The following is a 42,272-nucleotide window of genomic DNA, read 5'->3' as shown; positions in this document are numbered from 1 at the left end:
TAAGTATACCACTACATAACGTATAGCTAGTATCCAGTTTTCATTTATTGTGGTGAGATTTTCTCATGATTGTCTGTTGGAAAAACTCCAGGAATTTACTTTTGAACATCGGGTTATGATTCTGAGTGCATTTAGTGAATTTGAATATGCAAAAAGATGTATGCAGTTTGGAGTTAGGGAATATCTTCTGAAACCTATTGATATTCGGGAAGTGAAAAAAGTGTTAGGTCAAAATATCAGTGAGATTTTGGAAATACGGAAGAAAAGCATTTATCAAACTTTTCAGAAATATATGGATGATACAGCAGATGGTACAGAATATGTACCGGAAGAACTGGAGAGAATGGGATATGGAATTGTGTGTTGTGAAAGTGGAAATATTCCAAAGTTTATGTTTGAAAGTGAGGAGAAAAATAGCTATCAATCTGTAAAGTTTCTCAGCAGTGCAGATGTAGAGGATCTGGAAATCCGGATTTATGAGGTGAAAAATCAAAAGGAATGGGAATGCTTTTACGACTCGCAGAAAGACAAAAATGTGGACATGAGGATTGGATTTGGGTTATTTCATTTGGGAAAAGAACAGTTCCAACAGGCATTTATAGAAAGTATAGAGGCTTTGCGACAGAGCTTTTATAATCCGGGGACCTATTATTATGAGAGTGGTTATCTTACTCATTATCAGGGAACAGAAGCAGAGAAATTGTCAGAACAGCTGAAGAAAAGCTTTGAAACCGGAAATATACAGGAAATGAAACAAGCAGTAGAAAAGCTATTTTTTATTTTTAAAAGAGGAAACGTGCATCCGAATTATGTTCAGGATTTTTGCTATGGTTTTTTGATTCAATTGAATTCTGATTTTGTAGAAACATTGAAAAAGCTGAGAAGCAATGCTGTGATGGATTCTTTTCGTTCTGTAGATGCAGCTGGGGTAAAGAACATGTTTTTGAGATTAATGTTAAGTATGCGCTTGGATCTGCCGCCTAAGGATGTACAGATGGATGAAGATGTAGTTAGAAAAATTCGTCATTATATTGATACTAATTATGAAAAGGATATTTCTTTGACTACATTGTCTAAGCATTTTTTTATCAGTAAGTATCAAATTAGCCGTCTTTTTAAAAAACAGTTTGAGATTAATTACAGTGATTATATTTTGAAGGTGAGAATGGAAGCGGCTGAGATGATGCTTAGTAATTCAAAAGAAAAAATAGATGATATAGCAAAAAGAGCTGGATTTGAAGAAACCAGTTACTTCAGCAGGGTATTCAGTAAATATTTTGGAATGTCACCTGGAGAATACAGAAAAAAGAATATGTAATAGAGTAAAAATATATATAAACTAAAAAAGGAGAGGAATATGGCGAGAAAACTGTATTGTGAGGGTTTGGTAAATCCAGTGGGGATTGACAGGCTGCAACCAGAATTGTCTTGGAAAATGGTTGGTGAAATGGAAGCACAGAAAAGCTTTCAGATTCAGATTTTGCAAGAAAATGATATTGTTTTTGACAGTGAAATCGTATCTGGAATGAAAAGAAAATATATTTTACCCCAACCACTTAAGGAAAATTCAGAGTATCATTGGATTTTAAGATGGACGCTGGAAAATGGCGAAACAGGAGAAGAAAAGGCAGTATTTTCCACGGGAATCAGTGATCAGGATCATTTTAAAGCACAGTATATTACCGGAGGAACTGTATTTCGGAAAAGCTTTGCGTTAGATGAGGAATTACCGGAAAAAGCGATTCTGTATTTTACAGGTCTGGGATATGTAGAAAGCTATATAAATGGAAAAAAGATTACTGACAGAGTACTTTTCCCGTCTTATACAGTGTACGAAAAGACAGTAGAGTACACGGCAGTTAATGTTACAGAACAGCTGAAAAATGGAGAAAATGTTCTTGGATTATGGGTGGGAGGACATTGGCCTTTAGATGAAAAACTGCGAGCAAAAGATGTTTACAGCGAGGCTTTTTACCGTGGTCGGTGTGTTGGGTTTGCAGAGATGCATCTTACATTTAAAAATGGTAAAAAAGTGATTATAGGAACAGATGAAACCTGGAAAACCAGCATGTCACCTGTTGAAATGTCAAGTGTATTTGACGGAGAGCATTATGATGCCAGAAAGGAACAAGATGGCTGGAATCTTCCTGGTTTTGATGCAGCAGATTGGAAAAATGCATATTTGGCGAAGGAGCCGTTAGGGGAACTTGTTTATTCTTATACACCTGCAATTCGTGTGGTAGAGGAGTTGAAACCAGTAAAAATCTGGAAACAGAAAGATTGCTGGCTTATTGATTTCGGACAGAATTTTACAGGTTGGATACGTCTTTCTATACAGGAAAAAGAGGGAACGGTTATAAAAATTCGTCATGGTGAAGTACTCTATCCAGATGGATCATTAAATGTAGAAAATCTCCGATTTGCAAAGGCTACAGATATTTATACCTGCAAGGGAGGCGGAGAATATTACGAACCGAGATTTACATATCATGGTTTCCGTTATGCTGAAATTACTGGCCTTTCTGGTGAATTAAAAGAAGAGCAGATTATCGGAAGAGTTGTACATACAGATAATCAGGAAATATCTGAGTTTTCCTGCTCGGATGAAGCTTTTAACAATATTTTTAAGGCAATGGTATGGACAATGCGCAGTAATATGCACTCTATTCCAACCGATTGCTGTCAGAGAGATGAGCGTCAGGGATGGATGGCAGATGCAGGTATGGCTTCTGAATTTGGAATGCTCCATTTTGATTTGACTAATTTCTATCGTAAATGGTTTCATGACATCCGGGATACTCAGGAAAAGGACGGTTCCATGCCTTTGGCTGGTGCACCTGGATGGCCAAGAGATACATTTATCTGGAAAGTTGGCTATCATATGACATTGCGAAATGCCTATCTGTATACAGGAGACAAAGAACTTGTAGAAGAGAATTACCCAACTTTGCAAAAGTATGAGGCATACCTTCAGTCTACACTGGTAAATGGACTTTTGCCTTACGATTTTTATAATGATTGGTTGGCTTTGGAATTTGCAAACAATTTAATGATCGCCAATTCATTTCTAGCTGATTTTTATAAGTCACTGATCCTGTTTGCCGATGTGTTGGAAGATACACAGGGAAAAGAATTGTATAAAAACAGACTGATAGATCTGAAAGATGCGATTAACCGTGAATATTATGGCAAATGCATGGATAATCCACTTGGTACCGGATATTATGGAACCTGCGATACCTTAGCTGTTGCTCCAAGTGCTATGGCTTTGGAATTTGACATTGTACCGGAAAAATTTCGGGAAAAGGTGATTCGGGAGATGCTTTTTCAGGTGGTTGAATCAAAAGGATCCGTGCAGTATCCAACCGGAATCCTTACATCTGGAATTCTCAATCAGTGTTTGTCTGATCTTGAAAAAGATGATATTGTTTATCAGTTCTTTTGCCGTGAAGATTATCCGTCTCTGAAATTTATGCTTTCCAAGGGCGCAACTACTATATGGGAAAGATGGCAGTATTTGGTACATAATGAAATGAATTCACATAATCATCCTGCACTTTGTTCGCTGGGACCATGGTTTATAAAAGGAATCTGTGGCTTAAGAAAAGTGGAGCCAAAGAAAGATGGCGGTGTGCATTTAGAAATTAAGCCATTTATTCCAAAGAATATGACTCATGCAGAAATGACTTATATGACTGTATGGGGGGAAATTAAATTAAATTGGAAGAAAAATGGAAACAAGGTTTTATTTAGTGCAGAACTGCCGGGAGCCGCGAATGCAGACTTTGTCTATGGAGAAAAGAAAGCTGTCTGGAAGGGCGGCAACTATGAAATCGAGCTTTAAAAGGAGAGAAAATATGAGTAATCCAATTATTTCAGGATATTATGCTGATCCAGATATTCGCTATTTTGAAGGACGTTATTATATTTATCCAACTACGGATGGAAATAAATGGCATGGTGCTTCTTTTAAATGCTTTTCTTCAGATAATCTGAAGGACTGGACTGATCATGGAGAAATTTTTAATATAACATGGAATTCAAAGTGGGCAAAGGACTTTGCTTGGGCACCTACAGTGGGATATAAAAACGGAAAATATTATCTTTATTATTGCGCTGAAAAAAATATAGGTGTAGCAGTTGCAGAGCATCCATATGGTCCTTTTGAAAATCTGTCTGTGGAAGAACCGTTTTTATCTATGGAAAAGCTGGAAAATGGAGTAACTTTGGATCAGGTTATTGATCCGTATGTTTTAACAGATCATGATGGCAGAAACTATCTTTACTTTGGAAATTCCAAAACACCAGCGGTAATGGAACTGGAAGATGACATGCGCACTATTGTTTCAGGAAGTATGAAAAATATTATTTATGAGGGAGAGGCTGACTGCCGAGAGGCATTTATGGCAGTTTATGAGCAGGGAAAGTACCATTTTACATGGTCATGCGATGATACAAGAAGTGAGGATTATCATGTGAATTATGGAATTTCAGATTCACCAACAGGTCCGGTAAAGGTTCTTGGAACGATTTTACATAAAAATACTGAGAAAAATATTCTGGGGACTGGTCATCATGGCATGATAAAAGATCCGAAAACGGGAAGATATCTGATTGCGTATCACCGCTTTTCCCATTCACTTCCAGAAGGAGTAGATGGTTGGGACAGAGGTGCATTCAGAGAGATTTGTCTGGATTGGATGGATTTGTCTAAGGATGGTTTGTTTCAAAAAGTTGAAGTGACAGAGTAAAGAAATGTAAGTAAAAATGTCAGAAAATCCAAAAAGAGATTAAAGTGATAATCTCGTGGGTTTTCTGACATTTTAGGTTCGTGAAGTCGGATTATATAGCTGTCAAAATAGAGATTAGTAGAATTTCAATACATCCTCCAACTCTCTGCGTCTCGGACGGCTGGGCTCCTCATCAGCTTTTCCTACAGCAATAACGGAAACAATGGTTTCACTTTCCGGAATAGAAAGCATTTCGCGAATTTTATCCCCATCCCGAAGTCCCATGATCAGAGTGGAAAGACCAAGCTCTGTAGCTTTCAGAATCAGGTTTTCATTCTGAAGACCAAGGTCATAACAGCCCCATCCATTTCCAATCTCATTATCAGGAGTGCCGTCTGTTTGGAAACCGGCACGGTTATGTACGAAGGTGGTGACAATCAAAGCTGCATGCTCAGTTTTTACGTCATTATTCGCGTAACACAGGCATTCCTTACGAAGCTTCTGACTCATGTCCTCTGATAAAACACAGTAATAACGACCGGTTTCTGTATTCTTCCATGATGGCGCTTCCAAAGCGGCCTGTACAAGCTGTTGGATCTGCTCTTTAGTAACATTTGTATGGGAACTGTACTTACGCACAGATCTTCTGTTCTCAATAAGTGTCTGAAATTCCATGAAAAAGCCCCCTTAAAGTATGTTTTGGCTGTATTTTAGCATAATTCATTGGATGTGAAAAGTTAAAATTTTTTGTAACCTTTCTCCCTCTTTATTTGTATAATTAGTGAAGGTACCCGATACAAGAAAATAACAGACCGCTGCTTTTCATACTGATCAGCAGCCAGAGGAGTTCTCATGAGACAACCAGTTCAACAGCTGATCCAGCTCTACCAGAACAATCTTTTCACCGCAGCGTTTAATATCTGTCAGAATCAGATGGATGCGGAGGATGCTGTTCAGGAGACGTTTGTTCAGTATTACACCAGCAGAAAAGAATTTGAAAATGAGCAGCACATCCGGGCATGGCTCCTTCGTGTGGTTATCAATAAGGCGAAAAATATAAACAGGACTTTCTGGAAGAAAAATAAATGCTCTCTGGAGGATTATATGGAAACTCTTTCTTTTCCAGATTCCCAGTCAAGAGATTTGTTTGAAGAGGTAATGAAGCTTCCGGACAAGTACCGCATTGTGATTCACTTGTTTTATTACGAAGATTATCTCGTCAGGGAAATAGCCGAAATCCTGAAGCTTTCAGAAAGCAATGTAAAGGTTCGGCTTTCCAGGGGAAGAGCCCTGCTTAAGGATTCTTTAAAGGAGGAATGGGAAAATGACGAATGGTGAAAAATATAAAAAAGCTTTTTCCGTATTGCAGACTTCAAAGGGCTCATTACAGGAGGTTGAAAATATGGCAAAATTACAGAAAAGAACAAAAATGAAAACTGCAGCTGCAGTGATTGCAGGCTGTATTATCCTTGGAGGAACAGGTACTGCATATGCAGCGAATGTTGGAGGCATCCAGCGCACGGTTCAGATCTGGCTCCATGGCGATCAGACACAGGCGACCTTAGATGTTTCCAATGACGGTACTTATACCATGGAATACTATAATGAGGATGGCATACTTCAGCAGACCGGTGGCGGTGGAGTATCTATAGATGCTGACGGAACTCAGCGTGCCCTTACAGCCGAAGAGCTTATGGAAGAAATTAATTCCCCGGATGTAGAATATAAAGAAGATGGAAGTGTATGGGTTTATTTTCATAATCAGAGTATTGACATTACCGACAAATTTGATGATAATAATGTTTGTTTTGTAAAGGTGACAGATGGAAAAGAAACATTCTATTTAACAGTAAAATATAAGAATGGATACACTTTTTCAAATGATAAATATATAGAACCCTAAAGCGTTTCGCAGGCGTGGAACAGCTGACTTTCATATAGGGTGATGTCACCGACATGTGAGTTTAGATAATTGAATTAAGAAAAGATGGCGAGAGGCAAAGGTCTCTCGCCTGATTTACGTAAGGGGGATGAATATGATTTATGAATTATTAGAAACAGGCAGAGCCAGTGCTCTTTTTGCAGGCTGGCAGGATAGTGTAGTCTGGTCCGCATTGCAGGGAGTGATGGGAAAAATCTATGTGGATTCTCTGGAAAAACCGGAGAGTGGTGTTGCCATGCTTGGGGATTTCTGCTTCCTGAGTGGAAAAACGGAATCAGAAGTTATTTCCGGAGCTTTGGCAAACAGTGCGTCAGGGGAAGTGATTCTGGTGCCTCAAAATGATGACTGGGCGCAGATGATCGTGGAGTGTTACGGGGAGAAGGCAGAGAAAGCGGTCCGCTATGCAATCAAAAAGGAACCTGGGATTTTTGATTTAAAGCAGCTTCAGAAGGTAGCTCAGAGTCTGCCAAATGAGTACGAAATGAGACTGATCAATCAGGAGCTTTTTGAAATTTGCAGAGACACACAGTGGAGTAAGGATCTGACAGCAAACTACGAAAGCTATAGCCAATATAGCGCGTATGGACTTGGTGTTTGTATTTTAAAGGACGGGGAAGTAGTCGCCGGAATTTCCTCTTATTCCGGTTATGGAAGAAGCGACGAGAATCCTGGCAGTCAGGGTGGAATTGAAATTGAGGTAGTAACCCGTGAAGATTATCGAAGAAAAGGTCTGGCATATATCGGAGCAGCGCAGCTGCTTCTGGAGTGTGACAAACGCGGGCTTTATCCAAACTGGGATGCAGCCAACAAAATGTCAGTAGGACTGGCAGAGAAACTTGGATATCATTTCAGTCATGAGTATGTGGTTTATAAAGTGAAAAAGTAAGTTGCGGCGAACATGGAAGTATGATAGAATATGAAATATTGAAACGAAGTATTATATAATTGTGAATTTTGTTATAAAAAAACAAAGAAAATACTCGTAACAGAAGAAAAATGTCAACTGATTGAAAAAGCAGAGGAAGCATCCAGCTGAAAGAATGGGATGTAAGACTGCTTTTTAGTGGAAATAGGAGAACTTATGACTGGATTTGAAAAGCTGGAAAACAGTTTAATAGATGTAATAAAAGAGGAACAGGCGAAGCTGGGATTTAAAGAAGAGAAGATTCACTTATATTATCCGCTGTCTTCCCTGAATCATTTCTTCCTGGCGCAGGACAGTGCAGATGAAATGGCGGCCCGTCTCCAGAACCTGCCGGAAGAATTGACTTCCAAACTGGGAGATGTGGAGGTGTCTCATAAAGGGGACAGATTCTGTTTCTATATTCCGGAACCTGGAAGCATTTATGTACATGAAAATATGAAAGAGAATGAATTCATCAAAGTACTCATCGAACTGGTTCAGAAGCATAACTGCACGAAGGTGAAATTACTTGACCTGTTTGCTTCTTACTGGGAAAAAACAGAGTGTCAGGAAATGGACAATGGAGAATTTGATTTCTATATCCGCTTTCTGGATAAGCCAGATGATACCTATTATTACTGCTTTAAGGATGAGGGATTCCACTTTATTTATCATAGATTTCTGCCAGAGGATTATGCGGATTTTGGTTTTTGAACAATAAACAGTATGTTGGAATGATGATCTACAATCTTGACAAATAAGAAAATTTGTGCATATATTGTAAAAAAGCTGTTTGGCAAAATAAATTTCTAAACAGATTAAAACATTCAGACCACAAAGGAGGAGATCGAAAATGGATTTGAAAAATTATTCAACCGGTGTCCAGCATATTGGAATTCCAACAAACGATATTGATAAAACTGTAGATTTTTACCATAAACTGGGTTTTGAAACCGCTTTTGAAACGGTCAATAAAGAAGCAGACGAGAAGGTTGTATTTCTGAAGCTTGGAACTCTGGTTGTGGAAACCTATGAGAATCACGCAGCAGTCCTTCGGGCTGGTGCAATTGATCATGTTGCACTTGATGTTAAGGACATCGAAGAAATCTATCAGTACATTAACGAAGCTGGTTTGAATACGACACAGGACAGTATTCACTTTTTACCATTCTGGGAAAACGGAGTAAAGTTTTTCACTATTGAAGGACCGAACAAAGAGAAGGTTGAATTCAGTCAGTATTTATAGAGGATATTTATAACAGGAGAGGGGCTGTCACACACATTATCAGTGCGACAGCCCCAGTTTTGTGGGCTATAAATTATGATACCATGTACGCATGGATATTTGATAACTGCAGTGGAAGGCGGATGTCGTCCAGGTGCCTGTAACAATGTTAATTTCATTGTTTGACTATCGGCAGAGCTTAGGGGAGATTCCATAATATTTCTTGAATACTTTGCTGAAGTAACCGGAATCTTTATAGCCGACAAGAGAAGACACTTCTGTAATACTGGTATTTCCCTGTTCCAGTAATCGTCTGGCATGTTCCATTCGGACTGAAAGTATATAATCTGTAATGGTGCATTTCATATATTTGTTGAATATTTTCCGAATATAGCTGGCATCCAGAACAACATTTTCCGAAATTTGCTTCACTGATAACTCCTCGTCCATATAATGCTGCTGAATATAATCCTGAACCAGATGAATTATTTCCGATGCACGTGAAGGCTTGGAATTGCCAGAAAGCAGAATCGCTTTCTGACATATGTGAAACAACAGATCACAGCTGTCATGTGCTGAGGATTTCAGAAAAATATTTGGATATAAAACAGGATCATTATCTAGCACATCATTGATGTTAATTTCTTTTTCCGAAAGAAAAGAAAGAATGATGGAAAAAAGCGGAGATAATAGAAGCTGAGCAGTATACATATCAGAATTCTGCAGCAAAACCTGCTGTTCGATTTCCAGCAGTACCTCTTTCGCATCCTCCAATGATGTCTGACGCAATGCCATAAGAAAGCGGTTGTAAATATCCAAACCAGCAAAACGTGGTGAAAATATGTGATTATTATTGTTATAGCGGTAAATGGGACTGTCCTGAGATGTCTTATATTGTAAAGCAAGTAAAGCCTTTTGGTAGCTGTCCGCTATCTGACCAGGATCTTCTGCAATGGTTCCAATTCCGAAAGCAAGGTCTATAGAAAACCATTTTTGAATGAATGTTTTGACGGTTTTCATAAAATCAAAGGAAAAATTCTCCGCTCTTTTTTGTGTCTGAAAATTAAAAAGATAAACAATGTTATTATAAGTATCCTGGAAAGAGTAATAGTTAACTGTTGAATTTATCAATTCATCCAGGCAGTTTTTTACACTGAATTTGAGAAGAGATAAATTTAATTTATTAAGCTCCTGGCAGGAGATATAATTAAATTCTACTATGGCAATCTGAAAAATATTTGATACTTTCCATTGGTCAAAAAGATATTTTGCACCATCATCAGATTCAGATGGTTCTTTTGAGAAGGAAAGAAGAGAATACATATAATTATCCAGGGTAAAGTCATGCAATTTCTTTTTGCGAATAGTTTCCTGCTGCTTCTGTTTATATTTTTGTTTCAGAGTTTGAAGAAGCTCAGAGAGTTCATCCGGAGATATTGGCTTTAGCATATAGTCTTCAACCTGGAGTTGTATTGCCTTTCTGGTAAATGAGAAATCGGAATATCCGGTTATAAATACAATCATAATATGGGGATATTCTTTCTTGATTTTTTCTGCCAGTGTTATTCCATTGATATGGGGCATATTAATGTCCAGAAAAACAATATTAATAGTATTTTTTGAAAGCTCAGAAAGAACTTCTTCTCCGTTCTGAGCTAAGCAGCAGACCTGGAAACCAAGGGAATGCCAGTCTACGGCAGTAAGCATGTAATTACGAAAATATAGTTCATCGTCAGCTATTAATACACGTATCATAATTCCTCCCAATTCTTTGGTATACAGATGACAACAGCTGTACCGGTATCTTTTTGACTGAAAATCCGAAATTTGCATTTGTTATTGTAGTAAAGGAAAAGTCGGTTGTAAACACTTTTCAGTCCGAAATGATTTTCTGCTTCAGAAGAACTCAGATAACCACGAAGTTTTGCCTGTTCCATTCCTACTCCGTTATCACAAACACATAAAGTAATATGGTCAGTCCGTACTCTGGAGATAATCTTGATAATTCCAGGAGATGTTTTTTCTTTTATTCCATGATATAAAGAATTTTCTACAAGAGGCTGTAAGGTCATTTTGGGGATTATGTAGTTTTCTGCCTCTGGTTCTGCTTCTATCTGGAAATCCAAAATAGTAGCATAACGGTATCTCTGAATGAGCAGATAATTTTGCAACATACGGAATTCTTCCCGAATTGGAATCAGTTCTTTTCCATTACTGAGCACGCAACGATAATAATCTGCAAGATATTTTGTTACAGTGGCTGCCTGTTTTTCCTGTTTTTGATAGCAGGAAATATAAATCAAATCCAATACGTTGTAAAAGAAATGGGGATTGATCTGAGCCTGCATTAAGGACAGTTCATATTTTCGTTTCTGACGCTCATCCTGCTTGATCTGTGCAGTCAGTTTTTCCAGTTCCTGAACCATGTTATTAAAATTATTGGATATATCTCCGATTTCATCGTTTTGCTTAAGTCTAGAGCGAACTTTTAAATCTCCAAGTTCAACGTGCTGCATTCTTTCAGAAAGATATTCCAAAGGGTTTGTAATAAGTCTGGTAAAAGCGGAAATCAGAAAAATAATAGTGATAGTGCTTAACATCAGGATAAGAACCAGTAAAAACATATTTATGGCAAAAGTGGATCTGAGGTTTTCTAGTGGAGTTTCATTGACCAGAATATAATCAAGAAAACCTGTGGGAGTCCAAGTCAACATGTGCTTTTCTTTGTCTATGTTTATAACCTGGGAACCGGTTTTAGCACTATATATAAAAGAATAACTGTCAGGATCTGCCTGACACAAAGCAGTGCTCCCTGAATTGGAAACCACAATTCCCTGTTTGGAATTGATTATATAATAGCTTTGATTTAAATTGTCAAACAAGGAAGAAATAGTAGCAGCTTTTGTGTTTAAAAATAAATAACCAAGTGTTTTTCCAGTATTAATATTGATTACTCTTTTTGAAAATGTTAAAACTGGTGAATCGGTTCCGAGATATGTACGCTTCTGTATAGTGAGAAACTGATTCTGCGGAACCCCGGTTGAAGGAATATAATCAAGCAGTTCTTCCTTAATTTTGCTGAGGTCAGGTTCCCTGTCGGTACCGGCACAGACAATTTTATCATTTACAGTGAGATAAACCACAGAGTCTACAAAAGAAAATAAGTGCAGGTTATAATTAAATGCAGACTTTAGGTAGGAATTAGCCGGATTGCTAAAATAATAACTTTGTGTTTGGTTGATTGTGCTGATCAATTCATTTGAACAGAGAATGACATTATGATATTGGGCATTCAGGTCATTGTGGAGTAGATGACACTCATTTTGAATATGTTCTACAGAACTTTTCAGCTCTTTTTGCGAAAACTGGTAATTGGCGAAAATAAGTAAAACAATGTTTTGCAACAATACAAGAAACATGATGATAAGAATCAGTTTCTTTTTCAATGTAAAGTCAGGTAATGAAAACCGTTTTGCAGACATGATTTCTCCTCCATTTCCGAAATAAAGTAATCTTACAATATAGGATAAGTACAAAATAATTTTAGGAATTCATGTACTGTAAACCTGTAATGAATTATAACATTATCGTATGGAGAGTTAAAGCTGAACAAAAGAAATGCCTGTTTTTTCTAAAAAGAAGCCTGTTTTTTCCAGATGAAGAAAAGAAGCCTGTTTTTTACAAAAACAAACCTATAAAACACAGGAAATTGTCAATGAAATCAAAGATAATAGAGACATCAAATACAACAGGTAATCAAAAAGGAGGATTAAGAAATGAAAAAAAGAGTAATCAGTTTTATGATGTCGGCAGTCCTTACATTGTCTGGACTTGGCTGCTACGGACTTGCAAATGTGCATGCAGAAACGGATACGAATGTTGAACGGAAATTAAAAATTTTTGCACATTATGCAGAAGCAGAGAAACCGATTCTGGATTATGCAATCAGCAAAGTTCAGGAGAAATACCCGAATGTAACGTTCGAAATTGAGGCACATCCTAATGATGATGGTCAGACATTAAAGACACGTGCCGCAACAGGAGACATGCCTGATATTGCACATGTAAATGCCGGAGATGTGGAATCACTTTCAGCAAGCGGCAGCTTACTTGATGTAGCTGAGTATGTAAAGGATACCGGATATGCAGATAAAATGACCGAATCTGCAAAGGGAACGGAAGTCTATGATGATGGAAAAACATATATTTTCCCAGACTCCGGAGCTTCTTCAATTCTGCTCTATTACAATAAAAAGGTATTCGAAGATAATAACATTAAGGTGCCGGAAAATTATGATGAACTTCTTGAGGCAACGAAAGAACTGGTAGCTGATGATATCATCCCATGTGCTCTTTTTGCCAAGGAAGGTTTTGTGAGCGGTGCATTTTTCGATATGTTTGCGCTGAAATCAAATCCAGCTGGATTAAAGGCTTTATCAGAGGGAAAGGCTCATGCATCAGATAGTGGATATGCAGAGGGCATTAAAAAAATGGTTGACCTTGTAAATGAGGGATTCTTCCAGGCTGGATGTACATCTACAGACTATGAGACAGCACAGAATCTGTTTACATCAGGTCAGGCAGCAATGTTTATTAACGGCGACTGGGATATTTCTTCTTTAGTAGAAAAAATGGGCGATGATGTAGGATATTTTGAATCCTATCCTATGGCTGATGCTGGAAAAGAGCAGGATAATTACTATGCATTTTCCGGTGGTTTTACATATGAGGGATATGCTGTTTCTTCTGATACAGAGGATCCGGAGCTTGTTGCCGATATTGCTTCAATTCTGGCAGAAGGTACTGTAGAAGGAAATTATATCTATCAGTCCAAAATTCCAACTGTAATTAATATAGATTCTTCTATTGAACCGAATACTCCGGTTCCGGAACTAGCAAAAAAAGAAGCAGAAGAATTAAAGAACATGGATTTCCAGACTGCATGGACACACACTTTGAAAAATGCCGAGTTTGCCACAAGTTTTGTAGAATTATTACAGGAAATGCTTACAGGAATGGATGCAGATGATGTAATTGTGTCTATTGATGATCTCGTAGACAGTGTTGGTGGAAACTAAGAGTATAGACAGAGGTGAATATATATGAATAAGGTGATGGCAGATAAGAAAGCAATAATGATTTTTACGCTGCCTTGTCTGATCTTCTTTGGGCTGATAGCCTTTTATCCGGTCTTTCAAACTGTAATCATGAGTTTCTTTGACTGGGATGGATTGACGACCAAAACATTTACCGGACTTGCAAACTACATAAAACTTTTTCAGGACAGAATATTCTGGACATCTTTCCGCAACAGTTTTCTTGTTGCAGGAGTTCTGATTGTTTTTGAAGTAATTCTTGGAACGTTTCTGACACTTGTGCTTATGGATAAGAGGATTCAGTGTAGAAAATTTATTCGTAGCAGTTTATTCATACCAGTTGTTTTGTCAGTAACAGTAGTGTGTCAGCTGTGGTCCTCCATATTAAATCCGGAAATTGGACTGATCAATCAGATTTTCTCTGCATTAGGTCTTGATTTCCAGCAGCAATGGCTGTCAGACAAGCATGTGGCGATTTTGGTCGTGGCATTTGTAAATGCATGGCAGTATATGGGATATCAATTTGTAATTATTTATTCAGCGGCAAATTCTATTCCAACAGATTATATTGAAGCCAGTCGTATTGATGGTGCTACCAGATGGCAGACAAATTTTTACATTATTTTGCCTATGCTGAGAGATACGCTGAGAAACTGTCTGATCTTTGCTGTGACAGGTGGATTTAATATTTATTCGCAGATGCAGCTGCTTACTCAAGGTGGTCCTGGAACTGCTACATACAGCCTGACTTATATGACATTCCGCAGTGCATTCAAACTTAGAAAATATGGATATGGCTGTACTTCAGCAGTATCGCTAATGCTTATGTGTCTGGCTTCGATTGCAGTTATTAACATGCTTATGAGCAAGAAGGAAAATGAATGATGGAAAGAATCAAAGTAAGATCTCACAAGGCCTGGGTACAAACAATTATATTATTGATATTTGCCTGCCTTAGCATATACCCGCTATTATATCTGACATGTTATTCGCTGAAAACAAACGATGAAATATTCTATTCAAATCCTTTTGGGCTTCCTTTGCATCCGCAATGGAGCAACTATATAAAGGCAATTACAACCTTTGATATTATGACATATTTTAAGAACAGTCTGCTAACTACTGCCATTGCGTTGGTTGGTGTTTTTATTCTGATTTTGCCATTTTCCTATGCAGTAGCAAGAATGAAGTGGAAGTTAAAGGGAGCAGCCTCCATGTTTATTTCAATCGGCCTTTTTATCCCTTTGCAGGTCAGCCTGATTCCTCTTTCTGTTCTTATCAAAAACATGGGACTTGCAAATACTCATTGGGCGTTGATTTTGCCGTATATTGCTTTTAATCTGGCATTTCCGTTTATGATAATTTCATCCTCTTTTCGGGCTTTGCCTGCTGAACTGGAAGAGGCAGCGGTAATTGATGGAGCAAGTATTTATAAAACCTTTTTTTCAATCATGCTTCCACTGGTAAAACCTGCAATCACTTCAGGCGCTTTATTTGCCACACTGGGAATATGGAATGAGTATATTCTTCCAACGGTTATGATTTCCAGCAATGAGCTGAAAACTTTGCCGGCAGGACTCGCAACCTTTGTGGGACAGCACAGTACCAGCTGGGGAGCTATGGGTGCGGCAATGATGATTGCCAGTATACCTACAATTATTTTGTACCTGTGCTTCAGTGACAAAATTGAAAACTCTCTTACAGTGGGAGGCGCAGTAAAAGGATAATTAATTGATAAAAGGACTTTTTACCATATGGGACAGGCATTCGATATATGAATGCCTGTAAAGAAAAGGAGAATATCTTATTATGCAGAAATTATACTATCAGTTTCCGGGAACCTGGTTCGGCGATTGTATGCCATTTGGCCATGGAGATAAATTTTATTTATATCATCAGAGAGATACCAGAAAACCGGGACCATTTGGAGAGCCATTTGGCTGGGATTTAGCAACAACCTCTGATTTTGTTCACTACGAAGACTGTGGTGTGGCAATTCCAAGAGGAACCGATGAAGAGCAGGATCAGTTTATTTTCGCAGGAAGTGTTTTTGAAGCAGAAGGACAGTATCATATTTTCTACACTGGTTACAATCGTGATTACTCAGCACTTGGAAAACCATCTCAGGTACTGATGCATGCATATAGTGATGATTTGATTACCTGGCACAAAACTCAGGATGCTCTTACCTTTACACCACAGGAAGGCTATGATTCAGATGACTGGAGAGATCCATGGGTGATTCGTGACGAGGAAAACGACCAGTACTTACTGGTTCTTGGAACAAGATTGCAGGGTCCAAAAACAAGACAGACAGGAAGAACTGTTAAATTTACTTCCAAGGATCTGAAAAACTGGAAGTTTGAAGGTGATTTCTGGGCACCGGACCTTTATACCATGCATGAAATGCCAGACCTGTTTAAAATCGGTGACTGGTGGTATCATATTGTGACAGAATACAGTGACAGAAGCAAAATGGTTTATCGTATGAGCAAGAGCCTGAATGGTCCATGGATTGCACCAAAGGATGATGCATTTGACGGCAGAGCTTATTATGCAGGACGTACTTTTGAACTGAATGGACAGAGAATTCTGTTTGGCTGGGTTGCAACGAAAGACAAAGATGATGACGATGAAAACTTTATCTGGGGAGGAACCTTCATGGCACATGAGGTATACCAGAAAGAGGATGGTACTCTTGGTGTAAGAATCCCGGAAACAGTATGGAATGCTTTTGACAAAGAGGAAAAGAAGGATGATTTCGTAATCGATACACCAACTAAGAGCTCTGAAGTTGTTGTTGGAAGAAATACTGGTGACATTTTCAAATTTGAGGCAGATGTGGAGTTCTCAGAAGGCACAAGAACATTTGGCGTGAGATTTTATGAGGACGAGGATAAAGCAGAATCTTACCAGTTTGTATTTAATACTACAGAGAACCGTTATGTATTCGAGAAGAAACCGAACTGGCCATGGCCTGCAAATCAGAACATCGGACTGGAAAGACCAATCGAACTGATTCCGGGAAGGAAATATAATATCCGTATGATCGTGGATGATACAATTGCTACCATTTATGTGGATGGTGTGGCTTTGAATGCACGAGCATACAAGAGACCAGGGGAAAGTTTATCTCTGTTTGCTTCTGAGGGAAGTCTGAAGGTTACCAACTGTAAGGTGACTACAGGGCTGAAGAAATAATTCATTAATCTGGAATGTAGTATTCCTGTGTTTTGTAAAGTATGTTGCTATGAACGAAATGAATAGCAACGATTATAAGGTATCATAAGAAAAACAGATACAGTCAAGAGTGCGCCTAAATGAAAAATTCTTGCTGGAATTTATACTATATCAGTTTGTTCTTATGATACCTTTTTATATGATCTGCAGCGTTAATGTAACAAGTCTGATTGTTCTTTGGCGATATACAGTTCAAGACTGTTTTTGTCAATTAGAGCAGATTCGACTCCTTGCCTGGAAACGCAGAAAGCAGCTGCAATTGTAGCAATCTGAATGGATTGCTCCAGCGAATAATTTTCGCTGCGGTAGCTGGCAAAAGCAGATATAAAAGCATCGGCTCCTCCTGTTGAATCGATTACGTTTAAATCAACAGCAGGAAAGTACTTAGCGCTTTCAGCAGTCTTTAAATAACATCCGTCAGCTCCGAGAGTGATAATAACAGTTGGAATTCCAAGCTGATAAAAGTAATCAGCCTGCTGTTCTACAGATGAATATTGTGGACACAGTGCAGCTGCTTCACGGCGGTTTGGAATCAGTATGTCTATATTTTCATATAGTTTAGCTGGAAGTTTTTTTAATGCTGCTGGTTTGAAAATTGTCTCAACCCCATTTTGTCTGGCTATTTTTGCAGCAGTAATCACAGTTTCAATGGGGATTTCGTTAGACAGAAGGCAAAAACGGCAGTTATGGAACAGGTTTTCTCTTTTGCGGATGTTATCAGGCGTAAGTTTGTCATTTGCACCTGGTAGAATTGTAATGGCACTTTCACCGCTGTCTTCCAGATATATATAAGACTGACCTGTTCTTGCGCTATTTTTTTTACAGATTCCAGTGGTTGGAACATTCTCTTTATTCAGTATGTCTAAGAGGTGTATCGCCTCATAATCATTTCCTACAGCCGCAATTAAAAAAGGAGAGCCACTAAGGTGTGCGACTCCAATTGCCTGATTGGCACCTTTTCCACCAGGGGCGCAAATGGCATTTGAAATTTTAATAGTGCTTCCTGCCTGAGGAAGTGTGTCAACATGGAAAACATTGTCTTGGTGGATTGCTCCTACAACCAATATTTTTTTATGTGGCGGATTGATTACAGAAATACTCTTTTCGTGATTCAAGGTCAAAGGAAATGACAATGTATAATCCGAAACGGTGTAATCATTATTTTCGGACATATTAATTACTTCTTTACATAAACGGCTTCCAAAATCAAAAAAAGGAATAGAAATACCGGAAAGATGCGGTAAATAAGCATTTGGTGGAATAGAAGGAAGGATACAGGTTATAGAAAAATCTTCTGGAACCTGTATATGTTGTTGATCCAGTATTTCGTATAAAATCAGGGCTAATTCATATTGATTGCAGACGACAGCAGTATAGTTTTGCTTAAGCAGTTCGAGAATCTCTTTTTCGCCAGGCTCATAATAAACGGAAGCTTCAGAAAACGGAAGGTGGTTATTGTAAAGACAGCTGCGGAAACCTGAGACAAAAGAAGCTCCGTCTGCATTGCTCACTACAGACAGACAGGCAATTTTGCTATGTTTACAATCTACTATTTTTTGCGTCAGATAGGCACCGATTTCATGAAAATTAATTGTATAAGTTGGAGAAAAATTATAGTTTCCGGTGATACAGTAAGGGATTTTATGACGTTCAAAAATTTCAGCAGAAGAAAGACTGTCATCGGAAGCGGGTTCCCAGATTACACCATCTACTGGTGTGGAACATAATTTGGTTATGTGTTTTGCTTCCAGTTCCGGGTCGCTGTAGCTTTCAAGCAGAACCACCCCATATCCATTGTTTTGAGCGGTATATAAAATTCCATCAAGCATTCCTTTCGAAATTTCAGAGGAACGCAATAATACACCCAGAAGGAATTTTTTGGATGAGGAAAGATTTTTTATGGTGCTGTAAGGCGTAAAATTGTATTCTTTTACAACATTAAGAACTCGTGCGCGTGTCTGGGCATTAATATGCTCATCTTTTCCGTTGATGATTTTGGAAACAGTGGAAACAGAGACACCTGCAATTCGAGCAATATCTGTTATTGTCATAGGAAAATCCTTTCGTAATTTATCAGTATGGTTGAAGGTTAAAAGAGAGAACATCTGTGTTTACTTATTAAACGATAAAAATGTAATATAATTTTGATTATATAGGAAAAGTATAATTTACACAAGGGTAAAGAATGATAGTTGGCAAATAGCACAATAATGATGCGAAAATATTGTATAAAAAATACGAAATGACAAAAATGAATTACTTTCGCTTGACAAAAACCAAAAACCGATATAGAATCTGAATAAAGAAAACGGTTTCAGAAAACATTTTCATATAAAAACATCACAAACAAAGAAAGGGAAACAAGTGAAGGTATTAAACTATGGATCTTTAAATATCGATTATGTTTATTCGGTAGATCATATTGCTCAAATTGGTGAAACAATTTTATCTGACAGCTTAAAGACATTTTGTGGAGGCAAAGGACTTAATCAGTCTATTGCGCTGGCGAAAGCAGGAGTTGCAGTTAACCATGCAGGATTAATTGGTGAGGATGGAGATATTTTATTGGACATCTGCAAAGAGTATGGAGTAGATACTACATATATAAAAAAAGTTCCTGCGCAGGGTGGACATACAATAATCCAGGTTGATAAGGAAGGTCGAAACAATATTATTTTATATGGCGGAACAAATCAAATGCAGAGCAGAGAATATATTGACAAAGTTCTTTCTGATTTTACTGCCGGAGATTATTTACTTCTTCAGAATGAGATTAATCAATTGGATTATATAATTGATAAAGCATACGAGAAAGAAATGCGTATTGTTTTAAACCCTTCTCCTTTTGATGACAAATTAGATAAATGTGATTTTTCAAAAATCTACTTGTTTTTATTAAATGAAGTAGAGGGAGCTCAGTTTACCGGAGAGTCTCAGCCTGACAGTATGATTCAGATGTTTCGTGAGAAATTGCCTGATTCGAAGGCTGTATTGACTCTGGGAAGTGAAGGCGCAGTTTATTTTGATTCTAAAGTGGAAATTCGGCAGCCTATTTTCAAGACAGAAGTAATAGATACAACAGCAGCAGGAGATACATTTACCGGATTTTTTCTGGCAGGACTGCTTAAAGGTTTTGATATTTCTGAAACGCTAGAAATAGCGTCAAAGGCTGCATCAATAGCTGTGTCAAGAGCTGGAGCTGTTAATTCGATTCCTATGCTTAACGAAGTGATGGAATCTTTTGAAAAAAACGAAAAAGGGAGGGAAAGGGAAAAATAAGCGAATGGTAATTAAACAGTAGGAAAGAAAAAACAAAACTATTACAAACAGGAGGATTTAAGAATGAAAAAAAATTTTTTAGCGGTTACATTAGCAGCAAGCATGCTTGCATCAATGGCAATGCCGGCAGTGGCATTTGCAGAAGAAACAACTGATACTCAGGCGGTAGAAGCAACGGCAGAGAATACAGAGAGTACAGGAGTAAAAAGAGCTATCCTGGATACAGATATGAGCTATTTAAACGACGATGCGATTGTAATGTTCATGCTTGCACAGGCTGATAAGATGGGAGACTGTGATTTCCTTGGAGTGACTACAGTTGGAGGAAATACATGGAGTGCAGTGGGAACAACAGCAGCTCTTAGACAGCTGGAGTTAATTGGAAGATCTGATATCCCTGTTTATATGGGAACTGATGTACCGCTTATGGGATTCCGTAATATGGAAGCAGAAAGCCAGATTTGGGGTATGCCGGAATACAGTGGTGCTTATTGGAATTTTAATGAAAGTTGTTTTGGAGATGTATCACAGCGCCCTACGGATTATAAGAATCTCCCAACTGAACCCAAATATGGATATGCAGAGACAGAAGCACAGGACGAACATGCTGTTGATTTCATTATTGAACAGGTTCACAAGTACCCTGGAGAAGTAACAATTTTTGTTATAGGTGCGGGAACTAACATGGCACTTGCAGTAAGAAAAGATCCGACAATTGTAGACGATGCAGCTGGTGTAGTTTATATGGGCGGCGCAGTTGATATTCCTGGAAATTCAAATACAACAGCAGAATATAACTGGTATTATGATCCGGAAGGAATTCGAATTTGTCTGAATGCTGCATGGAAAGATCAGCTTGTTGTTCCAAATGATATTGCAGAAGATGTATTCTATACAAAAGATATTTATGATCGTATTGTAGAAAACGAAGGAAATGAAATTTCCAAACTTATCGTTGAAGGTCAGGCAAAGAGATTTGAGGATGATCCGGAAGCTACCAGCTTTGTATGGGATTCTATTACAGCAGCAGTATGGCTTCACCCGGAAATTGCAACAGACATTCAGGAGAGATATTTAACAGTTGATACAAATTACGGACCAGATTATGGACATGCAATCAGCTGGTGGACCGCAAGAAACCGTGACGTAGAAGCTGGTGTGGGAATGCCATACGGTGTACAGAAATGCAACATACTGTTTGATATTGACAGAGATGCATTCTGGAACTTCTATGTAGATATACTGACAAAAGATTTATAAGAGAAACTCGTTTAATTAAATAAGAAAGTGTGATAACCGTGATATGCATGCATAATGCGGTTATCACAAATAAAAAGTAAAAGCAGATTGGGAGGATTCAAAAATGAATAAAATGAAAGTAGCAGTTGCAGCAGCAATGGCAATGGCATTAACAGTATCAACAGGAGTAAGTGCTTTTGCAGCAGAAGCTGATCTTCCTGGCGCAGATGTAGCAGAGCAGGGATACGATTTTTATGACAAGGCAGTTTCCTATAATGATATCAGAGAAGATCTTAAAGCAATTTCCAAATTAGATAAAAAAGTCACCCTTGGTTTCGCAACCAAGACATTTGAGAATGAGTTCTGGAGAATGGAAGGCGAAGGCGCTGAGACAGCAGAAAAGAATTTCCAGGATGCTGGTTATGATCTGACAGTGGATGTAAGAGGTGCTCAGACAGAGACAGATGAGGAAGGACAGCTTACCCTTCTGATGGATATGGTAAATAAAGGATATGATGGAATCCTTGTATCTGGAATTTCAGAAGCAAACCTTGTTCCAGGAATGGAAGCAGCAATGGAAGCTGGAATTGATCTGACAACAGTAATGGATGCATTCACACCATATTCAAGCACAACAGTAGGTGCATGGCATTATCAGGCAGGTGTTCAGGGCGCAGAATGGATTTACAATACAATTGGACAGAAAGGACAGGTTGCCTGCATTACCGGACTTTCACAGGCAACAGCTGCTCAGGCACGTACACAGGGATTTAATGATTTTTATTCCGACAAATCCGATATTGAAGTAGTTGCAGTTCAGAACGGTGACTGGGATCGCCAGAAAGCATATGATATTACAGAAACACTGCTTCAGCAGTATCCGGACTTAGGTGGTATTTACTGTAACAATGATACTATGGCAATGGGAGCACTTGAGGCAGTAACAGCAGCAGATAGTGACTGTGTAGTTGTTGGAACTGATGGAACAAGTGAAGCTGTCGAGTCTATTAAGGCTGGTGAACTGGATGCAACAGTTGACTTCTTCCCGAATGTTATGTCTCAGATTGCAGTTGAGATGCAGGTTCGTAAACTGGCAGGCGAAGAAGTTCCGAAGGTTGTTTACGCTCCGCAGAGCATCCGTGATGCAAGTAATGCAGATGCAAGTTTTGAGGAGATTTTCGGATACGATTATGCTCCGGTATTTGAGTAATTTTGACAATCAGGAGATGTGGGACGGTACTGGAACCGCCCCACATCTTATCAAAATCAGCGGACAGCCAAGACTGCTGTTGCAAAATATACAGAAGAGAATCAGGTATATGCAGGATTAGAATATTTGGAAAAGATTTGTGCAAAAAAGAAATTTGTATTAGATTTTGAATATCTGTGTTAACAGATAAGACGGAGGTGCATCTATGGAAAAGTACATCGAGTTTGAGCATATAGGGAAAACCTTCCCTGGGCAGAAAGCTTTGGATGATGTCAGTTTTTCAATACGAAAGGGAGAAATCCATGCAATTATCGGAGAAAACGGCGCTGGAAAGAGTACTCTGCTCAATATATTGCATGGAGTATTTCCGGCTACGACTGGTGAGATTAAAATTAATGGGAAAACAGTAAAGTTTTCGAATGTCGCGGATGCGATTGAAAATGGTATTGCAAAAGTACACCAGGAAATTGTAAGTATTCCCGACATGACAGTGGCAGAAAATATGTTTATGGGAAAAGAACCTGGGAAGTATGGGATTATTGATAAGAAAAAAATGAATCAGGATACAGAAGCTCTGTTGAACAGGCTGAACTGTCATATTCGTCCAACAGACCGGATGGGCGAACTTTCAACTGGTCAGAAACAGATGGTATCCATTGCGAAAGCGTTAGAGGTGAATGCAACAGTTATTTCTTTTGACGAGCCTACAGCTTCATTGAGTGATAAGGAAGTAGAGACTTTATTTGGAATTATGAATGACTTAAAGAAAAAAGGGATAACGATACTTTATATTAGCCATAAGATGAATGAGATTTTTCAGATGTGTGACCGTGCGACGATATTACGAGATGGAAAATACATTAAAACCATCGAAATGGCGAAAACAACACGAGATGAGGTTATTCAGGCTATGGTTGGGCGTGATATTTCCTTGTTTGCAAAGCGTACAATGCCTTGCCAGAAGAGAGGAAAGGAACCGGTTCTCAGTGTAAAGGGCTTAGAATCTGATTTGTTTAAAGAAATAAATTTTGATTTATATGCAGGAGAAATCCTTGGCTTTTTTGGCTTGGTAGGAGCTGGAAGAACAGAGGTAATGCGTGCGATTTTTGGAGCTGATTCCTATACAAAGGGTAGTGTCAGATTAAATGGAAAAGAAATTCATTGCAAATCACCACACGAGGCAATTGAACTTGGAATCGCATTGATTTCTGAAAATAGAAAAGAGGAAGGAATTCTTCCAAACTTTGATAATAAAGATAATATTTCTTTGGCAAGTATGAAAAAGTACATGTCAGGAATTGTTATTAATGATGATAAGAAAAAAAGAAATGCTCTGGAAAAAGGAAAACAGGTGGGATTAAAACCAAATGATCCGGCATTTATGACAGTCAGCTTGTCAGGCGGAAACGCGCAGAAGGTAATTTTGGCGCGTTGGATGTCAACAGATGCAACTGTTATGATATTCGATGAGCCGACCAAAGGAATTGATATTGGAGCCAAGGCTGATATTTATCTTCTTATGGAGAAAATGGCAGCAGAGGGGATAGCGATTATCATGGTATCGTCAGAATTGACAGAAGTCATGGGTATGAGTGACCGAATTCTTGTAATGAGCGATGGAAAAATTACAGGAGAGCTTATGAAGGATGAATTTTCAGAAGAGAGCATTTTAAATTATACAGTGGAGGAAAACTAAAAATGAGCACAATTTATAAAAAATACAGAAGAGAATGGAGCACATTGGTAGCTTTATTAATTACGTTTGTACTATTTAGCGCATTGGAACCTTCCTATTTGTCTGCAACTAATGTGGCAACAATTATTACGCAGGCCGTAACATATGGTTTGATGGGAATTGGAATGACGTGTGTAATTATTTCCGGAGGTATTGATCTGTCTGTAGGTTCTTCTCTTGCACTGCTGGCATGTATCGGGGCACAGCTTGCAAAAATGGGGCTGCCAATACCGGTATGGATTGTTGTCTGCCTTGTACTGGGATTTTTAATGGGTGCTGTAAATGGTGTGCTTGTAGGAAAAATGAAATTACAGCCGTTCATTGCAACAATGGGTACCATGCAGGTGTTCAGAGGTGTGGCATATGTTATTACGGGTGGTTATCCGGTTCTGAATGTACCAAGAAACTATCGAAATGTATTCAATTTTAAGATTACATCTGTAATGACTTTTGCTGTGGTAATCTTTTTCCTGTTTGCGATTGTTATAACTTTTGTATTAAAGAAAACAAAGATTGGCGCTTATACATATGCTGTCGGCGGAAATGAAGATGCTGCAAGACTTTCAGGAGTGCGGGTAGAGAGAACGAAAGCATTAATTTATGGAATTGGTATGCTTGGTACAACATTAGCTGCACTTGTTATGATTGGACGTCTTGGAACAGGAGATCCATCCACAGGTCAGGGATATGAGATGGATGCAATTGCAGCGGCTGCAATTGGTGGAACCTCTATGGCAGGTGGACGCGGAAATATTTTTGGAACAGTCATTGGAGCAGTTTTGTTTTCGGCATTAAAGGTAGGTCTGGTAGTAATGGGCGTTGATACTTTCTATCAATATATTGTTACTGGTGTAGTAATTATTATTGCTGCCTATATTGAAATTGTGCAGGGAAATATGCTTGCCAGAAAAAAAGAAAAATAGATAGAAGAAAGCTTTTGAAACAACAGACTTTTGGTAAATAGAAAATACTTCCCCGCATAAACATGTTGCAACAGATTTGTTTATGCGGGGGATTTTATTATGCTGAATTATCTCTGGAGAGATATGTCATTTCTTGAAATTATCTATGCTGCATGCAGTGATAGTTTGCTGGATTATGAACCGAAATTGTGAGAAGGATAGAAAACTCAGCGACTTTCTTGGAAAAGCTGTCAGTAATCTTGAACTTCCCGTGGCTCTGAGCGCTACGGCAGCCAGAGCAGCGGCGGTGTGGATTGTAGTCTTTCAAAGATAGCAGTTATTCGGCTATAAGCAAGTAGCGAAGCGGATCTGTAATATCTGATTAATGCATCTGAATCCTCTTACGATTATAAACCAGATGCAGATACATGGCATCCTGTGCGCGGAGCGGGTCATGGGCAGCAATGGCATCCGCAATCTCACGGTGGGTCTCGATGGTTTCTTCCAGCAGTGTACCTCTGGTGGTCTCTACAAACAGAGGGATTGAGCTGTTAATCACAGGAACCAGTCTTGGAACCACAACGTTTTTGCTGCTCAAAGCAATGGCTGCATGAAAATCTATATCCTTTTGTGTATGGTCTTCATGTTTTTTTAATAAGTCTTCTACTTCATCGCAAAGCGCGGTGATTTTTTTTACGTCTTTTTTATCGGCGCGCGTAGCCGCCATTGCAGCAATAGATGGCTCAAGAAGAAAACGAACCTCCAGCAGGTCAGTGATCAGCTTCTGCTTATTTCCAATAAAGGTAAAGCCCAGTGGATCTTCCACCATTCCAGGGGAAGATGAGATATAGGTGCCGGAACCCTGGCGGATCGTAACAATATTTCGGGATGCGAGAAGCTTCATGGCTTCCCGGACAGAACTTCTTCCTGCATTCAGACGTTCTGAGAGAATAGTTTCATTCGGTAATTTATCTCCTGGCTGTAAATTTTCTTCTAAAATAAGTGCAATAATATCCTCTGATATTTTTTGTGGAAGGCTTTTTTCTTCTGATAACAAATTCATCATATGATTTGCTCCGTTTCTGATAGTTATAATTCTTACTTTTTATGATAAGGTTTTTTTGATTCAATGTCAAAATGATAAAATATACAAAAACAGATATATAATTTTAGATAAAATTCCAGTATTGCATTTTTAGTGAATTGAATATATGATAAATACATCAGATGAATTCCGAGAAAAAAGACATTAAACAGCGTAAAAAACATAAAAACGACTAAATAGGTCAGATGAATTCATAGGAAGAAGGCAAAATATCAGATGAATTAAGGAGGTAAAAAGAAAAATGGAAGAAACAACTTTTGCGGCGGATCCAATGAGACTGATGATCGCGGCGGCGGTGGGAATTGTGGTTCTGCTGGTACTGATCATCAAATTTAAACTTCATCCGGTTCTGTCAATGATGATTTCTGCAATCATCATCGGGGCAGGAGCAGGAATGCCGCTTACGATGATCTCGGACACGGTAGAAAAAGGTGTTGGAAAGACACTGCAGGGAATCGCGCTTCTGGTAGGCCTGGGTTCCATGTTTGGCGGAATCCTGGAGGTAAGCGGAGGAGCCCAGAGAATCGCAGAGACATTGATCAGTAAATTTGGCCAGAAAAAAGCCGGCTGGGCACTTGGACTTACAGGACTTGTAATTGGTACCACCGTATTTTTTGAAGCTGGTGTTGTGGTATTGATCCCATTGGTGTTCAGCGTTGCGAAACAGACCAGAAAATCCACCCTGTATTATGCGATTCCCCTTCTTTCCGGTCTGGCAAGTGGCTATGCTTTTGTTCCGCCGTCTGCTGGCTCGGTACTTGTGGCAAATGCACTTGGCGTGAATCTGGGAACCATGATCATGGTAGGAGTTCCGACAGCGCTGATCTGTATGATGGTTTCCGGAATTTTCTGGGGAAGCTTTGTTGGCAATAAGATTTACACAGAGCTTCCGGCAAATGTGGAAGAGATTAAAGACGATGGAAAAGAACTTCCGCACTTTGGACTGGTCTTAGGGGTGATACTGATTCCACTGGTTCTCATCCTTCTCAGCACATTATCCAAGTACATGCCGCTTCCGGAAGGAGTAAAGGATGTTCTGGGATTCATAGGAAAACCATTCCTTGCATTAACCATTGCAACGCTGGCATCTATGTACTTCCTTGGAATCAAACGAGGATTTACAGGAGCCCAGTTAAAGAAAATCCTGGATCATTCACTCAGACCGGTAGGTATGATTCTTCTGGTCATTGCCAGCGGTGGAGTGATCCGATGGATGCTTCAGGATTCCGGCCTTGGAAATATTATCGGACCGGTGCTGGAGAAGAGTGGGCTTCCATTGATCCTGATCGCATTTCTCATTGCACTTCTGGTCAGAGCTTCTGTAGGAAGTTCCATTGTAGCGATGACAATGGCATCCGGAATTATGGCAACCATGCCGGCTGTAATGGGTACCAGCATGCTTTACAGAGCTGCTATGTGCTGTGCAATCTGTGGCGGCGCAACTGCACTGAGCCATGTGAATGATGCAGGCTTCTGGCTGGTAACCTCATTCCTTGAGATCGACGAAAAGACAACCCTGAAATCCTGGACGATCATGGAGACACTGATCGGTGTTACGGCACTTATTGTAAGCTTTATTGTTTCAATCTTTGCATAGGAGGCAGGACGCAATGATAAAGATACCGGTTTATTTAAGAGATATGTGTGATGCCAAGCATCTGGTGCAGGCTGCATCAGGATGTGAGAAAAATGTAGATCTGATCTGTGGAAGATATATTGTAGATGCGAAATCAATGCTGGGGGTGTTCAGTCTTCCCACATTTGATGATGTAGAACTTGGAGCAGAAGAAGAGGACGAAGAGAAACTCAGGAAAACACTGGAAAGTTTAAAGCTTATCAGAGAATAAAAAATGGAGGAAAAAATCATGCAGTTAAAAAGTCAGGAAATGAGAAAACTTGCACCGGAGCTTGATCCGCTGCGCATTGGAACAGGCTGGACAAAAGAAGATCTTGGAAAAGTCCAGGTTATGGTTGAAAGCACCTATGGTGACAGCCATCCGGGAAGCGGACATCTGAATATCCTTGTAGAAGAAGTCCGCAAAGGAATTGCAGAAGAAGGCGGCTTCGGAGCACGTTATAACTGTACCGATATCTGCGACGGTGAAAGCCAGGGAACAGATGGAATCAACTACAGTCTGGCCAGCCGTGAGATGATCGCCAATATGATCGAGATTCATGCAAATGCGACTCCTTTTGATGCAGGTGTATACCTTTCAAGCTGTGACAAAGGTGTTCCGGGAAATCTGATGGGACTTGCCAGAGTAAACATTCCTTCCGTATTTGTTCCAGGTGGAACCATGAATGCCGGACCGGAAATGCTGACACTGGAGCAGCTTGGAATGTACAGCGCAAAATATGAGCGTGGCGAAATTGATGAAGAGAAGCTTGACTGGGCAAAATGCAATGCATGCCCAAGCTGTGGAGCATGTTCCTTTATCGGAACTGCATCTACCATGCAGATCATGGCAGAGGCACTTGGACTTGCACTTCCAGGCACAGCCCTGATGCCTGCAACAAGCCCTGACCTTCTTGACTTTGCGAGAGAAGCTGGAAGACAGGCAGTGAGAATTGCTCAGATGGAAAACATGCGTCCTTCTGACATCGTAACTATGGACAGCTTTGAGAATGCAATCCTTGTACATGCTGCAATTTCAGGAAGCACAAACTGCCTGCTTCATATTCCGGCAATCGCTCATGAATTTGGCATTGAGATCACTGGTGATACATTTGACAAGCTGCACAGAAATGCAAGATATCTTCTGGATGTACGTCCGGCAGGTCGCTGGCCTGCAGAGTGCTTCTATTATGCAGGTGGTGTACCGGCAATCATGGAAGAGATCAAAGAGCATCTTCACCTGGATGTCATGACTGTTACAGGAAAGACATTAGGAGAAAACCTGGAAGAACTGAAGAACAACGGATTCTATGAAAAATGTGATAAATGGCTTCAAGAGTTTAACAAACGTTACCATGTAAATGTTACGAAGGAAGACATCATCCGTCCATATGACAAAGCAATCGGAACAGATGGAAGTATCGCAGTCCTTCGTGGAAACCTTGCTCCGGAAGGTGCCGTGATCAAACACACTGCATGCCCGAAGGAAATGTTTAAATCAGTTCTTCGTGCAAGGCCATTTGACAGTGAAGAAGAATGTCTGGATGCAGTCCTGAAGCATAAGGTTCAGAAGGGTGACGCAGTCTTCATCCGTTACGAGGGACCGAAGGGAAGCGGAATGCCGGAAATGTTCTACACTTCTGAGGCAATCAGCAGTGATAAGGAACTTGGAAAGAGCATTGCTCTGATCACAGACGGACGTTTCTCAGGAGCATCTACCGGCCCGGTTATCGGACACTGCAGCCCGGAGGCTGTTGATGGCGGCCCGATCGCTCTTGTGGAAGAAGGCGACCTTATCGAAATCGATGTTATGGAAAGAAAACTGAACATCATCGGAATCGCAGGAGAACGCAAGTCTATGGAGGAAATTGACCAGATTCTTGCAGAAAGACGTAAAAATTGGAAACCACGTGAAATGAAATACAAAAAAGGTGTCCTGAGACTTTTCAGCCAGCATGCTGCAAGTCCGATGAAGGGAGCCTATCTGGAGTATTAATTATGAAGCATAAATTTATTACCATTGGCGAGATCATGCTTCGACTGACTCCGCCGGATTATGAAAAAATCAGAACAGCAACATCTTTTGAGGCAAGATATGGGGGAAGCGAGGCCAATGTGGCCCTCTCCCTTGCAAATCTTGGCGTAGATGCATCATTCTTTACAGTAGTTCCGGGAAACAGTCTTGGAAAAAGTGCTGTTCGCATGATGCGAAGCAACGATGTGAATTGTGACAGCGTAATTTATTCAACAGAGGAAGAGACACCGACACATCGCCTTGGAACCTATTATCTGGAGACAGGTTATGGAATCCGCCCGAGTAAAGTCGTTTATGACAGAAAACACAGTGCTTTTTCAGAGTATGATTTCAGCAAAACAGATGTGAAGAAACTTCTGGAAGGATACACCTGGCTTCATCTGAGCGGAATCACTCCGGCACTTGGAAAAAGCTGCAGTGAACTGATTCTGACCTGCCTGAAAACAGCAAAGGAAAATGGCATGACCGTCAGCTTTGACGGAAATTTCAGAAGTACATTGTGGAGCTGGGAGGAAGCAAGAGATTTCTGTACCCTCTGCCTTCCATATGTAGATGTTCTCTTTGGAATCGAGCCTTACCATATCTGGAAAAATGAAGAAGATCATACAGCAGGTGATGTAAAGGATGGTGTTCCCTTCCAGCCAGATTGTGAACAGCAGGAAAAAGTCTTCAGGGCCTTTGCAGAGAGATATCCGAATATCAAATGCATTGCAAGACATGTGCGTTTTGCACACAGCTGCAGTGAGAACAGCCTTATGGCTTATCTCTGGTTAAACGGAAAGATTTATGAAAGCAAACGGCTTACCTTCCATATTCTTGACCGTGTTGGAGGTGGAGATGCATTTGTAAGCGGTATTATTTATGCACTGATGAATGAATATACACCGGAGGATATTGTGAACTTTGGTGTTGCAGCCAGTGCAGTGAAGCATACCATTCATGGTGACGGAAATATTACAGATGATGTTTCCCTGATCAGACATGTGATGGAAATGAATTTTGATATAAAAAGATAACGAAAGGAAATTCAAATGATGGATATAGCAGAGAAGTTTCAGAAGCTTGGTGTTGTTCCGGTAGTTGTGCTGGAAGATACAAAAGATGCAGTACCCCTTGCAAAGGCGCTTGTTGAAGGTGGTCTTTCATGTGCAGAAGTTACATTTCGTACAGAGGCAGCAGAAGAATCAATCCGTCTGATGACAGAACAGTTTCCGGAGATGCTTGTAGGAGCAGGAACCGTTCTTACCAGAGAACAGGTAGATGCAGCTGTTGCAGCCGGTGCGAAGTTTATTGTAAGCCCTGGATTTGATCCGGAGATCGTAGATTACTGTCTGGAAAAAGAAATTCCTGTTTTTCCGGGATGCATCACACCGTCTGAGGTCGCACAGGCAGTAAAAAGAGGCCTTAAGGTGGTGAAATTCTTCCCGGCAGAACCGGCAGGCGGAGTTGCCATGCTCAAGGCTATGGCTGCACCTTATGTGGGAATTAAGTTTATGCCCACTGGCGGTATCAATGCAAAAAATCTGGAAAATTATCTTTCCTTTGACAAAATTATATGCTGCGGCGGAAGCTGGATGGTAAAAGGAGAGCTTGTAAAAAACGGAGAATTTGACAAGATCAGAGACCTGACAGCAGAAGCACGAAAACTGGTTGATTCCATCCGAAAATAATCGGAGGTATTACACATATTCATATTCACAAAAAACAGGATCCTGCATGAAAACAGGATCCTGTTTTTTACACACATACACTTCATACATTAAAAAAACCCCCATAAACCCAAACTCTCCCCCTCTATCCCAACCCCATCGTATGAGTTAAGATAATATCAACAAAGGAAAGCAAAAACAAATAAATGAGGAGGGAATGGAATGAATGAGGTCATTGTCTCCATGAACAATATCAGCAAAAGCTTCCCGGGTGTAAAGGCCCTGGATCATGTAAAGTTTGAGTTGCGTTCTGGAGAAGTCATGGCGCTGCTTGGGGAAAATGGAGCCGGAAAATCAACCCTGATGAAAATCCTCAGCGGTGTATATACCAGAGATGAAGGAACGATGGAAATCTTCGGAAAATCCTATGACGACCTGACACCAAAGCAGGCCCAGGAAGCAGGAGTAGCCATTATCCATCAGGAATTGAACATGTGCAGGCACTTAACAGTAACGGAAAACATGTTCCTTGGAAGAGAAGTAAAAGGTGGTTTATCCTTAAATAATGCGAAGATGCGGAAAGAAGCCAAGAAGGTTCTGGACGATCTTCGAATCGACATCAGTCCGGATCAGATCGTAGGAGATCTGCCAGTATCTAAACAGCAGATGGTTGAAATTGCAAAAGCACTTTCCATCAATGCAAGGATCCTGATCATGGACGAGCCTACATCCTCTCTGACAGCAAAAGAAATTGATGATCTTTTCCGTATCATCCGAAAGCTGAGGGACGAAGGAAGAGGAATCGTATATATTTCACACAGACTGGAAGAACTGTCTCATATCGTGGACAGAGTTACCATCATGCGAGATGGACAATACATAACAGACGGTAATTTCAAAGATATGGACATGGACTACATTATCAAAAATATGGTAGGCCGTGAAATCAAAGAAAAATTCCCGAGAGTGGAATGTAGGAAAGGCAAGAAGGTTTTTGAAGTGAAAAATCTTAATGCTGGAAAAATGGTCCGCGATATCAACTTCTCTTTATATGAAGGTGAGATTGTAGGATTTGCGGGACTGATGGGAGCCGGAAGAACGGAGACTACAAGAGCCATCTTCGGTGTTGATCCGAAAGACAGCGGAGAGTTTTATGTGGATGGTAAAAAAATTGAAGTCAACTGTCCAATGGATGCTATCCGAAACGGTGTTGTACTTGCTCCTGAGGATCGTAAAAAAGACGGTCTGTGTACGAAACTGAGTATTCGCCAGAACCTGGCACTGCCAAATCTTGACCTTGTATGCAATAAGATAGGTGTGATAAACTCAGGAAAAGAAGATGCTCTTTGCGAAAAAGCAGTGAAGGATCTCCGGATCAAAACACCGAACGTAGAAATTGATTCTGGCAATCTTTCTGGTGGAAACCAGCAGAAAGTAGTTGTTGGAAAATGGCTTGCAAGAGATTCACGGGTTGTTATCTTCGATGAGCCAACAAGAGGAATTGATGTTGGTGCAAAGGTAGAAATTTACAATCTGATGAATGAGCTGAAAAAACAGGGAATTGCAGTTATGTTTGTATCCTCTGAAATGCCGGAGGTCATGGGAATTGCAGACCGTATCATCGTAATGTGTGACGGACGTATCACCGGTGAGGTTTCAGCAAGGGAAGCCACCCAGGACGAGATCCTTACAATGGCAACATCCTTTGAAAACAAGAGTATTAAGGAAACTGAGGGAGGAAGTAAAAATGAATAGTAAACAGCAACGCCCCTTAAAGAAATTATTGGGAATCAGGGGAATGGGGGCAGCACTTACCGCATTTGTGGGGCTGATCATTATTTATATCGCATTTGGTATCATTAACCCGGCGGTTTTTTCAGGACAGAATATGTTGAACCTGCTGCGTTCCATGTCCAAGTACCTGCTGATCGGTATTGCACAAAGTTACGTACTGATCACTGGAAACATTGACCTGTCAATCGGATCCATGGTCGGAATGAGCGCCATGATCGCAGCCACCTTAATGACAACAGGAATGGCACCATTCCTTGCAATTGTGATCGCACTTATTGCCTGTCTGGTAGTTGGTGTAGTAAACGGATATCTGGTTGGAAAGTTTAAACTTCCTCCATTTATTGCAACGCTTGGAACCATGTTCGTAGCACGAGGAATTGCCTACATGGTAAACGGAAACAGAAACACAGATGCCATTGCAACAGGTGTTGGAAAAGAAACGGCTGATGCATTCCAAAATTGTTTTTATTACGGTAAAACACTTGGCATTTATAACACATTCTGGATCGCACTTGTTATTTTTGTTATATTTTTCTTTATCTTATCCAAGACACGTACAGGCCGTCATATTTACGCAATCGGTTCTAATGTGGACGCAGCAAAGCTTTCTGGTGTAAACGTAGTTTCCACCACAGTAAAGACTTATCTGGTAAGCTCCGTATGCTCCTGTGTAGTTGGACTTATCCTTTGCGCACAGGCTGGTATGGGAAATATGGAAGCTGGAAACATGTACGAGATGTACGGCGTAGCAGCCGGCGTAATCGGTGGCGTTTCCCCACTTGGAGGAACTGGAATCCTTCTTGGAACCTTCGCAGGTGCAGCTGTCTGGCAGACACTGGAAAATGGTCTGAACATGATCGGTGCACAGGTTGGTATCCAGCGAGTTGTAATCGGCGTGATCGTAGTTGCAGCCGTATTGCTGGATGTAGTTGTAAGAAACGGACAGTTTGGCAAACACAGAAAAAAATAACCGCAAGAAAACAGTATTTTTCACAGGAAAATGAAATCGACAACTGAATATGGGAAATGCAAAATAATTTCATGAAACTAAACCGCAAATGGAGAAGGCGGGTAGTTATAAAAAATAATTTTTAGGAGGATTTTTACAATGAAAAGAAAACTTTTAGCTATGGTATGTGCAGTATCTATGATCGCTTCCCTTGGAGCAGCTACTGTTTATGCATCAGATGATGTTAAGGCTACAGGCGAAGAGAAAATTGCGCTGATTACAATGGATTCTATTGATCAGCACTGGATCACCCTGAACGAAGGTGCTCAGGAAGAGGCTAAAGAGCTTGGTGTAACAGTTGACTTCATGTCCCCGAACACAAAGGATGATGCCCAGCAGATCGAGTGTGTAAACAACGCAGTAGCAGGTGGCTATGACGCGATCATGGTTGCTGCAAATGGACCAGACGCTATTTCTTCCGCACTTCAGGAAGCAAAAGACCAGGGAATTAAGATCGTATATGTTGACTCCCCTGCAAATGTCGAGGCAGAAGCTACTTTCTCCACAGACAACAAAGCAGCTGGAACAACAGCAGGAGAAGAGATGAAGAAGGCTCTTGAGGATGCTGGTATTACATCCGGAAAAATCGGTGTCATTAATGTAAACGCAGCTACTGATTCCTGCGTAAACCGTGAGGAAGGCTTCCGCGCAGCATTTGACGGCACAGACTTCGAAATCATGGAAACCCAGTACGGCGAAGGTGATGCTGCAAAATCCCAGAGTATCGCAGAGAACTACATTACACAGGGCGTTGTTGGTATCTTTGGATGTAACGAAGGTTCCACAACTGGTGCCGGAAATGCCATCAAAGCAGCTGGAAACGCTGACATCATCGGTGTTGGTTTTGATAAATCTGACGCGATCCTGAACCTGATCGACGACGGATATCTTCTTTGCACAATGGCTCAGAACCCGGATGTTATGGGATCTGAAGGCGTAAAAGCAGCTGTAAAAGCAATCAACGGCGAGGAGCTCGGCGGAGAAGTTACAGATACAGGTGTATCTGTGATCACAAAGGATTCTGATAAATAATCTGAAATAAAAGGAATATTGTTCATGGAACGTCATGGATATGATGACGGCTGGGACAGTAATTATAAGGAGCAAGAAACCGTCGGTTTTTCCGGCGGTTTTCTTGCTTAAAATGCTGAAATGGATTATCATTAGAAGTAAGAAAAAGTGGAGAGAGTTTCTAAAAAAAATGGGGAAATTTCTTCACAGTAATTATGTAATGGGGACGGAGAACATGGAGATTTTAAAGGTAGTAATTGCAGATGATGAGGTGCGGATCTGCCAGCTGATCCAGGCACTGATCGACTGGGATTCTATGGGAATGAAGGTGGTGGGAGTCGCCCACAACGGAGAAGAAGCCTGCGAAATGGTACGGCAGACACAGCCGGATATTCTGATCACAGATATCCGCATGCCAGGCTGCAGTGGCCTGGAGCTGGTAAAAAGGGTGAAGGAGCTGGATTCCGCTCTGGAAGTAATCATAATCAGCGGTTACGCCCATTTCGAGTATGCACAGCAGGCTATCAGTTACGGTGTGGGACATTATCTTCTGAAGCCGGTAAACAAGGGGGAACTGACTGCTACCCTGCAGAAATTGCAGAAAAAGATCGGGGAGCGCAAGGAGTCGGAACTGAATCATCAGGAGCTTGTAAATAAGGCGAAAAGGGATGATGACCATTTACGGGCAAATCTGATCGACAGGCTGCTGGATCAGCCGGATATGCCGGTTTCACAGGACACACTGACGAGCATTTATCATCTGAAAGCAAGACAGGGAGTGTACCAGGCGTTTTGCGTAAAAGTGGATTATGGAAGAAAGATTATTTCTGGCGGCAGGATGGATGGAACAACAGGTCTGGCTGGCGCACGAGAGATCAGCTCCACTTCCAGTGAGATCCTTATGGAAAAAGTACGTGAGGTCCTGGAACGAAATCTGAAAAAAGACAGCCGCGAATTAATTCTTCTGATTCGTGATGATTACTGCTACGGCATTCTTAACTACCCGGAAAGTGAGAAGGAATCCATCCGCCGGAGCATGAAGAGCAGCCTTACCCAGATGGAAATCCAGAAAAATATGTTTCAGCATGTAAGCTTTTCCATGGCAGTTGGAGCAGTATACAAAGAGGCAGAGCATTTGGCAGACTCTATGCAGGAAGCCCGAAAACTGATCCAGGAAAGACTGGTAAAAGGGGATGGACGGGTTCTCGACTGTATGGGAAAAGCTTCAGAAATTCAGGAGAGTGAGCTGCTGAAAAAGTATCTTCGTGATATTACTCATGCTGTAGAAATCTCCAGCATTCAGAATGCAGCAGAAGCAGTAGATGATTTGCAGGATACGGTAAATAAGGCGAAAGAAATCCGGGGCAGCGAGATTTTCGAACTGGTGTATGCAGCAGCTGATATTTTTGCAGCAAGTATTCGGATTCCAGAGCGCACTGCTACAGTGGAGGAATTCCGTAAACAGTGTGATAAATGTGGAAAAATAGAGGAAATTTTTTCATGTCTTAGGGATTTCCAGCAAAAATATATCCAGGAGCAGGCTGAACGTTATGAAAATGATACCATTCGCCCGGTTCGCAAGGCAAAGGAATATATCCAGAACCATTTCAGTGATCCTCTGACCTTAGAGGAAGTCAGCGAGATGGTGGGACTTAGCACTGCTTATTTCAGTGTCTTATTCAAGAAGACAGAAGGAGAAGGTTTTGCAAAATATCTGATCAACGTGAGAATGGAACAGGCCAAGCTACTCCTTCGGGAATCCAATCTTCCAGTAACAGAAATCTGCAAGAGGGTAGGATATAACGACCCGAAACATTTCACACATACCTTTGAGAAAGCGGCAGGGGTGAAACCCTCTACATATAGAAAATTGTATGGATAAATCAAAAATGAAATATAAAGAAAAACTGAAATACATATCCAACCGTGCGCTTGTCCTGGGAACGGTAGTCTTCGGGAGTTTTATTATTCTGGCGGTAATTCAGCTGTTATTGGCATATAAAGGAGAAACACCCTGGTGGATAGCCATAATTATAACAATATTTGTAATTTTGTTTCCAACTGTATTCTGGCTCTGGATCCACCGTCCTTACATGCGCTGTGAAAAAATGATGGATCGTTTTCTGGAGGGTTATATTTTTTCAGAAAAAGAAGATATGGAGCTCTTGAACCTGACTCCAAGCCTCCAGAAGCAGATGAAAATGGTAGACCGCATTGTGCGTTCTCCCCAATATATGGATCTGAACAAAAGACAGGCCCAGTACCTGGCTTTGCAGAATCAGATCAATCCCCACTTCCTTTACAATACACTGGAAAGCATCCGTGGAGAAGCCATTATTGCAGGTCTGGACAGCATTGCAGATATGACAGAAGCCCTGGCAAGATTTTTCCGTTACACCATTACCAAGGTGGAGAATCTGGTTTCTGTGGAGGAAGAACTGGATAACTGTGAGACTTATTTCGGAATTCAGAAATATCGTTTCGGGGACCGGCTGCAGCTTCATATTGATTATGATATTGCAGAGTATGAAAAGATCATGAATTGCAGAATTCCCAAACTGACGTTGCAGCCGATTCTGGAAAACAGCATTATTCATGGCGTGGAGCTGAAGGTTGGAGGTGGAAATCTCTACATCCGTTTTCAGTGTACAAAGAATCGCCTGCTCATCCGTATTTCAGACGATGGGGTGGGAATGGACGAGCTGACCTTAGCAAAGCTGAACCAGAAACTGGGCAAGTCAACCAAGGCTTTTCACGACAATGAAGAAAAACAAGGCGGAATCGCTCTGGTGAATGTGAATAACAGAATCCATTTGATCTTTGGGGATGAATATGGAATGCACGTTTATTCTGTACCAGGAGAAGGGACAGATGTGGAGATCACCATCCCTATACTTACTGACGACAGACAGGTGAAAAACAGGAGTGTGCTGGTATGAGAAATGAAGTTCTCAGAATGGAGCGTGTGACGTATAAAGAGGATGAGGTTGTGAAGCTGAAGGACTTCAACCTTCAGATCTTTCAGGGGGAGGTTATGGGATTTCTGCCTGTTAACAGTCATGGGAAAACAGCTCTTCTGAAACTTCTGGAGCGGAATCTTCCCCTCTATGACGGTTACATTTATTACGGTGGGGAAAAGGTAAATACCTGGAAAGAACATTATAAGGCTGCAAACCGGATCAGCATTATCCAGGAGAAAAGTTCTTTGGCAGGGAATTTAAATATTGCAGATAATATTTTTGTACTGCGCCCGGGCTTTCGCCAGTGGGTGATCCGCACAAAGATCCTGAACCGGCAGATGAAGCCCTTTTTTGAAGATATCGGAATGGACATTCCACTTAATAAAGATGTGGAGAAGCTTTCCACTTTTGAACGGATCATTGTAGAATTGCTCCGGGCTGTGATTATGGGATATCATCTGATCGTGCTGGATGAAGTTGGAGCTCTTGTCAGTGATGATGAGTTGAAAAAGCTTCATGGAATTATCCGTCATTATGTGGAAAAAGGGTTTTCTTTTCTTTATATCTGTTCTCATCTGGAGGAGATTTCCAGTATCTGTGACAGATGTGCGCTGTTTACCAATGGAAGAATCCAGAAGATTCTGGAAAGAGAGGAGCTGTTCAATGATCCGTCCGTAACTTACATGACGGAATATAACGACATGGTCCGTTATCATACGGAAAAAAGGGAAGGGAAGCAGGCTGCACCGGTTGTTTTTCAGTGGAAGGGCTACGGAGAGGATGCTGCCTGCAATTTTTCCTTTGATGTGCATAAAGGAGAATGCCTGGCCGTACAGATTATGGATGCCAGGGGAATGGAGGAGCTGCGGAAGATTCTGACCGGAGATATTTTACCGGAAAGTGGAGAACTCCTGTTGAATGGGAAGCAGACAGAGATTCCGGGAAATTGCAGGATTGCAGTAATCCAGGAACGTACTACAAAAACCATGATTTTTCCCGAACTGGATTATATGAATAATCTCTGTATTTGTCTGACAGAGAAAGTTCCTTCAATCTGGCACAACAAACGTCTTCAGAAAAGTATTCGGAATGAATACAGTCCCATATTAGGGTCAGACGTTTTTGAAATGCCGGTGGAGGAACTGAGTGAAAAGCAGAAGTATCAGCTGGTGTATACAAGAGTACTTTTGCAGAAACCGGAGATTCTGTTTTGTATTCAGCCTTTCTGCGGCGCTGACCTTGCTCACAGGATGTTTATCTGGAGTATGTTGGAAAAGTTCCTGGATAAGGGGATTTCGGTGGTGATCTTATCTTTGAATTTATCGGATTCTCTGGCAATGGCAGATCGCCTGTTGATTCTTGGGGAGAATGGGGAAAAGAGGGAAATTGCAAGAGAAAATTTTCATAAGATTACATCGCCGGTGCCCTGGCTGCACATGTATCTGTCAGAGAGAAAATAAAATATAATACTAATAATTCGGATTGTATTTTCAAACACGCTCCAGAGCCTAAATAAGAAGCCCATGGCAACAGAAATAAAATTGCCATGGGTTTCTTTATAACTAAAATTCAATTGTTTTACTTGTGCTCGCGTCCACTTTCCTGTCTGCGGATAAGAAGTATCCTTCGCTTGCAAATTGGCCAACTGCAATTAATTATAAGTTGCAAAAATTTATTATTGTGAAATATGAGATTACACTTTATTAGTCAATCTTCAGAATCAGCTCCAGCACCCGTCTTGCACAGTGCTCTAATTCCGGGCGGCCAAGCTGTCCCATTTCCATGGCCTTTTTCACACGCTCGGGGAAACCGGTTCCCATTTTTACGTCATTTCCGGCCTTGATTTCTTTGTAATGTTCAGCTCTTGTCCACCAGTCAGTTGTAACCATGCCCTTGAAGCCCCACTCGCCGCGGAGAACATCTTCCAGAAGCTCGCGATTCTCAGAAGCGCGGTGACCATTGATTGCATTGTAGGAGGACATGATGGTCCATGGCTGTGCCTCTTTTACAATGATCTCGAAACCTTTCAGATAGATCTCACGAAGTGCACGCTCGGAAACACGGGAATCGCTGTGCTTTCTGTTGGTCTCTTTGTTATTTGCTGCGAAATGCTTCACAGAAGCTGCAATGTGCTGGGACTGGATACCTTTTACCATAGCTGCGCCCATCTTTCCGGCAATCAGCGGATCCTCGGAATAGTACTCGAAGTTTCTTCCGCAAAGAGGATTTCTGTGGATATTTACTGCTGGGGTAAGCCATACAGCAAGATTGTTCTCCTTCACTTCTTCGGCACCAGCCTGTCCAACCTGCTGAACAAGAGCCGGGTTCCAGGTGCATGCAAGAAGTGTCGCGCAAGGCCATGCTGTTGTGTTCATGCTGCATTCCCCGCTGATACGAAGTCCGGCTGGACCGTCTGCTGTCATAATGGATGGAACGCCGTAATCCGGAAGATTTCCAAAACCGAAGGTATTGGAAACACCTACGTTTGGCTGTCCTCCAAGAAGATGAATCAGATCGTCATCGCTTAACTGTGCCATAAAATCATCCAGGGAAAGCCTGCCTTCTGCTACATCAATAAACTGCTTTCTGCCAAAGTTGTCGAAAAGTGTGCCACGTGCACAGCAGCGGACTGCAGGGGTAATACCTTCCTCAGTGCCCGGCTCCATTTTCTCAAATACGCATTCGTTCATGTCATTGCATGCAGACTGTGGAAGCTCCTCAAAACTGCCGTCAGAGAGCATACGCTCTTTCAGGCTGGTTGGAACAAGATGAGCTGTCAGCTGCTTTGTGATTACATTTTCAGCCAGTTCCATTGTCAGGATGCTCTCCTTGGTGTCGCGCACAGAAGTTCCAATATAGAACTTATAAGTACCTTTTTCCAGAATATATGCGGATTTCTTGATTTTTCCAAGGTCATCGTAGGAAGCCATGTCAGCCTTTGCAAAGGAAAGGCGGATCTGCTGTGTCTCGCCTGGCTGAAGAAGACGGGTTTTTGCAAAAGCGGCAAGCTGGCGGGCTGGTTTCTTCAGAAGTCCCTGTGGAGCTTCGAAATAAATCTGGACAACTTCTTTTCCAGCCAGGTTACCGGTGTTGGTCACCTGAACTTCAGCAAAAATCTGATTCTCTGTTTCCCACATAGCGATGGTGTCCAGGCCAAAGGTGGTGTAGGAAAGTCCATATCCAAATGGATAGATTACTTTTTTTTGTGCCCCTGGAAGAGTTTCAAAATAGCGGTAGCCTACATAAATATCTTCCGTATAGTTTACATAATCAAAAGACTCATGGAAGTTGGCAGTGGATGGATAATCATTTACGTCTGCGGCAAAAGTGTCAGCCAGCTTACCGGAAGGATTTCCTTTGCCGGTGAGAAGCTCCGCCATGGCAAGTCCGCCTTCCATGCCTCCCTGCCATCCAAGAAGAGCGGAGGAAATCCGGTCGTCATTTTTTACCCAGGAAAGATCCATGATTCCGCCGATGTTGAGAACTACCACGATATCATCGAAGCGCTCTTTTACCATGGAAAGCATTTCTTTCTCACGGGCAGTGAGATAGAAGTCGCCATCCGGGAAAATTTCGCCGGAAATTTTCGGCA

At 40.8% G+C, this 42,272-nt stretch carries 34 protein-coding genes (1 of these 34 running past the window's edge); 28 read left to right on the top strand and 6 right to left on the bottom strand.

The window, feature by feature from the left end; translation table 11 throughout:
• Window positions 1-220 precede the first annotated feature (220 nt).
• From ACESTK_RS03825 to ACESTK_RS03815, 3 genes are read left to right on the top strand one after another with little or no spacing between them, the layout of a single operon-like run.
• Complete coding sequence (locus ACESTK_RS03825) at window positions 221-1,318, top strand: helix-turn-helix transcriptional regulator (protein ID WP_373118749.1); 1,098 nt, start codon at window positions 221-223, stop codon at window positions 1,316-1,318.
• A 39-nt stretch (window positions 1,319-1,357) separates the two neighbouring features.
• A complete protein-coding gene (locus tag ACESTK_RS03820; protein WP_272066958.1) occupies window positions 1,358-3,844 on the top strand; it encodes an alpha-L-rhamnosidase in 2,487 nt (828 codons plus the stop codon).
• 13 nt (window positions 3,845-3,857) lie between these two features.
• The gene (locus ACESTK_RS03815) at window positions 3,858-4,751 is read left to right on the top strand and encodes a family 43 glycosylhydrolase (protein ID WP_187565246.1); all 894 of its coding nucleotides are present in this window, start codon (window positions 3,858-3,860) and stop codon (window positions 4,749-4,751) included.
• Window positions 4,752-4,865: 114 nt separating this feature from the next.
• Here ACESTK_RS03815 and ACESTK_RS03810 read toward each other — a convergent pair whose 3' ends face one another.
• Complete coding sequence (locus ACESTK_RS03810) at window positions 4,866-5,405, bottom strand: nitroreductase family protein (protein ID WP_373118745.1); 540 nt, start codon at window positions 5,403-5,405, stop codon at window positions 4,866-4,868.
• A gap of 177 nt (window positions 5,406-5,582) precedes the next feature.
• On the opposite strand from ACESTK_RS03810, the gene ACESTK_RS03805 reads away from it, so the two are divergent.
• From ACESTK_RS03805 to ACESTK_RS03785, 5 genes are all read left to right on the top strand, one after another.
• A complete protein-coding gene (locus ACESTK_RS03805) occupies window positions 5,583-6,068 on the top strand; it encodes an RNA polymerase sigma factor (RefSeq protein ID WP_118577634.1) in 486 nt (161 codons plus the stop codon).
• Window positions 6,069-6,132: 64 nt separating this feature from the next.
• Window positions 6,133-6,633, top strand: coding sequence for a hypothetical protein (locus ACESTK_RS03800; RefSeq protein WP_373118742.1), 501 nt, complete (start codon window positions 6,133-6,135; stop codon window positions 6,631-6,633).
• A 133-nt stretch (window positions 6,634-6,766) separates the two neighbouring features.
• Complete coding sequence (locus ACESTK_RS03795) at window positions 6,767-7,558, top strand: GNAT family N-acetyltransferase (protein ID WP_270413059.1); 792 nt, start codon at window positions 6,767-6,769, stop codon at window positions 7,556-7,558.
• Window positions 7,559-7,753: 195 nt separating this feature from the next.
• Entirely contained in the window at window positions 7,754-8,290 is a 537-nt protein-coding gene (locus ACESTK_RS03790; protein ID WP_270413060.1) for a DUF3877 family protein, read from the top strand.
• 139 nt (window positions 8,291-8,429) lie between these two features.
• Window positions 8,430-8,822 (top strand): VOC family protein, encoded by a 393-nt coding sequence (locus ACESTK_RS03785; RefSeq protein ID WP_195700185.1) that lies wholly within the window; start codon window positions 8,430-8,432, stop codon window positions 8,820-8,822.
• Between the two features lie 165 nt (window positions 8,823-8,987).
• On the opposite strand, the gene ACESTK_RS03780 is transcribed toward ACESTK_RS03785, so the two are convergent.
• Both ACESTK_RS03780 and ACESTK_RS03775 read right to left on the bottom strand, forming a co-directional pair.
• On the bottom strand, window positions 8,988-10,556 hold the full coding sequence (locus tag ACESTK_RS03780) for a response regulator (RefSeq protein ID WP_373118739.1): 1,569 nt from the start codon (window positions 10,554-10,556) through the stop codon (window positions 8,988-8,990).
• Window positions 10,553-12,283, bottom strand: coding sequence for a sensor histidine kinase (locus ACESTK_RS03775; protein WP_347161091.1), 1,731 nt, complete (start codon window positions 12,281-12,283; stop codon window positions 10,553-10,555). Before ACESTK_RS03775 ends, ACESTK_RS03780 begins: the two co-directional genes overlap by 4 nt.
• Before the next feature lie 294 nt (window positions 12,284-12,577).
• Here ACESTK_RS03775 and ACESTK_RS03770 point away from each other — a divergent pair, with 294 nt between their 5' ends.
• The 4 genes from ACESTK_RS03770 (at window position 12,578) to ACESTK_RS03755 (ending at window position 17,098) form a co-directional block, all read left to right on the top strand.
• Window positions 12,578-13,879 (top strand): ABC transporter substrate-binding protein, encoded by a 1,302-nt coding sequence (locus ACESTK_RS03770; protein WP_227200827.1) that lies wholly within the window; start codon window positions 12,578-12,580, stop codon window positions 13,877-13,879.
• A 24-nt stretch (window positions 13,880-13,903) separates the two neighbouring features.
• Window positions 13,904-14,782: a carbohydrate ABC transporter permease gene (locus ACESTK_RS03765; protein WP_227200828.1), complete on the top strand. Its 879-nt coding sequence runs from the start codon at window positions 13,904-13,906 to the stop codon at window positions 14,780-14,782.
• Window positions 14,779-15,624: a carbohydrate ABC transporter permease gene (locus ACESTK_RS03760; RefSeq protein WP_195379561.1), complete on the top strand. Its 846-nt coding sequence runs from the start codon at window positions 14,779-14,781 to the stop codon at window positions 15,622-15,624. The genes ACESTK_RS03765 and ACESTK_RS03760 overlap by 4 nt, the downstream gene beginning before the upstream one ends.
• Window positions 15,625-15,706: 82 nt before the next feature.
• Window positions 15,707-17,098: a glycoside hydrolase family 32 protein gene (locus ACESTK_RS03755; RefSeq protein ID WP_237963623.1), complete on the top strand. Its 1,392-nt coding sequence runs from the start codon at window positions 15,707-15,709 to the stop codon at window positions 17,096-17,098.
• Between the two features lie 191 nt (window positions 17,099-17,289).
• Here ACESTK_RS03755 and ACESTK_RS03750 read toward each other — a convergent pair whose 3' ends face one another.
• Entirely contained in the window at window positions 17,290-19,188 is a 1,899-nt protein-coding gene (locus ACESTK_RS03750; RefSeq protein ID WP_237963621.1) for a PfkB family carbohydrate kinase, read from the bottom strand.
• 313 nt (window positions 19,189-19,501) lie between these two features.
• Here ACESTK_RS03750 and ACESTK_RS03745 point away from each other — a divergent pair, with 313 nt between their 5' ends.
• From ACESTK_RS03745 to ACESTK_RS03725, 5 genes are all read left to right on the top strand, one after another.
• A complete protein-coding gene (locus ACESTK_RS03745) occupies window positions 19,502-20,416 on the top strand; it encodes a ribokinase (protein ID WP_373118735.1) in 915 nt (304 codons plus the stop codon).
• A 63-nt stretch (window positions 20,417-20,479) separates the two neighbouring features.
• Window positions 20,480-21,676 (top strand): nucleoside hydrolase, encoded by a 1,197-nt coding sequence (locus tag ACESTK_RS03740; RefSeq protein WP_237963614.1) that lies wholly within the window; start codon window positions 20,480-20,482, stop codon window positions 21,674-21,676.
• Window positions 21,677-21,779: 103 nt separating this feature from the next.
• The gene (locus tag ACESTK_RS03735; RefSeq protein ID WP_373118733.1) at window positions 21,780-22,865 is read left to right on the top strand and encodes a substrate-binding domain-containing protein; all 1,086 of its coding nucleotides are present in this window, start codon (window positions 21,780-21,782) and stop codon (window positions 22,863-22,865) included.
• 205 nt (window positions 22,866-23,070) lie between these two features.
• A complete protein-coding gene (locus tag ACESTK_RS03730) occupies window positions 23,071-24,561 on the top strand; it encodes a sugar ABC transporter ATP-binding protein (protein ID WP_237963612.1) in 1,491 nt (496 codons plus the stop codon).
• Between the two features lie 2 nt (window positions 24,562-24,563).
• Window positions 24,564-25,523, top strand: coding sequence for an ABC transporter permease (locus ACESTK_RS03725; protein WP_237963611.1), 960 nt, complete (start codon window positions 24,564-24,566; stop codon window positions 25,521-25,523).
• Between the two features lie 361 nt (window positions 25,524-25,884).
• Here the strand turns inward: ACESTK_RS03725 and ACESTK_RS03720 are convergent, their stop codons facing one another.
• Window positions 25,885-26,568, bottom strand: coding sequence for a FadR/GntR family transcriptional regulator (locus ACESTK_RS03720; RefSeq protein WP_373118730.1), 684 nt, complete (start codon window positions 26,566-26,568; stop codon window positions 25,885-25,887).
• Window positions 26,569-26,848: 280 nt separating this feature from the next.
• Here ACESTK_RS03720 and ACESTK_RS03715 point away from each other — a divergent pair, with 280 nt between their 5' ends.
• The 11 genes from ACESTK_RS03715 to ACESTK_RS03665 all read left to right on the top strand — a co-directional run bounded on the left by ACESTK_RS03715 (window position 26,849) and on the right by ACESTK_RS03665 (window position 40,140).
• On the top strand, window positions 26,849-28,204 hold the full coding sequence (locus tag ACESTK_RS03715) for a GntP family permease (RefSeq protein ID WP_373118728.1): 1,356 nt from the start codon (window positions 26,849-26,851) through the stop codon (window positions 28,202-28,204).
• Window positions 28,205-28,217: 13 nt separating this feature from the next.
• Window positions 28,218-28,454 (top strand): HPr family phosphocarrier protein, encoded by a 237-nt coding sequence (locus tag ACESTK_RS03710; protein ID WP_118577612.1) that lies wholly within the window; start codon window positions 28,218-28,220, stop codon window positions 28,452-28,454.
• A gap of 18 nt (window positions 28,455-28,472) precedes the next feature.
• Window positions 28,473-30,218 carry a dihydroxy-acid dehydratase gene (gene ilvD, locus ACESTK_RS03705; protein ID WP_373118725.1) on the top strand — a complete coding sequence of 582 codons (1,746 nt, stop codon included), beginning with the start codon at window positions 28,473-28,475 and terminating at the stop codon, window positions 30,216-30,218.
• 2 nt (window positions 30,219-30,220) lie between these two features.
• Entirely contained in the window at window positions 30,221-31,273 is a 1,053-nt protein-coding gene (locus ACESTK_RS03700) for a sugar kinase (protein ID WP_373118722.1), read from the top strand.
• Window positions 31,274-31,288: 15 nt separating this feature from the next.
• Complete coding sequence (locus ACESTK_RS03695; RefSeq protein WP_373118719.1) at window positions 31,289-31,927, top strand: bifunctional 4-hydroxy-2-oxoglutarate aldolase/2-dehydro-3-deoxy-phosphogluconate aldolase; 639 nt, start codon at window positions 31,289-31,291, stop codon at window positions 31,925-31,927.
• A 201-nt stretch (window positions 31,928-32,128) separates the two neighbouring features.
• The gene (locus ACESTK_RS03690) at window positions 32,129-33,661 is read left to right on the top strand and encodes a sugar ABC transporter ATP-binding protein (protein ID WP_118577608.1); all 1,533 of its coding nucleotides are present in this window, start codon (window positions 32,129-32,131) and stop codon (window positions 33,659-33,661) included.
• Window positions 33,654-34,670 (top strand): ABC transporter permease, encoded by a 1,017-nt coding sequence (locus ACESTK_RS03685; RefSeq protein WP_118577607.1) that lies wholly within the window; start codon window positions 33,654-33,656, stop codon window positions 34,668-34,670. Before ACESTK_RS03690 ends, ACESTK_RS03685 begins: the two co-directional genes overlap by 8 nt.
• Before the next feature lie 138 nt (window positions 34,671-34,808).
• Complete coding sequence (locus ACESTK_RS03680) at window positions 34,809-35,741, top strand: ABC transporter substrate-binding protein (RefSeq protein WP_118577606.1); 933 nt, start codon at window positions 34,809-34,811, stop codon at window positions 35,739-35,741.
• 214 nt (window positions 35,742-35,955) lie between these two features.
• Window positions 35,956-37,602, top strand: a complete 1,647-nt coding sequence (locus tag ACESTK_RS03675; protein ID WP_187565234.1) for a response regulator — start codon at window positions 35,956-35,958, stop codon at window positions 37,600-37,602.
• Between the two features lie 7 nt (window positions 37,603-37,609).
• Complete coding sequence (locus ACESTK_RS03670) at window positions 37,610-38,659, top strand: sensor histidine kinase (protein ID WP_373118715.1); 1,050 nt, start codon at window positions 37,610-37,612, stop codon at window positions 38,657-38,659.
• Window positions 38,656-40,140, top strand: coding sequence for an ATP-binding cassette domain-containing protein (locus ACESTK_RS03665; protein ID WP_187565232.1), 1,485 nt, complete (start codon window positions 38,656-38,658; stop codon window positions 40,138-40,140). The genes ACESTK_RS03670 and ACESTK_RS03665 overlap by 4 nt, the downstream gene beginning before the upstream one ends.
• A 243-nt stretch (window positions 40,141-40,383) precedes the next feature.
• Here ACESTK_RS03665 and ACESTK_RS03660 read toward each other — a convergent pair whose 3' ends face one another.
• Window positions 40,384-42,272 carry the 3' portion of a glycoside hydrolase family 3 C-terminal domain-containing protein gene (locus tag ACESTK_RS03660; protein WP_226814879.1) on the bottom strand. Its footprint extends 523 nt past the window's final position, so the window shows 1,889 of its 2,412 coding nt (coding positions 524-2,412); its start codon lies beyond the right edge, outside the window; its stop codon occupies window positions 40,384-40,386.

Origin of the sequence: Ruminococcus sp. Marseille-P328, from assembly GCF_964249465.1 — a bacterium.
In the GTDB taxonomy this organism is placed as follows: Bacteria; Bacillota; Clostridia; order Lachnospirales; family Lachnospiraceae; genus Blautia_A; species Blautia_A faecis.
This window is presented reverse-complemented; position numbering and strand designations above follow the sequence as displayed.

Coding starts and splice junctions, on each gene's coding strand:
- ACESTK_RS03700 (WP_373118722.1), top strand. CDS start 30,221: ATGAAGCATAAATTTATTACCATTGGCGAGATCATGCTTCGACTGACT.
- ACESTK_RS03770 (WP_227200827.1), top strand. CDS start 12,578: ATGAAAAAAAGAGTAATCAGTTTTATGATGTCGGCAGTCCTTACATTG.
- ACESTK_RS03730 (WP_237963612.1), top strand. CDS start 23,071: ATGGAAAAGTACATCGAGTTTGAGCATATAGGGAAAACCTTCCCTGGG.
- ilvD (WP_373118725.1), top strand. CDS start 28,473: ATGCAGTTAAAAAGTCAGGAAATGAGAAAACTTGCACCGGAGCTTGAT.
- ACESTK_RS03815 (WP_187565246.1), top strand. CDS start 3,858: ATGAGTAATCCAATTATTTCAGGATATTATGCTGATCCAGATATTCGC.
- ACESTK_RS03775 (WP_347161091.1), bottom strand. CDS start 12,283: ATGTCTGCAAAACGGTTTTCATTACCTGACTTTACATTGAAAAAGAAA.
- ACESTK_RS03725 (WP_237963611.1), top strand. CDS start 24,564: ATGAGCACAATTTATAAAAAATACAGAAGAGAATGGAGCACATTGGTA.
- ACESTK_RS03795 (WP_270413059.1), top strand. CDS start 6,767: ATGATTTATGAATTATTAGAAACAGGCAGAGCCAGTGCTCTTTTTGCA.
- ACESTK_RS03680 (WP_118577606.1), top strand. CDS start 34,809: ATGAAAAGAAAACTTTTAGCTATGGTATGTGCAGTATCTATGATCGCT.
- ACESTK_RS03685 (WP_118577607.1), top strand. CDS start 33,654: ATGAATAGTAAACAGCAACGCCCCTTAAAGAAATTATTGGGAATCAGG.
- ACESTK_RS03690 (WP_118577608.1), top strand. CDS start 32,129: ATGAATGAGGTCATTGTCTCCATGAACAATATCAGCAAAAGCTTCCCG.
- ACESTK_RS03755 (WP_237963623.1), top strand. CDS start 15,707: ATGCAGAAATTATACTATCAGTTTCCGGGAACCTGGTTCGGCGATTGT.
- ACESTK_RS03720 (WP_373118730.1), bottom strand. CDS start 26,568: ATGATGAATTTGTTATCAGAAGAAAAAAGCCTTCCACAAAAAATATCA.
- ACESTK_RS03800 (WP_373118742.1), top strand. CDS start 6,133: ATGGCAAAATTACAGAAAAGAACAAAAATGAAAACTGCAGCTGCAGTG.
- ACESTK_RS03665 (WP_187565232.1), top strand. CDS start 38,656: ATGAGAAATGAAGTTCTCAGAATGGAGCGTGTGACGTATAAAGAGGAT.
- ACESTK_RS03675 (WP_187565234.1), top strand. CDS start 35,956: ATGGAGATTTTAAAGGTAGTAATTGCAGATGATGAGGTGCGGATCTGC.
- ACESTK_RS03765 (WP_227200828.1), top strand. CDS start 13,904: ATGAATAAGGTGATGGCAGATAAGAAAGCAATAATGATTTTTACGCTG.
- ACESTK_RS03735 (WP_373118733.1), top strand. CDS start 21,780: ATGAATAAAATGAAAGTAGCAGTTGCAGCAGCAATGGCAATGGCATTA.
- ACESTK_RS03790 (WP_270413060.1), top strand. CDS start 7,754: ATGACTGGATTTGAAAAGCTGGAAAACAGTTTAATAGATGTAATAAAA.
- ACESTK_RS03710 (WP_118577612.1), top strand. CDS start 28,218: ATGATAAAGATACCGGTTTATTTAAGAGATATGTGTGATGCCAAGCAT.
- ACESTK_RS03785 (WP_195700185.1), top strand. CDS start 8,430: ATGGATTTGAAAAATTATTCAACCGGTGTCCAGCATATTGGAATTCCA.
- ACESTK_RS03780 (WP_373118739.1), bottom strand. CDS start 10,556: ATGATACGTGTATTAATAGCTGACGATGAACTATATTTTCGTAATTAC.
- ACESTK_RS03670 (WP_373118715.1), top strand. CDS start 37,610: ATGAAATATAAAGAAAAACTGAAATACATATCCAACCGTGCGCTTGTC.
- ACESTK_RS03810 (WP_373118745.1), bottom strand. CDS start 5,405: ATGGAATTTCAGACACTTATTGAGAACAGAAGATCTGTGCGTAAGTAC.
- ACESTK_RS03820 (WP_272066958.1), top strand. CDS start 1,358: ATGGCGAGAAAACTGTATTGTGAGGGTTTGGTAAATCCAGTGGGGATT.
- ACESTK_RS03695 (WP_373118719.1), top strand. CDS start 31,289: ATGATGGATATAGCAGAGAAGTTTCAGAAGCTTGGTGTTGTTCCGGTA.
- ACESTK_RS03715 (WP_373118728.1), top strand. CDS start 26,849: ATGGAAGAAACAACTTTTGCGGCGGATCCAATGAGACTGATGATCGCG.
- ACESTK_RS03805 (WP_118577634.1), top strand. CDS start 5,583: ATGAGACAACCAGTTCAACAGCTGATCCAGCTCTACCAGAACAATCTT.
- ACESTK_RS03760 (WP_195379561.1), top strand. CDS start 14,779: ATGATGGAAAGAATCAAAGTAAGATCTCACAAGGCCTGGGTACAAACA.
- ACESTK_RS03750 (WP_237963621.1), bottom strand. CDS start 19,188: ATGACAATAACAGATATTGCTCGAATTGCAGGTGTCTCTGTTTCCACT.
- ACESTK_RS03740 (WP_237963614.1), top strand. CDS start 20,480: ATGAAAAAAAATTTTTTAGCGGTTACATTAGCAGCAAGCATGCTTGCA.